Here is a 53786-nt window from a genome sequence, read left to right on the forward strand (position 1 = left end):
TGTCAACTCCGATGCCCACAGCACACGTGACTTCGCGAATCTGCGCCACGGAATCGGCCAGGCCCGACGGGGATGGCTCGAGCGCCGGGACGTGCTCAATACCCGCCCTCTCGATCAGCTGCTCCCGTTGCTCCGCAGGACGCGCTAGCGAAGGCCGTTCCACCGCTTGCAGGCACTTCAGTGCCGGAGAATGAAGCGACCGGGCCAGCGCGTCTTCCGACCCCGCGCACCGCCGCGCCGGCTCACGACAAAGGATTGACGGGGTGATGACGAATGGCGGAGAGAGAGGGATTCGAACCCTCGATGGGCTATTAACCCATACTCCCTTAGCAGGGGAGCGCCTTCAGCCACTCGGCCATCTCTCCGGAAGGAAGTGTCCCGGTTCTTGGAGATCTTGATCCGGGAGTTGGGAGCAGACACGCAGCGCTGATCAGAGATGCCCAAAGGCTGCGAACAAGCAGCCAGGGCGGTCTTGGTCGGCGAGTCGACCGTCTCGAGGCAGGTTGATCAAGTGCCGCAGGCGGGCGCTAGTGTAGCCCGCAAGCGACCCCCTGGCTACCTAGTCAAGCCGATTACCCTGAGACACGACACCAGGGATCGATGCACCCTCGGCCTGCTCACGTTTGATCCGTTCGTAGATCTCCTCACGGTGCACGGCAACATCTCGAGGCGCGTTCACACCGATCCGAACCTGATTCCCCTTGACACCCAGCACGGTCACGGTGACCTCGTCACCGATCATGAGGGTCTCTCCAACACGGCGCGTCAAAATCAACATTGTTTTTCTCCCTTTCTTTCCTTTTCCGACCAAGTGAGCTGCCCCGAAGGACAGCAGGGTCTGCCCTGGCGACGTAGCCCGCGGGCCCGACGGAAACCAACGCGGGGACCGGAAAACTGAGTCGCATCTTCGACATTCTAGCAACTGCCGGAGCGAATACCCAAGGATTTAGTCAAACTGCAAGGAGATTTGTTCACGAACCCCCGTTCGATGCCACCTGCGACCGTGCAATCCGAGCGATGTCGACTGCGGGGCGGGCCGAGCACACCGGTCACGCGACGCCAGCGGTCGCTCGGAGTCCGTCCAGGCCGAACGCCTCGTGGAGCGACCGAACGCCGAGCTCGAGGTACTTCTCGTCGACGACCACCGAGATCTTGATCTCCGACGTCGAGATCATTCGAATGTTGATGCCCTCTTTGGCCAAAGTGGCGAACATCCGACTCGCGATCCCGGCATGGCTGCGCATGCCGACCCCCACCAGCGAAATCTTCACGATCTCCCGATCACCCAGCACCTGGCGCGCGCCCAAGGCCTTCGCCGTGGCATCCAGGATCTCGAGGGCTCGGGGGAAGTCGTTGCGGTGCACGGTGAACGTGAAATCGGTGGTCGCCTCCTGGGCGGCGATGTTCTGGATGATCATATCCACTTCGATATTGGCATCCGCGATCGGTCCGAGGATCCGGTAGGCGACGCCGGGTTGGTCCGGTACCCCCAGCACAGTCAGCTTGGCCTCATCGCGACTGAAGGCTATCCCAGAGATCTTGGCATCTTCCACGGCGTCTTCCTCGAAGGTAATGAGTGTGCCCTCGCCCTCTTCGAAGCTCGATAGCACGCGCAGGGGCACCTTGTACTTGCCGGCAAACTCGACCGAGCGGATCTGCAGCACCTTGGAACCGAGGCTGGCCATCTCAAGCATCTCCTCGAAGGTGATCCGATCGAGCTTGCGCGCCTTCGGCTCGACCCGCGGGTCGGTGGTATAGACACCGTCGACATCCGTATAGATCTGGCATTCATCGGCCTTCAGGGCCGCTGCGATGGCGACTGCGGAGGTGTCGGAGCCACCCCGTCCGAGGGTGGTGATGTCGCCTTGCTCATCGATGCCCTGGAATCCGGCAATCACGACCACGCGTCCGGCTTCGAGATCCGCCCCCACTCGGGCGGCGTCGATGTCACGGATCCGGGCCTTGTTGTGGGCACTATCGGTCAGGATGTGCACCTGCGCTCCCGTATAGGAGCGCGCCGGACAGCCCTTGGCGTTCAGCGCCATGCTCAGCAGGGCGATGGTGACCTGCTCGCCGGTCGAGAGAAGGACATCGAGCTCGCGCGGCATCGGATGCTCCTGGATCTGTCTTGCAAGCACAAGCAAGCGATCCGTCTCGCCGGCCATGGCCGAGACCACGACCACAACCCGATGACCCTGATCACGCCAACGCGCCACCCGATCCGCCACGAGCCGGATGCGCTCGAGGCTCCCGACGGATGTGCCCCCGTACTTCTGGACGATCAGCGCCATCGCCTTTCCTCGCCTTGCACGTCTGGATCCCCTTGATGTTCCGTCGACTCGAAAACGGCAGTTGAACCGCAAGGGCATGAAGCCGGCCAAGAGATACGCCTCACGGAAGCCAAAACATCCAGCGCCTCCCGTGCCGGCCAGGAGGTCCCACCATGCTCCAGCGCTTAAGCAGCGAAACATGAAGGAATCGGGAAACCACGCCTTCCCGCTCCATGCTCATTCTTCCGCCGGGATGGGCAATCAATGGACCCTGGAAGCTGGTCGGACTTGAGGCCGATCTACTGCGCCGTCGGGACAGCGGCCCGTATCCGCCCGATTTCTGATTGCATAGGCCCACGGGCCCCAAGCTCCCTTGAATCTGTCCGCGCGCTCTCCCACCCGACTCGCGACGCTCGCACAAGTCCGACAGGCCCTTGACAGAGATCTTGCGCGCCGCAGAGCGCCTCAAGCGGCGACGCGCTGTCGCACCCAGTCGTCCACCAGTGCAAGGGCCGCCGGCAGCCCCGCCGGGTCGTTGCCGCCTGCCTGCGCCATATCCGGGCGACCGCCGCCTTTGCCGCCGACCTTCTCGGCGACCTCGCGAATGAGCTCGCCAGCCTTCAGGCGATCGGTGAGATCCCTGGTCACACCGGCGATCAGGCTGACCTTGCCCTCTGACTCGGTAGCCAGCACCACGACGGCCGAGCCGAGCTTGTCCTTGAGCTGGTCGAGGGTGACTCGCAGCCCCCTGGGGTCAACCCCGTCCAGTCTCGCTGCGAGGACCTTGATGCCATCCACGACGACGGCCTGGGAAGCCAGATCCTGACCGGCCGAGCTCGCCAATTTGGCCTTGAGCTGCTCGACCTCTTTCTCCAGACGGCGGCCGCGCTCAAGCAATTGGGCGACCCGTTGGTCGACATCGTCGCGCCCCCCCTTCAGGAGCCCGACCACACGGAGCAGCCGGTCCTCGTCGGCCTCCACCCAGTCGAGCGCCGTCGCACCCGTCACGGCCTCGATCCGGCGCACGCCGGCGGCGATCCCGCCCTCGGCGACGATCTTCACCAGACCAATGTCGCCGAGCGCCTTGACATGAGTGCCGCCGCAGAGCTCGGTCGAGAAGTCCCCCATACGCAGCACACGGACCTGCTCGGCATACTTCTCGCCGAAGAGTGCCACGGCGCCGGACGCCTTCGCGTCATCGAGGTTCATGATGCGGGTCTCGACCAGATGGTTCTCCCGAACCTCACGATTGACCAGCCGCTCGATGGCGACGAGCTGGTCTCTGGAGACGGCCTCGTAGTGGGAGAAGTCGAAGCGGAGGCGATCGGGACCGACGAGTGAGCCCTTCTGCTGGACATGCTCGCCCAGCACCTGACGGAGTGCCGCGTGCAGCAGATGAGTCGCGGAATGGTTCAGGGCAGTCGCCTGCCGGCGTTCACCGTCGACCGCCGCCTCGACCCGGTCGCCGACAGCCAGGGTGCCACCGACCACGCGTCCGACGTGGCACACAACATCCTCGCCCTTTTTCTGCGTGTCGCGCACCTCGAAACGGGCGGTCTCGCTGGTCAGCCATCCGCGGTCGCCGACCTGGCCGCCCGATTCGGCATAGAAAGGCGTGAGATCCAGGATCGCCAGGCCGTCCTCGCCCTCCGCGAGCTGGTCGCGGGAGCCGTCAGCGGAATACAGGGCGACCACCGTCGCCTCCCCGCGAAGTCGCTCGTACCCGCAGAATTCGGTCTCGCCCTGAACCTCGATCTCCAGGGTCTCGGTGCTGCCGAACTGGCTTGCGGCGCGCGCACGCGCTCTTTGCCGCTGCATCGCCTGCTCAAATTCGGCCATGTCCAGCGTGAGACCGCGCTCACGCGCGATGTCGGCCGTCAGGTCGGTCGGGAAACCATAGGTATCGTAGAGCTTGAAGACCGTCTCGCCTGGGATCCGTCCATCCGTCAGCCCCGAAATCGCCTCGTCCAGGATACGCATCCCATGCTCCAGGGTCTCGGCGAAGCGCTCCTCCTCGAGCAAGATGACGCGCTGAACGTGATCCCGGGCGGCCGTCAGCTCCGGATAGGCCGCCCCCATCTCCGACACCAATGCCGGCACCAGCTGATGGAAAAACGGCGTCGTGCAGCCAAGCTGGTAGCCGTGGCGGATGGCGCGCCGGATGATGCGCCTAAGAACGTAGCCGCGGCCTTCGTTGCCTGGTGTCACCCCGTCGGTGATCAGGAAGGCCGCCGAGCGGATGTGGTCGGCGATGACACGCAGCGATTTGCTCTCCCGGTCCCTGCAATCCGTGAGCCTCGCGGCCGCGTCGATCAGGCGCACGAAGAGATCGATCTCGTAGTTGCTGTGGACACCCTGCATGACGGCGGCGAGCCGCTCCAACCCCATACCGGTATCCACCGACGGGCGGGGCAACGGGGTCAGATTTGCTTCACCATCGCGGTTGTATTGCATGAACACCAGGTTCCAGATCTCGACGTACCGATCGCCGTCTTCATCGGCTGAGCCCGGCGGCCCCCCGGGGATCGCCGGTCCGTGGTCGTAGAAGATCTCCGAGCAGGGACCGCAGGGTCCGGTCTCGCCCATGGACCAGAAGTTGTCTTTCGGCCCGCAGCGCGAAAAGCGCGATGGGTCGACGCCGATCTCCGTGAGCCAGATGTCGGCCGCCTCGTCGTCCTCGGTAAAAACGGTGACCCAGAGCCGCTCCGGCGGGAGCGCCAGGGCGCGCGTGAGATAGTCCCAGGCGAACCCGATGGCCTCGCGCTTGAAATAATCGCCGAAGCTGAAGTTGCCGAGCATCTCGAAGAAGGTGTGGTGGCGGGCCGTATAGCCGACGTTCTCGAGATCGTTGTGCTTTCCGCCGGCCCGCACACACCGCTGCGAGCTGACCGCACGGCTGTAAGGGCGCCGCTCGCGCCCCAGGAAGACCTCCTTGAACTGCACCATCCCCGCATTGGTGAACAGCAGCGTCGGGTCGTTCGCCGGCACCAGAGGGCTGGACGGCACCCGCTCATGGTCGCGCTGGGCGAAATAGTCGAGGAAACTCGCTCGGAGCTCTGCACTGGTGATCATGGATTTGCTCGATTGGACTGCAGGCACCGGCCACTCAGTCGTCGGGCCAGCGCAAAAAGCGGCGGATCATCTCGGTGGGGAACCCGCGCTGCTCGAGGAATCGGCCACGTCGGGCATACTCGTCGCGGTCGCCGGGCCGCTCACTGCCGAAGCGACGGTCATAGATCTCGGCCATGTAGGCCATCCAGTCGTCCCTCATGGCGTCTAGGTAAGGGTCGATCAGGGCATCGGGAAGACCCTTTTCGAGCAGCTCGGCGCGAATGCGGACCGGACCGAATCCCTTGCCCGCACGCTCAGCGACGTAAAGCTCGGCGAGGCGGCGCTCGTCGAGCGAGCCCTCAGCGGCCAACCGCTCGAGCGCCCCGTCGATGTCGACTTGATCGAAGCCGCGCGAGGCGAGCTTGCGCGCCAACTCAAGCCGCGAATGCTCGCGCATGGCCAAGAGGGCGCGCGCGCGGCGCGCAATCTCCGTCGTCGGGTCCGGGTCGTCCATCGCTCGCGCCGAGAGACCTCGAGTCAAACCTCCATCGAGGCCTCGGCAATGGGTGCCTCGGCCACCCGGGGCAGGAGCTTATCGCGGATTTTGGACTCGATCTCCTTCGAGATCCCGGGATTCTCGCAAAGAAAGGCGCGGGCGTTGTCCTTGCCCTGGCCAATGCGATTGCCCTCGTAGCTGTACCAGGCCCCCGACTTCTCGATCAAGCCCTCGTTGACCCCGAGGTTGATGATTTCACCCTCGCGCGAGATCCCCTGGCCGTAGAGGATATCGAACTCGGCCTGCTTGAAGGGCGGGGCGACCTTGTTCTTGACCACCTTGACCTTGGTCTCGTTGCCGATGACCTCATCGCCCTTCTTGATGCTGCCGATGCGACGGATGTCGAGTCGTACCGAGGCGTAGAATTTGAGCGCGTTTCCGCCGGTCGTGGTTTCGGGTGACCCGAACATGACGCCGATCTTCATCCGGATCTGATTGATAAAGATGACGGTGCAGTTGGACCGATTGATGTTGCCGGTGAGCTTGCGCAGGGCCTGGGACATCAGGCGCGCCTGCAGCCCGACATGCGAGTCGCCCATCTCACCTTCGATCTCAGCCTTCGGCGTCAGCGCCGCGACCGAGTCGACGACAACGACATCCACCGCGCCCGAGCGCACCAGCATGTCGGTGATCTCCAGCGCCTGCTCGCCGGTGTCGGGTTGCGAGACCAGCAGGTCGTTCATGTTCACGCCGAGCTTCTCGGCATAGACCGGGTCGAGTGCGTGCTCGGCATCGACGAAGGCCGCAGTGCCGCCGAGTTGTTGCGCCTCGGCCACGATATGCAGCGTCAAGGTGGTCTTACCGGATGACTCCGGGCCATAGATCTCGACCACTCGCCCCCTCGGCACCCCGCCGATTCCGAGCGCCAGATCCAAGCCGAGCGAGCCGGTCGATATCGCCTCCACGTTCCGCACGGCGCCGATGTCGCCCATGCGCATCACCGAGCCTTTGCCGAACTGCTTTTCGATCTGGGTCAAAGCCGCAGCCAGTGCCTTCTTACGGTTGTCGTCCATTCGGTCTCCGTTAAACCCGATCGTTGAAGCCGGACCGGTCGCGGGGCGATCAATCCAGTGTCTCGCTCACCCCCGTGCGGATTATCGCACAGGCGATCCACAAACGGCATGGCGCACCCCGGCCGACCTCAAACGGGGTCGCGCCCTGTTTCACTCCGATCGAGCGCCAGGGGCCAGCGCCGCCGGATCCGATAGCGCGGCCCAGCCCCCCCGTAACCCGCCGCCAGGACGAACTCGCGAACCGGCCAGCGCACTGCCGTCGGCCATTTCACCGAGGCTGCGGCCGCGACGCGCCGCGCCAGCGTGACATGGGGCCGATAGGGGCGTGGATCGAGGGTCAGGTCGCAAACCTCAAGCTGTCCGCGTAAACCCGATACCAGTCCGATCAGTGGCTGCGGTGGAAAATCGGGCGCACACCACAAGACTCGCGCCCGATCAAACAGACCGATTCGGCCGATCAGGAGCTCAAACGGCGCGCTCTCGACGCGCTCGGCTGCCTTCTCGACGCAGCGCAGGACCTCCGGGGCGAGCGGCCCCAGAAAGGCAAGCGTCAGATGGAGTTCATCGGGATGAATGGCCCGCGCGCCGGCCGGGACGAGGTCCCGGGCCTGTGCAGCCAGCGCCGCCTGCACCCCGGGGTCCGGCCAGAGCGCAAAGAACCAACGCTCAGACAAGGTCTTTGAGGCGCGCCACGAGGCCGTCGATGGCCAGCGCGACGGACTGGCGCCGCACGCCATCCCGGTCCCCGGGCAACTGCACACGCTGGGTCGCCAGCCTGCCGGGCGGCCAGGCCCAAGCGACACAGACCGTACCAACCGGCTTCTCCGCAGTGCCGCCGCCGGGTCCGGCAACACCGCTGATCGCCACGGCCACCCCGACCCCGCTGCGGTACAGGGCGCCGGCGGCCATCTCGGCGACCACCGCCTCGCTGACGGCACCATGGATCGACAGCGTCTCGGCACGCACACCGAGCATCTCTTGCTTGGCGGCATTGCTGTAGGTAACGAAACCGCAGTCGAACCAGGCGCTGCTCCCCGGGAGGTCGGTCACGACCTTCGCCAGCCAGCCACCGGTGCAGGATTCCGCGACCACAAGCCGCAGATCCAGGCGCTGCAGCAGGTCCCTAAGCGGAGAGGCATTCGGCTCTTCGCGAACGATGCGTTGCGGATCACTCATGACAAACTCGACCCACTTCAACCCTCATGCCGTACGACCCTCAAACATTCACCCTGTCCCCGTCCTAGGAGCCTAAGAGAGGCCAAGTGTCCGTGCGTCCCTTCCCTCAGGCAAATCCCGCGGGGCCGATCCCGTCCGTCACTGGAAAACTCGACGCAGTGTCGACAGAATGCCAGGCCGACACAATCATCCGCCGATGTCGGTGGCAGCGCCAGGAGCCGATCCATGACCGACTTACAGATCCACTGCGAGCACAAGCCATCACCAGCCAAGCTGGAGGTGCTGGGGGTCGAAGACTGGCCGGTCTGGAAGAAAGACCCGTCAACCTTCCCCTGGCGCTACGACCGAGCCGAGACCTGCTACATCGTCCGCGGCCGCTTCAGGGTGACACCGCAAGGCGGTGAGCCCCGGACGTTCGGACGCGGCGATCTGATCAGCTTCCCCGCTGGCCTGGAGTGTACCTGGGAGATCTTGGAGCCAGTCGAGAAACACTATCGTTTCGGCTGATCGCTGCCCGTCACGGAGCGCGGGTCCGCCAAGCACGCGCTCGCCCGACTGCCCGGAAAAGCATCCTGATGCGTAGTCCACCGAGGAACGCCTCCGGGTGTTTGCTATGGTCCTCCAGGCGCTTCCTCTGTCGCGGGGATGGATGCGGATCACGCCGGGGCGAGCGGGGCACCCTTGCGGCAGGAAAATCCCCTGCAGACCAGCAAACGCACCCCGTCGCGGCGCGTCTGAACCCCGCCTGCTTTGATCCGCCACGCGGACAGCCGCCTGGCCGAACGCTGGAGGCTCGCGTATAAAGCGCATATTCTTCCTCCAGGTCAACGCATCCAGATGCCGCCCGCTCCTGTGGACTACTTGAGCCTATCCCGCGCCGCCCGCCTCGCCGGTGTCACCCGAGCGGATCTGCAACGACGCATCCGCCGCGGCGAGATCGCCACCTTCGAAGGCTCGGTCGCGGTCAGCGACCTCCTAAGGGCTTACCCAGCGGTGAGTCTCGACAGCGACTCGGCGCTCGAGCGCGTCGAACGCATCAAGACCGACGCCCTGCCCAAGACCGACAGCCAAGACGCCGTCCTGCCAAGCCCGGAGTTGTTGGTCGCCCGACTGCGCGCCATGAGTCAGACGCTGGTCGAGCACATGACCGCGTTGGGTGCTGCGCAGACCCTCCTGGACCAGGTGAGCGAGCGGCTGGCGGCGCTCACCAATGCACGCCCGGACACACTCGCCGCGCGGACGCAGGAGACCAGCGACTGGTTCCAGGCCGCCCGCGACTCGCTGACCGCCGGCACGGTACCCGACAACCGGGCGCAACTGTTCGCCAGAGACACCTTTCTCCGCATCATGGCAGCCAACGTCAAGCTCATCCCGAGCGGCCACGACTTTTTCGTCGAGGGCAACGAATCGATCCTCGAGGGCTCGGTGCGGGCCGGATTGAACCTCAACTACGGCTGCTCCAGCGGCAATTGCGGGGCCTGCAAGGCGCGCGTCGTCAAGGGGGAGACCTGGCGGATACGCGATCATGACTATGTCCTCAGCGAGCGCGAGAAGCAGATGGGCTATATCCTCACGTGCTCGAATACCGCAGTCACAGACGTCGTCATCGAGGCAGCCGAAACAATCTCGGCCGCCGACCTGCCCCAACAAGAGATCCGCGCCAGCCTGCGCAAGGTCGAGCGGATCTCAGATGATCTGATCTCATTACACTTGCAGACCCCTCGGACACAGACCCTGCGCTTTATGTCGGGTCAACGGGTGCGATTGACGCTCGAAACCGGCGAAACGCGTGAGCTCTCCATCGCGAGCTGTCCCTGTAACGGACGGCATCTCTGGTTTCTTTTGAGACGTCGTCAAGACCCGTTCTCCGAGGCCGTCTTCCGGACCGTGCATCCGGGCCATATGATCACATTGAACGGGCCGAACGGGACCTTTGTACTCACCGAGGACGCACCCGAGCCAGCGCTGTTCGTCGCCTTCGGGGACGGGATCGCCCCGATCAAGAGCCTGATCGAGCATGCCGTCTCAATCGACATCATCGAATCCTTCCATCTGTATTGGGATACCACCTATCCCGAGGGGCATCACCAGGGCCATTGGGGCCGTGCGCTCAACGACGCCCTGGACAATTTCCAGTTCACTCCCCTGCTGAGCGGCCGGCCCGAAGACCTCCTCGCTGTGATCCGCGCCGACCACCCCGACCTGGGTCAGATGCGCTTCTATCTGGCCGGGCCGGGTGCAGCGGTCCGACCTCTCGCGGCGTCGCTCCGCCGCGAAGGCGTGGCAGACGGCCGCATGGCGGTCGAGACGACCGAATCCTGATCCACGCAGTCAGCCGCTCCCCAGGAAGGTGCGCATGGCGGCTCCTTGGCGTGCCGCGGAAAGCGCCGAATTTTTCAGCGCTACGCCGCCCGTGGCTTGACGTCCAGCGGCGGCAGAAAGACGGTGCCCTTCCCGAACCGGTTGATTGCCGTATCGCGTACCCAATCCGGTGCGTCGGCGTATAGCCTCAGATAGATATAGCCGCAGTCACCCCGCTCCATTGACGCGACCCAGCCCTCGAATTCTTCCTGTGTGTGCATGTCCCACCCTCCAATTCGATTCGCTCCGATCCATGAAGACAGCCAGCGCAATGCCACACCTCATTCTACACGGTTGATCGCCTTCACATACGATCTCGTTCATTCGGTGACCATCGCCTGAGCAATCCCTCGCGTACGTTTGCAGGCAAAGCGGGATGTGAGGCCGCGCCTATTCTACCGCACGGGAAAGACTGAATACTTCAGCGCTCCATGAGTCCATTTAAGATTGCCAGCTGCCAAAACACCGACTGACGCGTTTTGAGAGCGCTTCGCCAAGATGGTTCCAATGCAAGCGTCAACGCCTCTGCATCACGAGCATATAGTTGACGCCCATCCAACGGGTATAGCTGAAGGCCCGGTTGAGCGGATTGACGCGCACACCGGTTTGATCCCTGAGAACGAAATCGTCGCCGAGTGCCGCCCGGACCTCCGCCGGACGGACCAGCTTACGGTAATGATGGGTCCCCCTGGGCAGCCATCGCAGGACCTGCTCGGCGCCGATGATGGCGATCACGAGGGCCGCGAGCGTCCGGTTGATCGACGCAACGAACATGACCCCACCTGGACGCACCAAACGGCCACAGTCCGCCAGAAACTCGGGCAGATGCTCGACATGCTCGATGACCTCCATGTTGAGCACGGCATCATACTGCTCGCCGGCACTGACAAGATCTGCCGCGGTCGCCAGACGGTAATCGATCTCCAGACCGCTCATTTGCGCGTGCACCTGCGCGACACCGACGTTCTTTTCGCTGATCTCGCTCCCCGTGACCCGGGCACCGAGCCGGGCCATGGACTCGCTGAGGATCCCCCCGCCGCATCCGATATCGAGCAGCCTCAGCCCCTCAAACGGCCGGTCTGCGGACGGATCGCGATCGAGCACATCGGCCAAGTGTCGGCGGATGTACTCCACGCGGAAGGCGTTGAGCCTGTGCAATGGCCAGAATGGACCCTCGGTGTCCCACCAGCGGTGAGCCAGACGCTCGAAATAGGCGACCTCCTCGGGATCGATACCGCGTGCGCTGAGATGCAGGGCGCTCATGCGAGCCACTCCTTCAGGAATCAGAAAAATTGGGATTCATGGGCCATCCCGGCCAGAAGAAGACGGCACTGGCCGGCGGGACGCGGTTTCGCCGCCCCTCCATGCGCCGCGGGAAGCGCCGAATGCTCCTGCGGTTCCCGCGCGGTCTACGTGGAGATCGTGTTGGCCGAGCTCGTTTGCAATGGGGATGTGGATGCCGCCAGATATGCCTCGGACTGCATCTCGGCCAGCCGGCTCAGGAGTCGTTCGTGCGGGAAATCGATCAGGTCGCCGGGGCAAAGGCGGTCGATCGGCGCCGCTGTCGTGAGGATCAGCTTGACCCCTTGGTCATAGAAGACGTCGACGAGATGCACGAACCGGCGTGCGGCGGCCTCGTGCCGATGCGCCAAGACCGGAACGCCGGACAGCAGCACGGTGTGGAACTCGCGGGCGATCTCAATGTAGTCCGGCACGGACCGCGCGCTCCCGCACAGGACATCGAAGTCGAACCAGATGACGTCGGCGCCGCGGCAGCGCACCGGGAACGATCGGCCATTGACGGTGTACAGACCTGAGGCAACCCGGTGACCGCCGGTCAGACGATCGAAATAGGCTTTCAGCGGTTCATCGGCACCGCCGAGCCCTCCTTCTTCAACGAATAGAACACCCGTGCCGGTGAGCGCGCGCAAGCGATAGTCGACGCCCCCGTGGAGCTCGAAGACCTGTGTATGGCGTTTGAGGAGATCGATCGCGGGCAAGAACTGTTGGCGCTGCAACCCGTTCAGATACAGGTCCTCGGGGGGGGTATTGGCCGTGGTGACCAGCGTGAGACCGCGCGCGAAGAGCGCCTTCAGCAGACCGTGGAGCAACATGGCATCGGTGATGTCGGTCACCAGAAGCTCATCGAGACAGAGCACCCGGACCTCTTCGCACAGCCCTTGCGCGATCACCTCCAGGGGGTTGGGCTGCCTCGGCAGACGCGACATACGCGCGTGGATGTCGCGCATGAAATGATGAAAGTGCACACGCCGTTTGGCGGGAAGCGCGAGATCCTCGACGAACCAGTCCATCAGGTAGGTCTTGCCCCGACCAACCCCACCCCAGAGGTAGAGGCCGGGGACGGGCACGTCAGGACCGGCGAAGCGACGCGCCAGTCGCCCGACCAGACCACGACGCGACTTCGCCGGCACGGCCTCCAAGAGCTCCTGATGCAATGCGAGGAACAACGCGCTGGCATCACGCTGGGCGGCGTCGAGCGGCTGGAAACCGGGCACGGCTCAGTGGCTCGCCAGCCAGTCCCCGACCCTGCGAGCACCCTCCTCCAGATGCGCGATCTCGCGGGTATAGGCGAATCGCAAATGCTGCTCCGCCGCATGTCGGCCGAAGTCGCGTCCCGGGGTCAGCGCGACGCCGGCCTCCTCCAACAGGCACGTCGCGAAGGTCATGGAGTCGATGTCGAGGCGTTCCGGCAGACTCGCATACAGGTAGAAGGCGCCGGTGGGCTGCAGGGGGATGCCGAACCCCAGGTCCCTTAGGATCGGGAGCAGCCGATCACGCCGCTGCTGAAAGAGAAGGCGCCGGGTTTCGAGGATCGCGGTGGTCTCCGGATCGAACGCTGCGCGGGCGGCGTGCTGAGCAGGTGTGTTCGCCGCGATGAAGAGGTTCTGCGCCAGGCGCTCCATCACCTCGACCGCATCACGGGGGCCCACCAGCCAACCGAGCCGCCATCCGGTCATCCCGAAGTATTTGGAAAAGCTGTTGATGACATAGAGATCCGTGGACCCGATCGCGATGGCAGTCCGGTCGGGGACGTCATAGATCAGACCCTGATAGACCTCATCGACGATCAGCGCGGCGCCACGCTCGAGACAGAGAGCGTGAAGCTCCCCGAGCACGGACGGCGCGATCGATGAACCCGTCGGATTGGAGGGTGAGGCGACGATGATCGCCCGCACGCCCGGGACCCATGCGGCCGCCGCCAGGGCCGGGGTCAGCTGATAGTCGGTGTCCGGCCCCACCGGAACCGCGATCGGTTCGACGCCCATCAGCTGCAGGACCTGCCGATAGCAGGGGTACGATGGGTCACAGATGAGCACGCGGTCGCCGGACTGGACCAGGGCCAGAAAGACGAGCTGCAGGGCGCCCGAGGCACCCGGGGTGACGAGGATGCGCCCCGGATCGACCTGGCTGCCGTAGCGACGGGCATAGTGGGTCGCGATGTCCTGCCGGAGCGCCGGCAGCCCACCAGCCGGGGAATAGCGTGTCCGACCCTCGGCAAGGGCGCGCCGACCGGCCTCAAGGATAGTCGGCGGGGTTGGAAAATCCGGCTCGCCCACCTCCATGTGGACAATGGAACGGCCAAGCGACTCGAGCTCGCCCGCGCGCGCGAGGAGCCGCATCACGTGGAAAGGCTCCACGCGTCTGGCCTGTTCAGACAAGCGGCTGGCGGTCGTGCCGTGCGTCATCAGCGCGGGCGCCTCAGACCGATCCGTAGGTGGCGCGATGCAAGCGATCCAGCAACGCGAGATCGACCAGAGGTTGGCCGGCCAGATCCCCCACGAGGGCTCGTGCGGGCCGAGCGGGCTCGCCGAGCTGATCCACGACCAGAGGCACTCCCCTGAAGTCCTGTCCCTGCGTGTAGGCGTTCACCGTCACCAGAAGGGCACGCAACCCGGCCGCGAGGGCGGAGCGGACCCCATTATCCGAGTCTTCGATCGCGACACAATCCCGCGCATCCAACCCCAGCTCGGCCAAGGCCAGTATAAAGATATCGGGGGCCGGTTTCTTCAGGGGCACCACATCACCGGCGGCGATGACCTCGAACCAATCACGCAGACCCGCCTCGCCGGCGTTGTCCAACAGCACATTGACATTTTCCGGCGTCGTCGTCGTCGCGATCGCCAGACGGACCCCGGCATCGCGCGCCTCGCGCAGCAGGCGCAGGACGCCGGGCCGCAGCGGGATGGCGCCCTGCTCGAGGCGCGCGACATAGTGGCGCGTCTTGGACCGGTGCAGAGCAGCGATGAAATCGGCCTGATCCAGCGATGGGGCCAGCTCCACGCCCTCCTCCTCGATGTAGGTCTGAATTCGCTCCTTGCCTCCCGTCACTGCCAGCAGGCGGCCATATCGCTCGACGTCCCATCGCCAATCCAGCCCGGCTTCGGCGAAGGCAGCGTTGAAGGCAGGGCGATGTCCGTCGCGCTCGGTATCGGCGAGCGTGCCATCGACATCGAAGATCAATGCCTTGAAACCGAGCATTCCGCAAACTCCAGTCGACCTGTGGCCATATGAAAAAAGGAGACGACGAAAAAGGCCGCCAACTCGGGCGGCCCTTTCTCGACACGCAGCCCGGCCGAGGTCAGTCGGCGCGGTACTTGTCGTGGCAGGCCTTGCACGCCTCGCCGAGCTCTCCGAAGGCACTCGACACCTCGACCTGATCTCCCTCGGCCGCGACGGCCGCAAGCTGGTCGCTGGCTGCGATGAAGTCCCGCGCGAGCTTGCCGACCTCGTCCATGTTCTGGAAAAACTCCGGCTTGACACGGGTCTTGACGTCGCCGACCGCCTTGTCGGTGCCCGGTCCGAACAGCGCGCCCATCCCAGAGTTGGCGATGGCGGCGATGGTGTTGGCGGCGGCGGCCACCTGCGCCTCGTTGTAATCGCCCTCCAGATTCGCCTTGATCTTACCCATGTTCCAGCTCATGAAGCTATAGCCGGCCTGGCGGTACAGGATCTGGTCCTCGGGCTTGAGGTCAGCGAGCGCGGTGCTGGCAAGACCCAGGGCGAAGACGCCCACGGCGGTGCTGGTGAGGATTCGTTTCATTGGACTCTCTCCGTATTTAAGCAGTATCGCCCCAGCGGGGACATTGGGGGGGCAGGTGCCACATTCCAACGCCTTGCTCGCGGAACCGGCGACCCGCCTGGCTGCTGGATCCGAGGCCATCCGCCGCAATGAGCTCCGGCAGCGCTGGGGCAGTCCGGCGACGATCAGCAGGGGCACTGCAGACCCGGACCCCCCGCTCCCGCCAGATGGATGCTCGACCTGACTGCGAGCCGGGCGCGCCAAGGCGGCTGAACCGGTCGATTCGAGGGTCCCGGAGAGCCTTCGGGCGCGGCTCAGGCGGCGCGCCGAGATGATAACCCATGCTTGCCGGCTTGCCATCCCTGCCGGGGAGCGCTCTATCGTCGCGACCGGGATGATCGCGTCCGGGCCTTGGCGTCATCCGGCCGGGACATCGCCGCGGGCCGGCGGCGCCAACGCTGACGCGACAGGTCTCAGCTGCCCGGACTGCGGCCGCCCAATGCCTCCAGCCGCAGCCTGGCCTGGGCCAGACCTTCCGCCAGCTGCTGAAGCTCGGGGTCGAGGGCCTCGAACAGGTATTACAGGTCGTCGAGCATCCGCTCGAGCTCGACCGGATCCTTGATCTGCCCCAGCCTTCCGGCGGCATCGCACAGCCAACCGTAGGGGTCGATTCCGTGCACGGTCAGACCCCCCGGGTGCCCCACACCGCATAGATCGGATCCGATTCGGTGATCCGATCTGCATACTTGTCGTCCGGCGGGCGCGGGAGGCCCTTCAGACTCCAGGTCTCGAGCTGCCGGAAGCGGCCGGAGTGACGGAAGTACTCGAGCACCAGGCCCAAACGCTCGAACTCGTGCAGCTCCGGCCAGATCCGGATGGCCTTCGGCGGGAACCAGCGATTGGAGAAGGTCACGATGAAACGCCCGCCGAGGTCGAGCACCCGAGCGACCTCGGCGAAGACACCGTGAGGGCGGATCAGGTACTCGACCGAAACCGTGCAGACGACCGCGTCGAAGGCGGCATCCGGAAACGGCAGGAGCGGATCGCGATTGAGGTCATGGACGACGGATCCCGTCAGCATTCGATTGGCCTCGAGCTCTGACTGATTCATTCCCAGACCGGTCAAAGAGGCCGGTACCAAAGCCGGATCCAGGTGTGAATGCCAGCTACCCATGAGATCGAGGATACGGCTCCCAGGCTTGATCAGACGACCGTAAAGTGCTGTCAACTCCGCGATGGCGGTGCGATCGAGATGATCGACGAGTCGAGGGCTCGCATAGAAATGGCCGTCCGGCCGGGGATCGAGGCGCGAGAAGGCGTCGTCCCGCCAGAAGTCGGTGGGTCGGCCGCGCCAGCGCGCCTGCATGCCGGGACCCTGTGCGGTCACCAGCTCGTGCACCTCGTTGCAGCGACCACCCCGCTGCTCCCCGCGTTGCTCGATCGCCTCGATCCGGATGGTGAGATTGAGCGCACGCTCCGCGAGTGGATGGTTGAGGTCGGCGGTGAACCGGCCCTCCTGCGCCTCGACCAAGCGGAACGGCCGCCGATCGGAGGGGGTGATCCCCGGGACGCCTGTGAGGACGCCGCTGGGATAGAAACGGCCAAGTCGCGGCTCGATCGAGCCTCCGCGGGCGAGGCGCCGATTGAACTGCACGGCCGTTAAGTCGAGCCTGAGCTCGTCGCGCGCGGGCGGCACCAGCGTCCCCGGCTCGAAGCGGTGGCCGGCGCAATGACCGACCGGCTGGTTCATGACCGCTCCGTCCAACTCCGGTGGAAAGCGGTCTCGCCAGAGATCGATCTGGGGCGCGATCCGGGTATCGGTGTGCGTCACGTCGTCGCTCTGCCACCGAAGGTCAAACCGCATCCGGGCCAGCGTCTGTGAGCTCGTGCGCATGATTGGCGGGTCGTCCGGTCGGGGGGAGACTGGATCGGTCACAAGTGGCCTATGGTCGGCGTTGCAGTATCGAGGGCCCGGGGAGCGTGGCATCCCAACGCAGCCGCTCAATCTGAGCGTGCCATCAAGCGCACCCCCTCCTCAACCAATCCGGCCAAGCTGACTCGTCACGGCGTTCGCGCCACGGCCCAAACCTGGATCCGGACCGCGCCGGCCCTGCGAAGGACACGGCTGAGCTCCGCGACAGTGCTGCCCGTCGTGACCACGTCGTCGAGGATGGCGACATGCCTCCAGGGCAGCGGACCTTGGGCCAGGAAGGCCCCGCGGACATTGCGCGTCCGTGCACGCTCATCGAGCCCCGCCTGCGGCGGCGTCTCCAGAACACGAACGCAACAGGACCGGTCGACCGGCAAGGCCAACTCCCGACCGACCACTCGGGCGATTTCCAGCGCCTGATTGTAGCCGCGCGTCCGCAAACGCGCCGCATGCAGCGGCACCGGAACCAGGGCGTCGGGGCGTGGAGGATCCATCTCCCGCACTCGATCGGCAAGGCATTGACCGAGCAGTCGCGCCAAATTGAGCCGGCCGTCGAATTTCGCGCCTGTCACGAGCGCGACGACCGCCGCCTCGTACCGAAAAGCCGCAAGACTCAGATCGAAGGGCAGCGCCCGGCGCTGACAGGCGGGGCAGCGCGCACCGACGAGCACCGGGCTGTCGAACGGCATCCCACACTGAGCACAGCTGTCTCGATTTCGAGGCAGCTCCGCCGCGCAACCGGCACAAAGGTCGCGGCCACCACCGGACGTGAGTCCCGGCGCCCCGCAGAGCACGCAGGTGGGCGGAAACACAGCCGAGATCAAGGAGCGAATCCGGCCCCACTTGTCAACCGGATCAGCGGTCATCGGTTGACAATGCATTCAGGCCCACTAGGATAGCCATGGTTTTCATACCCGCCTCCCCTCGCCGATCTCATGTCCCTGAAACCCACCCCGCAGAACGGATCCACCTTGCGTCACGACTGGACCATCGAAGAGATCCTGGCGATCCTCGACTTGCCTTTGAACGACCTCCTGTTTCGCGCCCAAACCGCCCACCGCGTCTATTTTGATCCGAACCGTGTGCAGGTAAGCACACTGCTGAGTATCAAGACCGGGGCCTGTCCCGAGGACTGCGGCTATTGCGCCCAGAGCGCACGGCACGACACCGACTTGGAGCGCGCGCCCCTCCTGTCGCTCGACCAGGTCATGAATGCCGCGCGGACCGCCCGCGATCAGGGCGCCACGCGCTTCTGCATGGGCGCCGCCTGGCGCAGCCCGACCGACAAGAACCTGGAGCCGGTGATCGCCATGATCCGGGGCGTACGGGAGCTCGGTCTGGAGACCTGCGTCACCCTGGGGATGCTCACCGCGGCCCAGGCCAGACGGCTCAAGGATGCCGGGCTCGACTATTACAACCACAACCTCGACACCTCACCCGAATTCTACGGCCGGGTGGTCACCACCCGCAGCTTCCGCGATCGGCTCGACACACTGGACCACATCCGCGCCGTCGGTCTCAAGACCTGCAGTGGCGGTATCCTCGGGATGGGCGAGTCGCGCCGTGATCGCGCCTCCATGCTGAGGCAGCTCGCCAACCTGCCGGGGCACCCGGAATCGGTCCCGATCAACCTGCTCGTGCGCGTCGAGGGAACCCCTTTGTTCGACGCCGCTTCACTGGATCCGTTCGAATTCGTTCGGGTGATCGCCGCCGCTCGCGTCCTCATGCCGGCCTCCTACGTCCGTCTGTCCGCGGGCCGCAACGAGATGAGCGACGAGCTCCAGGCGCTCTGCTATCTGGCGGGTGCCAACTCCATCTTCTATGGCGAGCGGCTCCTGACCACGCCCAATGCCGAGGCCGATCGCGATCGTACCCTGCTCGCACGCCTGGGGCTGACCTTCGAGGAGGTTGGGCCCGCGCGGACCGACCCGGGCGCGTGCCACAAGAGAGCACCGTCCGCCAGCATCTTCGCCGACGGTTGAGCCCCCGCAAGGTCGCCATGCCGCCCCCGCAAGACCTGGCCGCCGAGCTTCGCCGCCTCCGCGCCGCCGGCCTGTATCGGCACCGGCGCGTGCAGGATCGACCTCAGCAGCCTGAGGCGGTCGTCGACGGCCGACCCATGCTCAGCTTTTCCGGAAACGACTATCTCGGCCTGGCAAATCACCCGGATGTCGCGGCGGCGCTGCGGCGCGGTGCGGAACGTTGGGGCGTCGGCAGCGGGGCAGCCCATCTGGTGAACGGCCACAGCGCCGCCCACGAGGCGCTGGAAGAGGAGCTGGCCGACTTCACCGGACGGGCGCGCGCCCTCCTCTTCTCCACCGGCTACATGGCGAATCTCGGGGTCATCACGGCACTCACCGGCCGCGGCGATGTCATCTGGCAGGATCGGCTCAACCACGCCTCCTTGCTCGACGGCGCGCTCCTGTCACGCGGGACCCTAAGGCGCTATCCGCACGCGGACGGAGCTGAGCTCGAGCGCCTTAGCGCGGGCCAGCGCTTCCAGCTGATCGCCACCGATGCGGTCTTCAGTATGGATGGCGATCTGGCCCCGCTGCCGGCGTTGGCCGCAGTCGCCAAGCGCTCGGGTGCCTGGCTGATGGTCGACGATGCCCACGGACTCGGGGTGCTCGGCCACCAGGGACGCGGCACGCTGGATCACTTCGGACTCGGCGCCCAGCAGGTCCCGATCCTAATGGGCACGCTGGGCAAGGCATTCGGCACCTTCGGCGCCTTCGTCGCGGGATCCGACGACTTGGTCGAGACCCTGATCCAGCGCGCACGCAGCTATGTCTACACCACGGCGACGCCGCCGGCGCTGGCCGAGGCGACACGCGTGAGTCTTGCCCTCGCCCGCCGTGACGACTGGCGCCGGGTGCACCTGCAGAGTCTGATCAACCGGTTCCGAAAGGGGGCGAACCAGCTCCGGTTACCCTTGTCTCACTCACAGACGCCGATCCAACCGGTGATCGCAGGCAGCAGCCGTCAGGCGGTTGCTTGGGCGACCGCGCTGCAGGCACAGGGAATCCTGGTGAGTGCCATCCGCCCGCCGACCGTCCCCGAGGGAACGGCGCGGCTGCGAATCAGCCTTTCGGCCGCGCACGGCGAGGCTGCGGTGGACCGCCTCCTCGATGCACTCGGAACGCTTCCGCCGGCTGAGGCGCGCCGGACAGGGCGTGCGGACTGAATGGCCGGCGCCGCCCTGCTCGGGGCTGTCGGCCGCGGAACGCGGACAGCCCTCCACCTTCGTTGCGAAGAGGTGTCACGATCGCAGCGCTGGCGAGCATGGCGGTTTTTGATTCATGCAGACTCGTCATCGATGATGGACCCACCGATACCGGCGCAGCACAGCGAGCCCGATTTGGTCCTGCTTCACGGCTGGGGTATGAACGCAGCGGTGTGGAAGGATGTCTCACGCGACCTCCGCGGGACAGCAGTCTGCCACCCGATCGAGCTGCCCGGTCATGGTGATCGGCCCTTCTCACCCCGCTCTCCCGACCTCTGGTCCTGGGCGGATGCATGCCTGGAGGCCGCCCCGGATCGAGCGCTCTGGCTCGGCTGGTCGCTCGGCGGTCTGATCGCGCTGACCGCCGCGCTCCGTGCACCCGAGCGGGTGGAGGGCCTGATCCTGGTGACCGCGACGCCCCGCTTCGTGCAGGCGGCCGACTGGGCGCCGGCAATGCCCGCAGAGACGCTCCGACAGTTCCACGCGGCGTTTGCCTTGGACCCGGCGGCCACCCTCACTCGCTTCCTGGCGCTTCAGGTCCGTGGAAGCGAGCGTGCACGGGAGACGATGCGCATCCTGCGTGCGCGCAACGCCGGTCGGCCGACGCCAGACCCGGATGCCTTGTTGCTTGGCCTGGAGCTGCTGCGCGAAGGAGACCTCCGGGGTCGGCTCCCGGACATCCGCTGTCCGGCGCTCTGGCTGTTCGGGACCCGTGACACCCTGGTGCCCGCCGCGGCGGCGGGGCGTGTCGAGCTGCTGATGCCGGGCGCGCGCACCGCGATCATTCAAGGCGCCGCCCACGCGCCCCAACTCTCGCATCCCCGGCAGACGCATTCGGCCATCCAAAGCTTTCTGGCTTCACGGGGATTCTGAACCGGGACCTGCTACGTCATGACCCTCATCGACAAACGGCGCGCCCGGCTTAACTTCGAGCGTGCAGCCGCGCGTTATGACAGCGCCGCTGTGCTCCAGCGCGAGATCGCCGGTCGCCTGCTCGAGCGGCTCGACTACGTTCGCCTCGAGCCGCATCGCATCCTGGACCTCGGCGCCGGCACCGGCCACGCCTTGGACGCCCTTTACCGCCGCTATCGCAAGGCGCGCCTGGTCGCTTTGGACTTCGCGCACGGCATGCTGCTGCAGGCCCGGCGCCATGGCAGCTGGCGCAGGCGTCCGCTTTGCGTCTGCGCCGACGCCGAGTCATTGCCGCTGGCGGACGGCGCCGTCGACCTGATCGTCTCGAATGCGACCTTCCAATGGTGCAACGACCTCGATCACACCTTCGAGGAATGCCTGCGCGTTCTGCGCCCGGGTGGACTCCTGATGTTCACCACCTTCGGGCCGGATACCCTGAAGGAGCTTCGGCAGGCCTGGGCCACGGTTGACGGCGCATCACACGTGAGCCGATTCCTGGACATGCACGATATCGGCGACGCCTTGATCCGGGCCCGCTTTGCCGACCCGGTCATGGATGCCGAGCACCTCACACTGACCTATCTCGGCATCCATGACCTGATGCAGGACCTCAAGGCACTGGGCGCCAGCAACGTGACGCTGGATCGCCCGCGCGGGCTCACCGGGCGTGCCCGGGTGGCGGCCTTGGGAGAGGCCTACGAGATCAACCGTAGGGAAGGTCGCCTGCCAGCCAGCTATGAGGTGGTCTACGGCCACGCCTGGGTACCCGAGCAAAAACCCGCTGCCGGGGGAATCTCCGTGCCCATCAGCGCCATCGGTCGAAACCGGCGTGCAGCCGCGTCCGCCGTCACCGCCGTGTCATCGCCTGCCTTGCGGTCATCGCCGTGAGCGGACTCTTCGTCACTGGGACAGACACGGATTGCGGCAAGACCGAGATCAGCCTCGGACTGATGGCGGCGTTTCAGGCAAGGGACCTGCAGGTGCTCGGCATGAAACCCGTCGCCTCTGGCTGCGAACGGGGGCCGGAGGGGCCGCGCAGCCGAGACGCGCTCCGCCTGCTGGCGCAGGGAAGCTCGCCGGCACCCTATAGCCTCGTCAACCCCTATGCCTTCGAGCCACCGATCGCACCGCACATCGCCGCAGGCGAGTCCGGTGTCGAGATCAGACTCGCCACCATCAAGCAGGCCTTTCAAACCCTGGCGCGAGAAGCCGATCAGGTCATCGTCGAGGGCGTCGGCGGCTGGAGGGTCCCCCTGGGATCCAGCCTCTTCGTCAGCGACATCCCTCAGGCGATCGGACTCCCTGTCGTTGTCGTCGTCGGCCTGAAACTGGGCTGTATCAACCATGCCTTGCTAACCATGGAGAGTATCCGCGCAAAAGGCGGTGTCCTCGCCGGCTGGATCGCCAATCAGATCGACCCGCGGATGCGCGCGCGCGACGCGAATCTTGCGACCCTTGCGGCGCTCGTGGAGGCGCCCTGTCTGGGGGTCGTGCCATGGATCGCCGGTTTGGAGCCGAAAGACCTAGCCGGCTATCTCAACCCGGAGCTGATCACCCTGCCCCCGGGGCACACCTCGAAGCTCAGGACCGTCAAGGCCGGTGGCCCAAGCCGACGCGCATAGACCCGCGTTGTCGGCTATCCTTGACGCCGTTTCGTCCGTCCAACTTCGCCACTCCGGGATCCAGTTATGATCGAAACCTCGATGTTGCCTCAGCGTCCGGCTCGCCCCCTTCAGAGACCCCCCGGCGGGCGGACCAACCGCTCGAAGCGGGGGCCAGAGGCGCGGAGGCAGCGGCCCGCTGCTGGCCTCATCACCACCCTTCTGTTGCTTGCAGCGAGCCTCGGGATGGCTCCGGTCGCGGCCAATCCGGTCGCCCAGGCCCAGAGCCTTCGCAAGGCGAGCCTTCTGCTCAAGGAGAACGGGCGCGACCTGATCGCCACGCGAGCCGACACGCCGAGGGTCCCTGCCTCAACCATGAAGGTCTTGACCGCGCTCGCGGCGCTCGAGACTTGGGGGCGCAGCCATCGCTTCGAGACCGATTTCTTCCTCGACGATGCCGGCTGGCTCTGGATCAAGGGCTACGCCGATCCGTACCTTGTCTCCGAGGAGCTGGACCGAGTCATCACGCCACTCGCCGCCAAGCTACCCGGCCGGGTCAAGGGGATCGGCCTCGACGACAGCTTTTTCAGCTCCGACGTCGAGATCGCCGGGCGCTCGTCCTCTGACAATCCGTACGACGCACCCGTGACCGCACTGGCGGCCAACTTCAATACCGTCAGCCTGGTGCGCACTGGAGACAAGGTCCACAGCGCGGAGCCCCAGACCCCGCTGACCGCCTCCGCGAGGCGCTTTGGCCTGGCCGGCGCCGCGGGAAAGCAGCGCGTCAATCTGCGCGAGCGCGAGATCGCGTTGCGCTACTTCGGGGAGCTGCTCGCCGCCAAGCTTGAGGGGGCCGGCGTCCAGGTGGACACGGCGCAACGCTTCGCCCCCGTGCCTGGCGGTGCGAAGCGCATCTATCGCCATGCGAACAGCCGGACAGTCGCCGAAATGACCGGTCCGATGCTGAAGTACTCGAACAACTTCATCGCTAACGCCCTGTTCCTGCGGTTAGCCGAGCCTCAGGCCCGGGGGCAGGTGAGCATGGCGGGTGCGAAACGAACCATGACTGCCTTCGCGCGGAAGCGCTTCGGCTGGAACGACTTCACGATCGATGACGGAGCCGGACTCTCGCGCGCGAACCGCCTGAGCGCCCGTCAACTGGTGGACGTACTTCACGCCTTCGCCCCTTATCGGGATCTGATGCCGGAGCAGGACGGCAACCCGTCCATTCGCGCCAAGACGGGGACGTTGCGCGGGGTGAGCTGTTATGCGGGGTACGTGCGGCGGGGAGGCGGCTGGGCGCCATTCGCGCTGCTCATCAACGAACCTGTGGACTATAATCTGCGGCTGCGCGTGGCCAGCGGACTGGTTCGCTGATCGCGCCGCCCCACAGGACCCGCCTTGCCCCGCCCAACACATCGTTCCCAGCACCTCCTTCGAGCGCGCCTGCTCGCGGCCGTCGCGAGCATCCTGTTGCTCACGGCGGGCTGCGTCGCCATGCCCGCGTCGGAACGCGCCACAGGTCCGGCGGCCGCAGGCGGATTTCCCTACCTTAGCGCCATCTCCGGTTTTCCCTCTCTCGCACCCCTGATGCGCCGTGTCACTCCGGCCGTGGTGAACATATCAGTCGACGCCGAGGTCGCGATCGAGGATCACCCCTTCCTGCGCGACCCGGTTTTCCGCCGATTCCTTGAGCGCTTCGACCTACCTGTTCCCGAGCAGGGCGAGCTGGAACAGCGCCAGAGTGTCGGCTCGGGCATCATCATCGATGCCGCGCGCGGCTACGTCATGACCAACGATCATCTGCTCAAGGACGCCACCGAGATCCGGGTCACGCTCAAGGACCGGCGCAGCTACCGGGCGCAACGGCTCGGCGCCGACGCGGATTCGGACGTTGCCATCCTCAGGATCCCCCCGGTCGACCTGCAACCGCTTACACTCGGCAACTCCGACCGCCTGGAGGTCGGCGACTTCGTGATCGCGATCGGCAACCCCTTCGGCCTGGGCCAGACCGTGACCTCGGGGATCGTGAGCGCAGTCGGCCGCAGCGGGATCGCCGGGAATCGCATCGGCGAGCTGATCCAGACCGACGCGTCCATCAATCCGGGCAACTCCGGGGGACCTTTGATCAACCTGGCCGGCGAGGTGGTGGGGATCAACACCGCCCTGATCGGCCCCAGCGGGGGTAACGTGGGTATCGGCTTTGCGGTCCCGAGCAACCGCGCCCGAGCGGCGCTGGAGAAGGTGCTGCGCGGACGCTGAGCGGCCCGCCCGGCGCTCGGGGCGATCCGGCTTGTTCCTCCAACGCCGGAGCGGCCGCGGTCCCGGCCTTCATGGCTCGCATGCGCGATCCGTTTTCAGCAACGGCCGGAGAGCCTCCCGACCGGATCGACTCGCCGTTCTCGCCCTTCCACACTCCCCGCCATCGCCTCGTTGTCCAGGGCTTAGATTGCGTACGGCGCTACTTGCTACCAGCCGATCGACTTGACACAAGCCGCACCGAACGCTAGTGTGCTCTATGCGAAGACTTTGAAATCACTATCCTTTATGCGTCAGTGGGATCGCGCATCGAGCGAAGAGGATACGCGACATGAAGTCTAACAGGCACCCTTTAGTAGACGGGACGCTGTCGGGAGAGCAGGAGACGTGGGCCGGACCCCGTCACGTGACGCCGGTCGAGACGTGGCTGCTCAATCGCCTGATGGGCCTTCTGGGTGACCCGGCGGTGAGCGTCCTCTGTTGGGACGGCCGGGAGCATTACCGCTGTCCCCATAGCCAGCCCGTCGCCCGCATGCGCTTCTTGGACCGCGCCACCTTCTGGCGCCTGCTCACCAACCCGAACCTGCACTTCGGCGACAGCTTCAGCGCAGGGCGCATCAAGATCGAGGGCGACCTGGTCGCGTTTATCGAGGCAGTGTATGAGGCCAAGGTCAAGCGGACCCGGCCCGGCGTCCTGCAGAGGTTCCTCAAACGGGGTTTGGTGCGCCCGCAGCGCAACAGCCTCTCGGGCTCCCGGGACAACATTCACCACCACTACGACCTAGGCAACGAGTTCTATCGTCTCTGGCTCGACGACGAAATGGCCTACACCTGCGCCTATTTCGCCGAGCCGGACATGACGCTCGAGCAGGCTCAAGCCGCCAAGCTGGACTACATCGCCCGCAAGCTCCAACTCGAGCCCGGCGACCAGGTGGTCGAGGCCGGGTGCGGTTGGGGCGGGTTGGCGCGGCATTTCGCCCGACACTACGGGGTTAGGGTGCGGGCCTACAACATCTCGCCTTCACAGATCGCGTATGCCCGGGAACGGGCGAAGTCTGAGGGACTGGATGACCGGATCGAGTACATCGAGGACGACTACAGGAACATCCAGGGGGCCTACGACGCGTTCGTCTCGGTCGGCATGCTCGAGCACGTGGGCGCTGAGAACTACGCGACCTTGGGACGCGTGATCGACCGTGTCCTGACGGATGATGGACGCGGCCTCATCCACTCGATCGGTCAGATCCGTCCGGAGCCCACCAGTGCCTGGACCGAGAAGCGCATCTTTCCCGGGGCCTATCCCCCCGCCCTGAGTGAGATGATGGCCATCTTCGAGGATCCCGGGTTTTCAGTGGTGGACGTCGAGAACATCCGACTTCACTACGCAAAGACGGTCGAGCATTGGCTGGAGCGTTACCAGGGGCACGAACAAGACGTGCGGGAGATGTTCGACGACTTCTTCGTGCGTGCCTGGCGTCTCTATCTCGCGGCCTCCATCGCCACCTTCCGGGCTGGCTCCCTGCAGCTCTACCAGGTCGTGTTTTCGCGGCCCGGCAAGAACGACATGGCGTGGACGCGCGCCCACCTCTATCAGGATCAGCCCTCCAGCAAGGGTCGCGATGCCGCATCGATCTCCTCTTCCGCGGCGAGCCAGTCGTCCACCTCGTGGCCCGGCGCAAAGCCGCGCTTTTCGGCCTTGAAGTAGGCGGCCTCACTGATCCGGCGGTGGCGATCCTCGCGCAACCGCGCAAGCGGACCCCACGCCGCCGCATCCATTCGATCACTCGTCGTTATCGTCATCTCGATCTCCCCCAGGCAAGGTAATGGAGGGCTGGGTCCCGAATCGGATGCCTCCGCGAGGTGGGTCCCTGGACCGCGATGCAAGCGACCCCCTCGGCTCGGTTTTCCCGCCTTCGGGGCCTGACCTATCGACCGCAACCGGTGGTGGGAATGGCTCGATATGTGTGTTTCAGTATAGAACCCTCTATCCGCTCCGCCCCGATCGCGCCCCATGGATTGCACGAGCAATCATCATTGACGCGATTTAAAATCCACGGAACCCAATGATCCTGGGAGGGCCCATGGCCGGAGCGAGCCTACTCGCACTCATCGACGATATCGCAACCGTACTCGACGATATCGCCGTCATGACCAAGGTCGCGGCGCGCAAGACCGCCGGCGTGCTTGGGGACGATCTCGCACTGAACGCGCAGCAAGTTCTCGGTGTTCGCGCCGAGCGGGAGCTCCCGGTCATCTGGGCGGTCGCCGTCGGATCGCTCAAGAACAAGTTGGCGCTGATCCCGGCGGCACTGCTGATCAGTGCCGTCGCGCCCTGGGCCATCACGCCCCTGTTGATGCTGGGCGGCGGGTTTCTCTGCTACGAGGGCTTCGAGAAGCTGGCTCATCGCTTCTTGCATCACACTGCCGATGAACAACGGCATCACACGGAGCTGTCCCACACCCTGGTCGACCCGAGCCTCGACATGGTGAGCTTCGAGAAGGACAAGATCCGCGGCGCGATCCGCACCGACTTCGTGCTCTCGGCGGAGATCATCGTCATCACGCTGGGCATTGTCGCCGAGGCGTCGTTGGTCAACCAGCTGGCGGTCCTTGCGGGCATCGGCCTGTTGATGACGGTCGGCGTCTACGGGCTCGTGGCGGGCATCGTCAAGCTGGACGACGCCGGTATCTATCTGGGTCGGCGTCCCGGCGATGACCTGTCGGCGCGGCTGCAGCGGCGCCTCGGCGCCTGGCTGCTAGCCGCCGCCCCGCGCCTCATGCGGGCGCTTGCGGTCATCGGGACCGCCGCGATGTTCCTGGTCGGCGGCGGAATCCTGGTTCATGGGCTACCCGGGGTGCATGACCTCCTGCATCCCTTGAGCCATGCCGCGGCGGCCATCCCAACGATCGGGCCGGTGGTCGGGGTGTTGACGCCGCCAGTCTTCAATGCACTGGTCGGCGTCCTGTCCGGGGCGGTCATCCTTGGCACCGTCCGGCTCGGCTCGTTCCTGTTCCGCGGCCTCCGCTCGCGAAGCAGGGCTTCATCGACCCGCTAACGAAGCGGAGCTTGGCGGCCATCCGCCTGGACCATCGAGATCACCGGATGCCCGCATCCGTCCCGAACGTCGTGACGGCCCGACGCTGCGAGGTCAGCGGCGTGCCACCGGGGAGCAGTCGCGGACCCTCCGCGTGGTGGGCTCAGTCGCAAGGAGCAGTTGAAGGTGCGCCGCGGGCTCGTGCGGCTGCTCACCCTGCCTGTTCACCGAGGAGCCTGTCGGCCTCAGCCCCGACGGGGTCCTAGGCGCCTGTCGGAGCAGAGGAGGATCGAAGCGAGGGAGTGGGAGAGCGAGGCCATTGCGTTCCGGTTGTGAGGCGCAGAGTGGGGGCTATGTCACGACAAAGCGGGGCGACATGGACCCTTGTCCCGCTTCCGTAGCCGATTCATCCTACGTCCGACAGGCTCCTAGGCTGCGGCGGCCAGCCCCTCCGGACCGAGACGCTTCTTCAGCTCGCTGATGCGCCGGGGGACCGACTGTGGGTGGCTCTGAGCGCCCTTCAGTTGTTCCGCGAAGAGCTCGGTTTCGGCCCTGCCGACCTGTTGGAGCAAGCGCCCGAAGATGATGTTGACCTCGCCTGCTTCGAGCTCGTTGGTGACCTTGAACGCCTCCTCCAGGGTCATACCCGCGACCCGGTGCTCGATTCGCCGAAGCTCGTTCAGGGACTCGCGGATCTCCTCGTCGCGCACGCTGGGGACGAAGTCCACCTCGCGGTTCACGGCGACCTGATACAAGCAGGTAAGCATCAGCCGGCCGTGCTCCATCTCTTCGTCCCTGAGATCGGAAAAGAGCTGAGAGACCTCCCGGTTGGCCTTAAAGCGCTCGGCCATGGCCGCATAGATGTGGGCCACACGAAACTCGAAAAGCGCGGAGAGCTTGTAGGCGTTCCCGATGGCCCCCGGCATGGGCACGCGACGCGCCTGATACTTTTCGGCGATTCGCTGAAGCAGGGTCTTGTCCTTGCTCCACAGCATCCCGATGAAGACGTCCCAGCCGAACAATTGAATGATTTTGACAGGGTGTTTTAGGCAGAAGGCTCTGTCAATCACGGCTTGCATCAGCGACCTCCGGTATCGGTTCCGATTCGCCCGCCTCGTTCCGGATGCCAACGGCGACGTCGCCCCCGGCACCCGCCCGGACATGCACAAGTGTACGCGTGTGCCGCGCGCTTTTCCTTGACTGAGGATGATAGCCGATCCCCGCGCAGCGGACCCCTCAGGCGGCGTCTGCTGGATCCGGCCCAAGACGCAGCGGCGCGGGCCTACCCTCAACCCGGAACCTTCGGTAATCGGCCAGCACGAGCGCATGGTCGAAGGCGAGCCGGTCGGGGAGCCTGTCCGGAAGAAACTCCCGCAAGGCACGGGCATCATCCATCGCCCGCGGCTCACCCCGGGCCTCAGCCACGTAGACCGCGGTGATCGTGTGGCCACGGGCATCCCGGGCCGGATCCGAATAGATGCCGAGCAAGGCGCGCAAGGTGACGACGAGTCCGGTTTCCTCCCGGGCCTCGCGGACCGCGGCCTGCTCCAAGCGCTCACCGACGTCGACGAAGCCACCCGGGATGGCCCAGCCGAAGGGCGGATTGAGTCGCTCGATCAGGACGATCGGCCGCTCGGGGCGGTCCACCAGCTCGATGATGACGTCCGCGGCAAGCAACGGAGTGACGGGAGCGGCCATGGGCAGTCTTCCTCGCGGTCGGGATGCGACCAATGTACCCGTTCACGCGGGATTGGACCATTGAGGTGAGATCACCGAGGCGCCGCCGGCTCGCTGCCTGAGTCGCGCCGGTCAGGATTCGAGCAGAGTGGACGCAATCCAGCCCTGCCCGCGGCTCAGGGCCTGTTGACAATCACCGTTCGCGGTCTGACGGCCGCCCTTTTCCGCGCTGGCGGCGTTGCGGCTCGTCGCAATAGAGCCGACTATGCCTCCTCGCCGCGCCTTTCCAGCGCGACACATTGCTCGCCGTCAGCCTCGCTCAGATGAATGTCAACGGGGCGATCCAAGCGGGAACCTCAGTGAATGGGACCTGCAGAGGGGCTAAGTCCGCGAAGCTGATAAGGATCAATGCTGAATCACGTCGAAGGGATTACCGTCGCCAACACGGCCTGTCACGGAGATCCCGGTGAGGCATCCTTTCGACCTTGAGGACGAGCCCGCTTACCAGCGCTGGCGTGCCGAAAAACTCGCAAGGGCGCCGACCGATCTCGCCGAGCTCCTCGTGGAGATCGGCGATCCGCGTCGCTTGACCGATGCCGAGAACAGGGCGATTCTCGAACGCTGTCGCCGCGCGAACATGGCAATCTATGCGGGACCCACGGGCGACGACCCCGACAAGGCCATCCCCAGCGCACTCGGCGCACGTCTCGGACTGCGTCGACTCGACCGCAACCGCGGTGCCGACCAGGACGCCATCACCTCGCTGACCATTCAGACCGACGCCAGGCATCGCGACTACATCCCCTACTCGAACCGTCCCATCGCCTGGCACACCGATGGCTACTACAACGTGCCCGAGCGCCAGATCCACGCCCTGCTTCTCCATTGCGTGCTGCCCGCCGCGGAAGGCGGGGCGAACGCGCTGCTCGACCATGAGATCGCCTATATCCTGGTCCGCGATCAGGATCCGGCCCATATTCGAGCCTTGATGCAACCGACCTGCATGACCATCCCGGCCAACTTAGTCGACGGTGACGAAATACGCCCCGAGCAGAGCGGGCCTGTCTTTTCCGTCGGCCCGAACGCGCGCCTGCACATGCGCTATACCCACCGCAGCCGCAACGTCGTCTGGCACGACGACCCGTCGACGGCAGCTGCTGTCGCCTGTCTGAAACAGGTCCTGGAGACATGCTCGCCCTGGCATTTCATTGGCTGCCTCGAGTCCGGCTGGGGCCTGATCTCCAATAACGTCCTGCACACCCGCACCGGGTTCACGGACGGTCCCAAGCCCCGTCTTCTCTATCGCGCACGCTACTACGACCGGATCGCCGGAACCTGAAGGGCCCAGGATCCCCCATCGACGCGCGCAGACGGACGCGAGCACGTCGCTCGGCTTCCGCGAGTCGGGCTGGTCATCCTGCTACTCGCTTCTCGTCGCATCGACGTAGCGGTCGCGGGCGGCCTTGGCGCGCTCGAAGATGGCGAGCAAACGCTCGCCATCGGCGCGTCGGATGCTCTCGGCGAGATCCGCCATCTCGATCCCGAATCGCGCGAGCATGGCGCTGAGTGCCTCGCGGTTGGCGAGACAGATGTCACGCCACATCACGGGGCTGCTGGAGGCAATCCGGGTGAAATCCCGGAAGCCGCCGGCGGCGTAGCGAAAGATCTCATCGTTCTCGCGCATCCGCGCCAGCGCATCGACCAGTCCGAAGGCGAGCATGTGCGGGAGATGACTGGTGGCGGCGAGCACCTCGTCGTGATGGGCGACGGACATGCAGGTGACCTCGGCGCCGCAGGTCTCCCACATGGCGGTGACCCGCGCGACGGCGTCCGGGGCCGTCTCCGGCAAGGGCGTCAGGATCACCCTGCGGTTGCGATAAAGCTCGGCGAAGGAGGCCTCCACGCCGCTGTGCTCGGTCCCGGCGATCGGATGCCCCGGGACCAGGCGAAGCGGGGTGCAGCCGAAGACGCCGATCGCATCGGCGACCACACTCCCCTTGACGCTCCCCCCATCGGTCACCACCGCCAGGGGGTCGAGCCGATCGCGGATCGCCTCCAAGACACCGCGCATGGCGCCGAGCGGGACGGCGATGAACACCATGTCGGCACCGGCGACCGCCTCGCCGGGATCCTGGCTCAGCTCATCGATCACGCCCAGATCGCGAGCGCGCTCGAGATTGGCGAGACCACGACCGCAGCCGATGACCTGGTCCACCGCCTCGGCCGCGCGCAGCGCCCGCGCCAATGAGCCCCCGATCAGACCGACCCCGACGATGGCAAGGCGTTGGATCATGGCGCAAGGATATCCTCGAGCGCGGCGATCAAGCGCGCATTCTCCTCTTCCAGACCGATACTGATGCGCAAGTGATTCGGGAGCCCGTAGTTGGCAACGGGCCGCACGATGACGCCGCGACGCAGCAGGTCATGGTGGACCGGCCCGGCTGGTCGGCCGACATCGACCGTGACGAAGTTGCCGACCGATGGGATAGAGTCGAGCCCCATCCGTTGAAACGCCTCGGTCAACTGGCGCATGCCCGAGCGGTTCAGCTCGACCGAGGCCCGCACGTGCTCCCGGTCACCGATGGCCGCGGCCGCGGCGGCCTGCGCCAGGGCGTTGACATTAAAGGGCTGGCGCACCCGGTTCAGGAGCTCGCCGACGCGCGGGTCGCTGAGCCCGTAGCCTACCCTGAGGGCCGCGAGCCCATGGGCCTTGGAAAAGGTCCGGGTCACGATGAGGTTGGGGAAGCCTTCGAGCCAGCGGGTCGCATCCGGAAAGTCGGGCTCGCCGACATACTCGGTATAGGCCTCATCGACGACCACCATACAGGTCCGCGGCAGTGATCCGACAAAGGACTTGAGCGGCTCTGCGGCGAGCCAGGTCCCCGTAGGGTTATTCGGGTTGGCGATCCAGACGACGCGGGTCCTGTCCGTCACCAGGCCGGCCATGGCGTCGAGATCGTGCCCGTAGTCACGCGCCTTCGCGACACGCGCGGTCGCCCCGACTGCCCGGGTCGAGATGGCATAGACGGCAAAGGCATGTTCGGAGAAGACCGACTCGACGCCCGGACAAAGAAAGGTCCGGGCGACCAGATCCAATACGTCGTTCGATCCATTGCCGATCGTGATCGCGCTCTGCGCGATGCCGTGATGCTCGCCGAGAACACGCCTCAGCTCATAGCCGCCGCCATCCGGATACCGGCCGATCTCACCCAGCACAGCCGCGATCGCCTTGCGGGCCTTGGGGCCCGGCCCAAGCGGGTTCTCGTTGGAGGCGAGCTTGACCGCATCGCGGATGCCGAGATCGCGCTCCAGCTCCGAGACCGGCTTGCCGGGAACATAGGGGGTGAGTGCGGGGATTCCGGGCGCGGTGAGGTGGATAAATGGGTTGGTTTGGGTGGTCATGTCTATGGACTTGGCTTCAAGCCTGCGGGTTCGACGGTCGCACAGGCCAGGCGAGCGCCATGAGAATGTCACAACACGGCGAGCGGATAGGATCCGAGGACCTTGAACAGCAGGGATGATCTCTCCAGGCTTTCCAGAGCGAGGGCGACCTTCGGATCCGACCGATGCCCCATGATGTCGATGAAAAAGACGTAGTCCCAGATCCCCCGGCGCGAGGGTCGCGACTCGATGCGGGTCATGCTGATGTCGTGCGCCGCCAAGGGCGTGAGCAGGGCATGCAGGCCTCCTGCCTGGTTCCGGCAGGACAGGAGCAGGCTGGTCTTGTCCTGACCGCTGGGCGGGGAGTCCTGCTGGCCGATCACGAGGAAACGGGTGGTGTTGCCGGGCTCGTCCTCGATCCGCTCGGCGAGGACGTCAAGACGGTAGATCTCGGCCGCCTGCAGGCCCGCAACGGCCGCCGCACCCTCCTCGTTTGCCGCGGTTCGCGCCGCCTCGGCATTGCTCCCGACCGCGATCCGCTCGGCAGCCGGAAGATGGCGGTCGAGCCAACCTCGGCACTGCGCCAACGACTGCTGATGTGAGTAGAGGCTGCGGATGGCGTCGAGCTCATGGGTTCGACTCATCAGGTGATGGTGGATCCGCAGACTGACCTCGCCTGCGATCCGGAGCGGCGAGGCGATGAACATGTCCAGCGTATGGCTGACGACGCCTTCGGTCGAGTTCTCGACCGGGACCACGCCGAAATCGCAGGAGCCGGCCTCGACCTCGCGGAAGATCTCGCCGATGGTCGCCATGGCGAAGGTCTTAACCGAATGGCCGAAGTGCTTGATGGCGGCGGACTGGGTGAAGGTGCCTTCCGGACCCAGAAAGGCGACGTTCAGTGGGCGCTCGAGCGCCAGGCAGGCCGACATGATCTCGCGGAAGAGGCGGGCGACCTCCTCGCCGTCGAGCGGTCCCGGATTGGCCTGCTTGATGCGCCGCAGCACGGCGACCTCGCGCTCGGGCCGATAGAACTGGGCCTCACTCCCGTCCGCAGCGGTCTTGATGTGGGCGACCTGTTGGGCGCAGCGCGCGCGCTCGCTGATCAGGCGGAGGAGCTCCAGATCGATCTCGTCGATCCGGCTCCGGACGCCCTCCAGGACATCGCCCTGTGCGCGCTCTTGAGTCATCAATCAAACCGTTCTCGACTCCCGAGACAGCGCACCGAGAGGACACCATCGATCGCCCGAAGCCGCGCCACCGTCTCATCGGGACAGCGATGATCGACGTCGATCAGGGTCACCGCCACGTCACCGCGCGAACGATTGAGCATGTCGAGGATATTCAGCCCGGCGGCGGCCAGGTCGGTGGAAATCTGCCCGACCATGTTCGGCACATTGCTGTTCACGATCGCCATGCGATAACCGTCGTTCCGCGGGAGGTTGATCTCGGGGAAATTGACGGAATTGGTCACGTTGCCGTTCTCGAGATAGTCAAGGACCTGCTCCGCGACCATGATGGCACAATTGTTCTCAGCCTCACTGGTGGAGGCGCCCAGGTGCGGCAGGGTGATGACCCGCGGATGGTTCTTCAGGAGATTGCTCGGGAAATCACAGCAATAGGCGTAGAGGTGGCCTTGGTCCAGCGCGGTGATGACGGCATCGTCATCGATGATTCCGTCGCGCGAGAAGTTCAGCAAGACTGCGCCCTTGCGCAGGGTGCGCAGCCGCTCGGCGTTGATCATCCGCCGCGTATCGTCCGTGAGCGGCACGTGGAAGGAGACAAAGTCAGAACGCGAGAGCAGGTCGTCGATGCTGATCGCCGCCTGCACGTCGCTCTCCAGCTGCCAGGCCCGCTGCACCGTGATGGTCGGGTCGTAACCGACCACCCGCATCCCGAGCGAGCGGGCGGCATTGGCGACTCTGACGCCGATTGCACCGAGACCGATGACCCCGAGTGTGCGGCCGGGCAGCTCGAACCCGACGAACTGCTTCTTGCCCGCCTCGACGGCTCGATGGATCGCCGCGTCGTCCCCTTCGAGGCCCCGCGCAAAGAGCCAGGCCTGCCCGATGTTGCGCGCCGCCATCAACATGCCGGCGATCACCAGCTCCTTGACGGCATTGGCATTGGCGCCCGGCGCGTTGAAGACCACCACACCACGCCCGGTCATCGCCTCGACCGGGACATTATTGGTGCCGGCTCCGGCGCGCCCGATGGCCTGGACACTCGGCGGGATGTCCACTGCCTGCATCTTGGCCGACCGTACCAGGATCGCGTCGGGATGGGCGATCTCGGAGGCGACCTCGTAGCGATCCCGCGGCAGCCGATCGAGTCCCGCAACGGCGATGTTGTTGAGCGTCTGAATCTTGAACTTCATGCCTGAATCGCGTCCTGAGTGAGAATCGATGTTTAAGGGGGCCAGCCCCCAGCGAGTAAACGGCCTTAGAGGTGGCGCGATTCAGAATCAAGACCCATTGAAATCCGAGCCGCGTCTGCTCCGATGACCGAGGGGACATGCCGTGCTGAGTCGAAACATCGACCGCGCCGGTCACACCCGAGGCGGTTCGTCAGCCGTACTTGCGCTCGAACTCTCGCATGAAACCGACCAGCGCCTCGACACCCGCCTGCGGCATTGCATTGTAAATGCTGGCCCTCATGCCTCCGACCGAGCGGTGGCCCTTGAGGGTGACCAGATGCTCCGCCTTGGCCTCTTTCAGAAAGGTCTCGTCCAGCCCCGGATCCGCGAGTGTGAAGGGAACATTCATCCAAGAGCGCGATTCCTGCTCCACCGGGTTCTTGAAAAACCCTGATGCATCGATCGCCTGATAGAGCAGCGCCGCCTTGCGCTGGTTGATCCTGGCCATGGCCTCCAGCCCGCCCAGCTCCCGCAACCAGCCGAACACCAGTCCCGCGAGATACCAGGCAAAGGTCGGCGGGGTGTTGTACATGGAGTCGTTGTCCGCATGGACCTTGTAATCGAGCATCGTCGGTGTCGCAGGCAAGGGCTGTCCGAGGAGGTCCTCGCGGACAATGACGATGGTCAGCCCGGCGGGGCCGATGTTCTTCTGGGCGCCGGCGTAGATGAGTCCGAAGCGCGACACATCGATCGGGCGCGACAGGATGGTCGAGGACATGTCGGCCACGAGTGGCTTGCCGGCTGTCTCCGGGACATATGGGAATTCAACCCCTTCGATCGTCTCGTTCGGTGTGTAGTGCACGTAGGCCGCGTCGGGGCTCAGAGCCAGCTCCGGTTGGCGTGGGGCGCGAGTAAAACGCTCGCCCTCGGTGCTTGCCGCCACACAGACCTCACAGTAACGGCGTGCCTCGGCAATCGCCTTCTTGGACCAGGATCCGGTATTGACGTAATCGGCCCTGGTTCCGCCACGCAAGAGATTCATCGGGACGGCAGCGAACTGGCTGGAGGCACCTCCCTGCAGGAACAGGACCTTATAGCCCAGTGGAACGGCGAGTAGCTCGCGCAGGTCGGCCTCAGCCTGCGCCGCGATGGACATGAACTCCTTGCCGCGATGGCTCATCTCCGCGACGCACATCCCGCTGCCACGCCACTCGAGCATCTCCTCGCGTGCCCTGCTCAGGACTGGTTCAGGCAGCATCGCCGGACCGGCGCTGAAGTTGTAAACCCGAGCCATTCTTCGATCTCCGTTATCAGGTTGTCGTGGGTGAACTGAGTGTCAGCCAGCCGTCGTCAGGGCCCCGGGATGCTCGATCGGTTGCAGTCGGGCATACGGAATCGGGCGATTGGAGCCTGCAAGACCAGGAAAACGCAAAGACCGACGGCAGTGCGCTGCAGCGACTCGCTGATCAAGCTCAAGCCCTCGACATCCTTGAGGTTTCGGGGCTCGGGCCGGTTCTCCGGGTCATGGCTGCGGATCATCGTCAGGGGCAACTCCGTGGCTGCTCGGATCGTCAGTCACGTCGCCCTCGCCCTCGGAGCCGTCGCCATTCGCCTCCTTCTCGCCTTCCAACGCGACGATGCGCTCCAGATAGCATAGCCGCTCGCCCTCTCCGAGGTTGATCAACTTGACGCCCTGGGCGCTGCGGCCCACGACCGGGATCTCATCGACCGCGGTGCGGATCAGGGTGCCCCCCTCGGTGATCAGCATGATCTCGTCGCCGGGACGGACCAGGACCGCACCGACCTGGGCACCGTTGCGCTGGGACGTGCTGATACCGATCACGCCCTTGGTGCCACGGCCCTTGGTCGGGAAATCCTCGACCCGGGTCCGCTTGCCATAGCCGTTCTCGGTCACGCTGAGCACGGTGCCGGGCTCGGGAACCAGGAGGGAGATGACCTTTTGCCCCGGCTCCAGCGAGACGCCGCGCACGCCGTGCGCGGTCCGACCCATCGCCCGGACGGCATCCTCGCGGAAGCGCACCGCCTTGCCGGCCGAGGTGAAGAGCATCAGGTCCTGTTTCCCGTCGGTGATGGCGACCCCGATCAGATACTCGTCCTCGTGCAGGTCGATCGCGATGATGCCGCGCGACAACGGCCGCGAGAACTCGTCGAGCGGGGTCTTCTTCACGGTGCCCCGGCTGGTTGCCATGAACACGTAATAGCCGGCTTCGTAATCACGCACGGGCAGGACTGCATTGATCCGCTCGCCCGGATCCAACGGCAGGAGGTTCACCATTGGTCGGCCGCGGGCGCCGCGTCCGGCCTGCGGCAACTCATAAACCTTCAGCCAGTAGACTCGCCCTCGGCTCGAGAAGCAGAGCACGGTGTCGCGTGAGTTGGCCACGAAAATGCGGTCGATGAAGTCCTCTTCCTTGAACGAGGTGGCACTCTTGCCTTTGCCCCCGCGCCGCTGCGCCTGATAGTCGCTGATTGGCTGGGCCTTGACATAGCCCTGATGCGACATGGTCACCACCACCTCTTCCGGCGCGATCATGTCCTCCAGGGTGAGATCGGTGTGGTCGATCTGGATCTCGGTGCGACGGTCATCGCCGAACTGCTCGCGGATCGCGTTGAGCTCCTCGCGAATGACGGCCATCAGGCGATCCGCGTCGGAGAGGATCAGCAGCAGAGCGGCGATCCTGTCGAGGATCTCCTTGAACTCGTCCATGATCTTCTCCTGCTCCAGCCCAGTGAGCCGATGCAGTTGGAGATCGAGGATGGCCTTCGCCTGACGCTCGCTCAGACGATAGCCGGCATCGGTCAGGCCGAGCTCGGCGTCGAGGTCTTCCGGGCGGGTCTGCTCCGCGCCGGCGCGCTCGAGCATCGCGGTGACCGACCCCGGGGGCCACGCCCGTGCCATCATGCGCTCGCGGGCCTCCGCAGGACTCGGGGACGCCTTGATCAGCGCGATGACCTCGTCGATGTTGGCCAGTGCGATCGCGTAACCTTCCAGGACATGCGCGCGGTCGCGGGCCTTGCGGAGCTCGAAGAGGGTGCGGCGCGTCACCACGTCGCGGCGGTGACGGATAAAGTATTCCAGAATCTGCTTGAGATTCAGCGTTCGCGGCTGGCCGTCGATGAGCGCGACCATGTTGATGCCGAACACCTGCTGCATCTGGGTGTGCTGGTACAGGTTGGCCAGCAGCACCTCGTGATAGGCATCGCGCTTGAGCTCGATGACGATGCGCATCCCGTCCTTGTCGGACTCGTCGCGCAGACCGTCTGGGGCAATGCCGTCGATCTTCTTCTCCTTGACCAGCTCGGCGATGCGCTCGAGCAGCTTCGCCTTGTTGACCTGGTATGGGAGCTCGGTGACAACGATCGCCTCACGGCCGCTGCGCTTTTGCACCTCGGTGATGGTGCGCGCGCGAATCACCGCCCGACCGCGCCCGCTCCGGTAGGCCTCGCGGATGCCACGTACGCCATTGATCAGGCCGGCAGTCGGAAAGTCCGGTCCCGGGACATAGGCCATCAGCTCATCGATGGAGATCAGCGGATTGTCGATGATCGCCAGGCAGGCATCGACGACCTCCCGCAGATTGTGCGGCGGGATATTGGTGGCCATGCCGACCGCGATGCCGGACGAGCCGTTGACCAGCAGGTTGGGGAAGCGCGCGGGCAGAACCGCCGGCTCCTGCTCGGTGTTGTCGTAGTTGGGAGTGAAGTCGACGGTGTCCTTGTCGAGGTCGTCGAGGAGCGCATCGGCGATGCGCGTCATGCGCACCTCGGTGTAGCGCATGGCCGCCGGGGGATCGCCGTCCACGGAGCCAAAGTTGCCTTGTCCATCCACCAGCAGGTAGCGCATCGAGAAAGGCTGCGCCATGCGCACCATCGTGTCGTAGATGGCCGTGTCGCCGTGCGGGTGGTACTTCCCCATGACATCGCCGACCACTCGGGCGGACTTGCGATAGGCGCGATTCCAGACATTGCCCTGCTCGCTCATCGAGAAGAGCACCCGGCGGTGGACAGGCTTGAGGCCGTCGCGGACGTCGGGCAACGCGCGTCCGACGATCACGCTCATGGCGTAATCGAGGTAGGACTGGCGCATCTCGTCCTCGAGATTGATAGGGAGGATTTCTCTCGCGAACTCTGGCATAGGCGTGGTCAACCAAACTGTCAGCGTGCTGCGCGTCTCGCAAAATCACGCCGCGTGGCGCAGGATAGCGAGCCTGCGAAGTTTACCACGCGGGACCCTTTTGACCCCATGTTTGGTGTATTGTGACGCGGATCATGACCAGATGCTTTTGCGACTTTCGGCTTCCGGATGCACTCATGCGCGGCCTGCGCAGCGCAGGCTTCGAGACGCCGACCGCAGTGCAGGTCCAGGTGATCCCGGCGGCGCTGGACGGGCTCGATCTGCTGGTGTCGGCTGCAACGGGCTCCGGCAAGACGGCCGCTTTCCTGCTGCCGATCATGGCGCGATTCCTGGGCGAGCCCCGTCACGCTGGCGGCACGCGTGCCCTCGTGCTGGCCCCCACCCGCGAGCTGGCCCGCCAGACCCACGACCACTTCATGCGGCTGGGCAGCTATACGCGTCTGACCGTCGGTGTGATCACCGGGGGTGATTCCAGGGCTCACCAAATCGCGACCCTTCGTCGGAATCCCGAGGTGCTGATTGCGACGCCCGGCCGTTTGCTGGAGCTTCTGAGCTCGCGGGAAGCCGACCTGAGCGACCTGGAGATCCTCGTCCTTGACGAGGCGGACCGCATGCTCGACATGGGCTTCGCGGACGATGTCCTGGCGATCATCGACCGGAGCAGCCCCGCCCGTCAGTCGTTGTTGTTCTCTGCGACCCTCCATCATCGCGGTCTGAGTCGAATCACCGAGCGGCTGCTCCGCGAGCCGCGCGTGTTGACCCTCACCCCGGTGCGCGAGGAGCATCCGGACATCACCCATCAGATTTTGTTGAGCGACGGCGCCGAGCACAAACAAAGGCAGCTGCGCTGGCTGCTCGAGAATGAGTCCTACGACAAGGCACTGGTGTTCACCAATTCTCGCGAGGGGGCGACGGCCCTCGGCAACCATCTGATGGGCCAAGGGCAATGTGTCGCCGTGCTTCACGGTGAGCTGGATCAGCGCGAGCGCAATCGCGTCATCGAGCTCCTGCGCGCCGGTCGGGTGACGGTATTGATCGCGACCGACCTGGCTGCGCGTGGGCTGGATATCCCGGGCGTCGAGCGGGTGATCAACTTCGACCTGCCGCGCAGCGGAGACGATTACCTGCACCGGACCGGCCGGACCGGGCGCGCCGGGGAGAAGGGCATCGCCATCTCATTGGTGAGCTCGGCCGAATGGAATCGACTGGGGAGCATCGAGCGCTACCTGAACCTCAATCTCGAGCTGCGCAGCATCGAAGGACTGAAAGCAGACTTCAAGGGGCGGCCCCGGCGAGCCGCCGCGCGGAAGGGGACACAACGGCTGGGGACCAAGGCACGCAATGCGAAGCCGACCACGCCCAGACCAAAGAACCGCCTGCGCGACCGCAAGAATATTGGAAAGCGCCGCAAGCCCAAGGCGCCGGTCGGCGTCGAGGCCGGTCACGGCCCACTCAGAAAGCGAGATACGGGGCCAGCGAATCCGGAGCACGGCGAGCACGAATACCCGCAGGGCGATTCGCCTGCATAGGCTGATCGGGCCCGTGCGGTCGCTTCCTCCCCCCTGCCGAGCCGCTGGACGCGGCTGGTGTCGGCAAGGCGGCATTTTGACATCGAGACGCTGCGGGCAGTCGGGCGCCGCCTCATGAACCGGAGAGGGGTATATCCGGTCATCGGGAAGCCGACAGTCGATCTAATCCACGTGAACGAAGGGGCCGATCGGATCGCCCGGAGAGAGACCAAGGTAGTGGTCGGCTCGGCCCTGGTTGACGGCAATCTCGACAAGCCCAAGTGCATTCTCGTACCAAAACGGCTCACCAGGGGCGATCTCGCAGAAGGTACGCGCATAGGGCACCCGCCGGCTCGCGACGATCAAGGCCTGCCTCGTCGAACGCCCCGCCCCGTTGAGCCCGGAGATGAGGTTGCCAAAGCCATCGGCATAGAGGATGGAGGATAGCTCCGCCGACCAGTCCGCTCCAACCATGGCACCTGGCTCTATTCTGGTCAGCCGGAGGTCCTTGCCCCGACAGAGCCGCGCCGCGGCGGGTACGAACCAGTCGCGCCCATGGAAGCTCGCCGACATCGCTACCGGACGCCACCCGATATGCCAGATCGAAGCGCCGGCGTTCCCCCGCGCCAAGGGAGCCAGGAGTCCGTTGTCCGGACCGATGAACCAGGCGTCGCGAATCCGCACCAGCAGACCAGCCCGCGCGCCGCCCACACCCGGATCGACGACACAGAGATAGAGCGTCCGTCGCGGCATGTCGCGCATCATCGGGGGCAAAAGATAGGCCGCCAGGTCGGCCCGAAACGGGGGTAGATCATGCGCCAGATCGATGACTGGGACGCCGGGCAACAGCGCGTCCAGACGCGCGCGGATCTGGCCGACATAGATGCCGGCGCCGAAGTCTGTGGTCAGCGCGATACGCCGTATCCCCGCTTTCATGGATCGTCCGATCGCGGCCGGCTCAGCAAAAAGCCGGGCAAGGGCCCGGCTTTCGGATCAGCGGCGAGACGTTGCCCGACTCAGTCCTCTTCATCATCCACGGCCCCGCCGCCGACCGCCCGATCGACCAGCTCCACATAGGCCATCGGGGCCGCATCGCTCGTGCGATAGCCGCATTTCAGGATCCGCAAATAGCCACCCGGGCGATCGCGATATCGCGGCCCCAGCTCGACAAAGAGCTTCCCGACAGCCTCTTTGTCGCGCAGACGCGAGAAAGCCAGACGCCGCGTGTGGACAGAATCGTTCTTTGCCAAGGTGATGAGCGGCTCCGCGACACGCCGCAACTCCTTGGCCTTCGGCAACGTGGTCTTGATCAACTCGTGCCGGAACAGTGAGCTTGCCATGTTGCGAAACATGGCCTCGCGGTGCGAGCCTGTTCGATTGAGATGCCTTCCGGCATTGCGATGACGCATGATCCTAATCCCGATTAGTTCTTGAATCGAAGACCTTATCGAATACCGAGCTCGGCGATGTTTTCCGGGGGCCAGTTCTCGAGCCTCATGCCGAGCGACAGTCCGCGGGTCGCCAGCACATCCTTGATCTCGGTCAGTGATTTCTTGCCGAGGTTCGGGGTCTTGAGGAGCTCGACCTCGGTCCGTTGGATCAGATCACCGATCAGGTAGATGTTTTCCGCTTTCAGACAGTTCGCCGAACGCACCGTCAGCTCCAGATCGTCAACCGGCCGCAGCAGGATGGGGTCGAAGGGGGATTCGTCTCGGGACTCGAGGACATGCGCATCGGATGGACCAGCCCCCTCCAGGACTACGAAGCTCGACAGCTGATCCCGCAGGATGGTGGCCGCGCGCTGGATCGCTTCCCGGGGGTCGATCGTGCCGTCGGTCTCGAGGTCGATCACAAGCCGGTCCAGGTCGGTCCGCTGCTCCACGCGCGCGGACTGCACCTCGATGGCCACCCTGCGGATCGGGCTGTAGGAGGCGTCCAGCGGCAATCGTCCGATTGGACGATCCCCGTTGTCGTCGACCTCGCGTTGCGTGGCCGGCTCATAGCCGCGCCCGCGACGCACGGTCAGAGTCATGCTCAACTCGCCATCGGTGAGGTTGGCGATGACCAGACCGGGATTCACGATCTCGGCAGTGTGGTCGATCGCGATATCCGCGGCGGTGACCACGCCGGTGCCGGTCCTGCTCAGGGTGAAGGTCGCCTCGTCCTTGCCCTTCAACGAGATTGCAAGCTGCTTCAGATTCAGCAGGATCTCGAGCACGTCTTCCTGGACGCCAGGAATGGTGGTGTACTCGTGGAGGACACCTTGGATCTCGACCTCCGTTACCGCCCAACCATCCATCGATGAGAGGAGGATGCGGCGCAGCGCATTACCAAGGGTGTGTCCAAAACCGCGCTCGAGCGGCTCCAGCGATACACGGGCCTGGGTCGGACTACCGTCGACCGCCTCCACCCTCACGATCCGCGGCTTGAGAAATTCGCCAATAACGTCAGTCATTCAGTGCCCCTCACGCAGCTCCTTACTTGGAGTACAGCTCGACGATCAGCGACTCGTTGATGTCCGCCGGCAGATCCGAACGTTCGGGAACACGCTTGAAGACGCCCTTGAAGCCCTTCGTATCGACCTCGACCCAGTCCGGGAAACCGTACTGCTCGGCGAGTGCCAGCGCATTCTGGACACGGACCTGCTTCTTTGCAGGCTCGCGGACCTCGACATGGTCCTCGGTGCCGACCTGATAGGAGGCGATGTTGACGACACGCCCATTCACCAGGATGCCCTTGTGGCTCACCAGCTGGCGCGCCTCGGCACGTGTCGATCCGAAACCCATGCGATAGACCACGTTGTCCAAGCGGCGCTCGAGCAGCTGAAGCAGGTTTTCACCAGTTGCACCCTTCGCCTGAGCGGCCTTCTTGTAATAGTTGCGAAACTGACGCTCCATCAACCCGTAGATGCGACGAACCTTCTGCTTTTCTCGCAACTGGACGCCGTAATCGGAGAGCCGACGCCGGCGGTCAGTGGTCTGTCCCGGCTGCTTCTCCAGGTTGCATTTGGTGTCCAAAGCGCGGGCCCGGCTCTTCAGCGAGAGATCGGTCCCCTCGCGCCGCGCGAGCTTGCAGGTTGGGCCTGTGTACCGTGCCATGTCTCTGTTCCTGTGTCAGACGCGCCGCTTCTTGGGCGGACGGCAGCCGTTGTGCGGGATCGGAGTCACGTCGGTGATACTGGTGATCTTGAAACCCGCGTTGTTGAGCGCTCGCACCGCGGATTCTCGACCCGGCCCGGGGCCCTTGACATTCACGTCCAGGTTGCGCAGTCCGAACTCCTTCACCGCCTGGCCGGCCCTGTCGGCCGCCACCTGAGCGGCAAACGGCGTGCTCTTGCGCGATCCCCGAAACCCGGATCCGCCCGCGGTCGCCCACGACAGCACGTTGCCTTGGCGATCGGTGATCGTGATGATGGTGTTGTTGAACGAGGCGTGGACGTGCGCAATCCCGTCCGCCACCTGTTTCTTGACCTTTTTCTTGATCGTACGAGTCGGTTTAGCCATTCGACGTTATCCAGCCCTTGCTGCGCCCAAGCGCCCTTATCTCTTGATGGGACGACGCGGGCCCTTGCGGGTCCGCGCGTTTGTGCGGGTTCGCTGGCCGCGCAGCGGCAGCCCGCGCCGGTGACGGATGCCGCGGTTACAGCCGAGATCCATCAGGCGCTTGATGTTCATCGACACCTCGCGACGCAGATCACCCTCAACGGAATACTTGGCGACCTCGCTGCGAAGCTTGTCGACCTCTTCCTCGGTGAGGCTCTGGATCTTCATGTCGCGCGCCACACCGGCGGCGTCACAGATCATGCCGGCACGGACGCGTCCGATACCATAGATCGAAGTCAACGCGATGACGGCGTGCTTCTTGTCCGGGATGTTGACGCCGGCGATACGGGCCATAGCTTAGAACCCCTTAGATCAAAATTACCAAGCGGGTAAACCGCGCAGTGTAACAAACTGTCTCGCCCAGTCAACCCGGCGGGCGTCATCCCTGGCGCTGCTTGTGGCGCGGGTCCTTGCAGATGACCCGAACGGTTCCATGGCGCCGGATGATCTTGCAGTTCCGACACAGCTTCTTGACCGATGCACGCACTTTCATTGTTCTCTCCTCAAGACTCGAGCGCCACTCAGCGCAGCAAACCGGCGCCCGGCGACTTCAGGTTTGCCTTCCGCATCAGGCCCTCGTACTGATGAGACATCAAATGGGCTTGAATCTGGGCCATGAAGTCCATCACCACGACGACCACGATCAGCAGGGACGTGCCACCGAAATAGAAAGGCACGTTGTAGCCGACGATCAGGAATTCAGGCAGCAGACAGACCGCGGTGATGTAGATCGCGCCCGCCGCGGTCAGCCGCGTCATGACAGTGTCGATGTAACGCGCCGTCTGCTCCCCCGGACGGATGCCGGGGATGAAGGCACCGGAGCGCTTCAGGTTGTCTGCGGTCTCTTTGGCATTGAAGACCAAGGCCGTATAGAAAAAGCAGAAGAAGACGATCGCGGCCGCGTACAGGAGCACGTAAATGGGCTCACCGGGCGAGAGCTTCGCGGTGATGTCCGCGAGCCAACGCATATTCTCGCTGCTCCCGAACCATTGGCCCAACGTTGCGGGGAACAGAATGATGCTCGATGCGAAGATCGGAGGGATGACGCCGGCCATGTTCAGCTTCAGCGGCAGATGGGTGCTCTGCGCCTGCATCATCTTCCGGCCCTGCTGACGCCGCGCGTAATTCACCGTGATGCGCCGCTGACCGCGCTCGACGAAGACCACGAACGCCGTGACGGCGAGCGCCATGGCAAACAAGGCCAGCACAGCAAGCGAATTCATCTCTCCCGTGCGCGCCAGCTCGAGCGTCCCGCCAAGCGCCGCCGGCAAACCGGCGACGATGCCGGAGAAGATGATCAGTGAGATGCCATTGCCGATCCCTCGCTCGGTGATCTGCTCGCCGAGCCACATGAGAAACATGGTGCCGGTGACCAATGACACGGTCGCCGTGAAAACGAAGCCGAAACCGGCGTGGCTAACCAAGGCGGATCCGCCGGCCGTCTGCCCTTGCAGCGCGATGGAGATACCGACCGCCTGGAAGGTCGCGAGGATCACGGTGCCATAACGGGTGTACTGGGTGATCTTTCGGCGCCCCGACTCGCCTTCCTTCTTCAACTGCTCGAGCTTCGGGATCACCGACGTCATCAGCTGCATGATGATCGACGCCGAGATGTAGGGCATGATCCCGAGGGCGAACAGACTGGCGCGCTCGAGCGCCCCGCCCGAGAACATGTTGAACATGCCCAGGATCGAACCCTGGTTTTGCTCGAACAGGATGGCCAGTGCCTGCGGGTTGACGCCGGGGACCGGGATGAAGGTGCCGATGCGATACACGATCAACGCCCCGACGACGAAGAGCAACCGCTGTCGTAGCTCGGTCAGGCGCCCCATCCCGCCGAGGGCTTGACCCATCGATCCGACGTTCTTAGCCATCCGTTTCGCGCCTTTCTGCTAGTCTTCGATCTTGCCGCCGGCTGCCTCGATCGCGGCTCGCGCACCCTTGGTGACCCCGAGGCCCCGCACCGTCACAGCACGCGCGACCTCACCGGAGGCAATGATCTTCGCACGCTTGACGCTTCGGTTCAGGACGCGCGCCCGAACGAGAGACTGCAGATCGACGATATCGCCATCCACGCACGCCAGCTCGCCGAGCCGGACCTCCGCACTTGAGTCGGCTGTCCGGGATCGGAACCCGACCTTCGGGAGGCGCCGTTGCAGAGGCATCTGACCGCCTTCGAAGCCGACCTTGTGGAAGCCGCCCTTGCGGGATTTCTGGCCTTTGTGTCCGCGTCCGCAGGTCTTGCCGAGGCCGCTGCCGATGCCGCGTCCCACGCGCTTGGCACTCGGCCGGCTGCCCGCATCGGGTCTGAGATCATTGAGCCGCATCGCGGGGATCCTCCATCACCGAGACCATGTAGGACACGGTATTCACCATGCCGCGCGTGCAGGGCGTATCTTCTACCTCGACAACCTGGTGCATCCGGCGCAGACCGAGACCCCGCACACAGGCCTTGTGGCTGGAGAGCCGACCATGGAAGCTCCGCACCAGCTTGACTTTCATCATTTTTTTTCCGGACATCCGCTTACCCCAGGATCTCGGCGACGGTCTTGCCGCGTTTGGCGGCAATGGCATCGGCGTTGTTCATGGCGCGCAGGCCCTGTACCGTGGCACGGACCACGTTGACCGGATTGTTCGTCCCGATGCACTTGGCCAGGACGTTCTGCACACCCAAGACCTCAAACACGGCGCGCATCGCGCCACCGGCGATGATGCCGGTGCCGTCAGAGGCCGGCTGCATGAACACCTTGGCCGCGCCATGCCGCCCGTTGAGCGGATACTGCAGGGTGGTCCCGTTAAGCTTGACCTCGATCATATTCTTGCGCGCGTTCTCCATGGCCTTCTGAATGGCCACCGGAACCTCGCGGGCCTTGCCACGTCCGAACCCGACGCGCCCCTTACCGTCGCCGACCACTGTCAAGGCCGCGAAGCCAAACTGCCGCCCCCCCTTGACCACCTTGGCGACGCGGTTGACCGCCACCAACTTCTCGAGAAGGTCATCGCCTTCCGATTTCGGATTGAAGTTCGCCATGATCTTCCCCTTAGAATTTCAGTCCGCCCTCACGCGCGGCATCCGCCAACGCCTTGAGACGGCCGTGATAGCGAAACCCGGAGCGATCAAACGCCACGCTGGCAACGCCGGCAGACAGGGCGCGCTCGGCAATCGCCTTCCCGATGGTCGCGGCGGCGCCGACGTTTCCTCTGTGCCCCTGGATCTCACGACGGAGATCCTTGTCCAGCGTGGAGGCACTGGCCACGACTCGGTTGCCTTCGGGGGCAATGACCTGGGCATAGATGTGCCGCGGCGTGCGATGAACGCACAGTCGGAAGACGCCCAATTCGCGGATCTTCGCCCGTGCGCGCGCCGCACGGCGCAGGCGAGCTTGTTTTTTGTCCATGGACTCAGACACCTATTTCTTCTTGGCTTCCTTACGCAGGACGTTTTCGTCCGCGTAACGCACGCCCTTGCCCTTATACGGCTCGGGCGGCCGGAATCCCCGGATCTCCGAGGCAACCTGACCGACCTGCTGCTTGTCGGCGCCGGCGACGACGATCTCCGTCTGGCTCGGGGTTTCGATGGTAATTCCGGCCGGGACCGGGTAATCGATCGGATGGGAGTAGCCCAGGCTGAGATTCAGGACGGTACCCTTCGCTTGCGCCCGGTAACCGACGCCGACCAGCGAGAGCTTCCGGACAAACCCGGTGCCGCAGCCGACCACCATGTTGTGCAGGAGGGCCCGTGTCGTGCCCGCCATGGCCCAAGAGCCCTGATGGCCTTCCGCCGGTGCAACCCGGACCTCGCCATCGGACTGCGACACCACGACGGATGGATGGACGGACCACTCCAACGACCCCTTCGCCCCCTTGACCTTGACGTCCTGGCCCGATATTTCGACGGTCACCCCCTTGGGAACGACGATCGGTGCCTTTGCGACTCGTGACATGCTCGGACTCCTCTTACGCGACGTAGGCGATGATCTCGCCGCCGTGTCCCGCCTGTCGGGCTGCGCGGTCGGTCATCAGTCCTTTGGAGGTCGACACAATCGCAATGCCGAGTCCCGCCCAAACATTGGGCAACTCGCCTTTGCCGCGATAGATTCGAAGTCCCGGCCGGGACACGCGGGTCAGCAGCTCGATCACGGGCTTGCCGCGGAAATACTTGAGCTTGATCACCAATTCGGGCTTGTTGCCATTCGCCTCGACAGTCGCGTCGGCGATGTAGCCCTCTGCCTTGAGCAGATTCGCGATCGCGACCTTCTGTTTGGACGAAGGCATCGCGATCGTGATCTTGCCGCGCTGCTGGCCGTTGCGGATGCGTGTCAGCATATCCGCAATCGGATCAGACATACTCATGAGCTTCTCCCCGGGTCAGACCACTCTTGCAGTGCGATACCCGTCAAGTTTGCCGGAACGAGACGGTCTCGCCGACCATCCCGGAAATCAACCAAAACAGATCCTACCAACTCGCCTTCACGACACCCGGGACGTCGCCGCGCATCACCGCTTCGCGCAGTTTGTTGCGGGAGAGACCGAATTTCCGATACACAGCATGCGGCCGCCCGCTGACCCGGCAGCGCCGCTGCTGGCGCGTGGGGCTCGCATCGCGCGGGAGCTGCTGCAGCTTGGTCAGAGCCTCCTCAACCTGCTCGATGCCCGCGCTGCGGTCGCTGATGACGGCCTTCAATGCCGCGCGCTTCTTGGCGAAGCGGGCGGCGATCCGGGTGCGCTTTCGATCGCGAGCGATCATGCTTTTTTTTGCCATCGTCGTAACCTCAGGTGCGGAACGGAAAGTTGAACGCCTCGAGCAGCGCGCGCCCTTCTTCGTCCGTCCGCGCCGACGTCGTGATCGTGATGTCCAGACCGCGCAGCGCGTCAATCTTGTCGTAATCGATCTCGGGAAAGATGATCTGTTCCCGAACGCCGATCGAGTAGTTGCCGCGGCCGTCGAAGGCCTTGGGACTCAGGCCGCGAAAATCGCGGATGCGTGGGATCGCAACGCTCACCAGCCGGTCCAGAAATTCGTACATCCGCTCGCGCCGCAGGGTGACCTTGCATCCGATCGGCCAGCCCTCACGGATCTTGAATCCGGCCACTGACTTCCTCGCATGTGTCACGATCGGTTGCTGGCCGGCGATCAGGCGCAGATCCGCCACGGCGTTGTCCATGACCTTCTTATCCGCAATTGCCTCTCCGACACCCATGTTGAGTGTGATCTTCTCGATCTTCGGAACCTGCATGACGCTCTTGAAGCCGAACCGCTGCTGCAAGAGTTCAACCACGCGCTCCCGATAATCTTTCTGTAGTCTGGACATCTCGTTTCCTTCCGTCAGACGTCGACGACTTCGCCGTCCGACCTGAACACGCGAACCTTACGACCGTCTTCCAGGATCTTGAACCCGACCCGGTCGGGCCCGCCCTTCTGCGGGTTGTACAGCGCGACATTCGATACCTGGATCGGCATCGCCTTGTCGATAATGCCTCCAGGCTCCCCCGCTTGCGGGTTCGCCTTCTGGTGCTTGCGCGCGATGTTGATGTTCTCGACGATCACCCGATCCTGGTCGACCACCCGCAAGACTGTGCCTCGCTTGCCCTTGTCTTTGCCTGAAATGACCATGACGTCATCACCTTTCTTGATCTTCTGCATAGCCTCGACCCCCTACCCCCTACAGCACCTCGGGTGCAAGCGAGATGATCTTCATGAACCGCTCGCCGCGCAGCTCGCGCGTAACCGGGCCGAATATCCGCGTCCCGATCGGCTGGAGCTGGTTGTTCAAGAGCACGGCCGCATTGCCATCGAAACGGACCGAGGATCCATCGGGCCGGCGAACCCCCTTGCGCGTGCGAACCACCACCGCATTGAAGACATCCCCCTTCTTGACCTTACCCCGCGGAATGGCATCCTTCACGGTGACCTTGATTACGTCTCCGATGCCCGCGTAGCGCCGGTGCGATCCGCCAAGGACCTTGATGCATTGCACCCGCCGGGCACCACTGTTGTCAGCGACACTGAGATCCGTCTGCATCTGAATCATTGCTGTGTACCTAACCTGTTGCGATGGGGGCGGCCTTTATGGCCCGCCCGATGGCGCCATGCGTAACGCCGTTGAGGGCTCAGATCGCCTCAACGCGCCTTCTCGACGATCTCGAGCAGTCGCCACGTCTTGGTCTTCGAGAGGGGGCGGCACTGCTCCACTCTGACCCAATCGCCGTCGGAACAGGCATTATCCTCGTCATGGGCGTGTATCTTGGTCGAGCGCCGCATGAATTTTCCATACAAGGGGTGCTTCACGCGCCGCTCGATGAGCACCGTGATCGTCTTGTCCATCGCGCTGCTGACCACACGCCCATCAAGGGTGCGATTCGTTTTGGTCTCTTCACTCATGATCGTGCGCCCGCCTTCAGCTCAGCCATGACCGTCTTCACACGGGCGACCTGCCGCCGCACGGCCTTCATCTGTGAGGGCTTCGACAACTGCCCGGTGCCCCGCTGCATCCGCAGATTGAATTGCTCGCGAAGCAGATCCATCAGCTGCTTGTGAAGCTCATCGGGACTGCGCTTCCTCAGTTCATTCGCCTTCATCACAGGATCATCCGCCTCTCAAAGGTGGTCTGCACCGGAAGCTTCGCCGCCGCCAGCCCGAATGCCTCACGCGCCAGCTGCTCGCTCACGCCTTCGATCTCATAGAGCATCCGCCCCGGCTGCACGAGGGCAACCCAGTACTCGACGTTCCCCTTACCTTTGCCCATACGCACTTCAAGCGGTTTCTTCGAAACCGGCTTGTCCGGAAAGACACGGATCCAAAGCTTGCCGCCGCGCTTGACCTTCCGGGTGATGGCCCGTCTCGCGGCCTCGATCTGACGCGCCGTGAGTCGCCCGCGCCCGGTTGCCTTGAGCCCGAACTCGCCGAAGCTCACCTGGTTGCCGCTCTGCGCGAGGCCGCGATTGCGTCCCTTATGTTGCTTGCGAAATTTGGTGCGTTTTGGTTGCAGCATGACCTATCCCCTTCTTGCGGCCGTCTTCGGGGCCGCCTCCTCGGGGAGCTGATCAGCGAACACCTCTCCCTTGAAAATCCAGACCTTGACGCCGATCACGCCATAGGTGGTCTGGGCCTCCGCGAAACCGTAATCGATGTCCGCACGCAACGTGTGCAGAGGCACGCGGCCCTCACGGGCCCATTCCGTCCGGGCGATCTCTGCCCCATTCAGTCGCCCGGCGACATTGACCCTGACCCCTTCCGCGCCGAGACGCATCGTGTTCTGGATCGCGCGCTTCATGGCGCGTCGAAACATGATGCGCCGCTCGAGCTGCTGTGCGATCCCCTCAGCGACAAGTTGCGCGTCCAACTCGGGCTTCCGAATCTCTTCGATGCTGATGTGCACGGGGATGCCCATCATCTGCGACACCCGCGCACGCAGCTTGTCGATGTCTTCCCCTTTCTTACCGATCACAACACCCGGCCGCGCGGTATGGATGGTGATGTGGGCGTTTTTCGCCGGTCGATCGATCTGGATCCGACTCACCGAGGCCTTTGCCAATTCCTTGCGGAGGAACGTCCGAACCTCGAGGTCGGTATTCAGCAGATCCGCGTAGTCACGGGTGTTCGCGTACCACTTGGAGGTCCAGTCCTTGACGATGCCCAGGCGGATGCCGTTCGGATGAACTTTCTGTCCCATGCAGGTCCCCTCAGCCTTCCGCTACGGTCAAACGGATGTGGCTGGTGCGTTTCATGATTCGATTAGCCCGACCCTTGGCACGCGGGCGGATTCGCTTCATCGTCGGCCCCTCGTCGACATGGATCGACGCGACCTTGAGCTCGTCGATGTCTGCGCCCTCATTATGCTCGGCATTGGCAATGGCAGACTCGAGGACCTTCTTGATGATCCGGGCGCCCTTCTTCGTGCTGAACGCCAAGGTATTCAATGCCTCCTCGACATCCCGCCCGCGAATCAGGTCAGCGACCAATCGGGCCTTTTGGGCGGAGACCCGCGCATATTTCAGTTTCGCTTCGGCTCGCATCCCAATCTCCGACTTAGCGCTTCTTGGCCTTACGGTCAGCGGCATGCCCCCGGTAGGTCCGGGTCAATGCGAACTCACCGAGCTTGTGGCCGATCATGTTCTCGTTGACGAGCACCGGCACGTGCTGACGCCCGTTGTGGACCGCAATGGTCAAACCCACCATCTCGGGCAGCACCATGGAGCGACGCGACCAGGTCTTGATCGGGCGTTTGCTGTTTTGGGCGACCGCCGCTTCGACCTTCTTGATCAGGTGGTGGTCGACAAAGGGTCCTTTGCGAATCGAACGTGGCACGTGCTCAACCTCGTCTGTTTACTTGCGTCCGCGACGACGCACGATCATGGCGTCGGTCCGCTTGTTCTTGCGCGTCTTGTGGCCTTTGGTAGGGACACCCCAAGGCGTGACCGGGTGCCGCCCGCCGGAGGTGCGTCCCTCACCGCCGCCATGCGGGTGATCCACCGGGTTCATGACCACACCGCGGACAGTCGGCCGGACACCGCGCCAACGCGAGGCGCCCGCTTTTCCAAGCTTCCGCAGGCTGTTCTCACTATTTCCGACCTCGCCGATGACGGCGCGGCAGTCGACGTGCAGCTTCCGCATCTCGCCGGAGCGCAATCGCAGAGTGGCGCTCTGGCCGTCCCTGGCGACCAGCTGGGCCGAGCTC

Annotated in this window: 62 protein-coding genes and 1 tRNA gene (1 of these 63 running past the window's edge); 13 read left to right on the forward strand and 50 right to left on the reverse strand. The window is 64.8% G+C overall.

The window, feature by feature from the left end; translation table 11 throughout:
- Nucleotides 1–274: 274 nt before the first annotated feature.
- The 8 genes from LJE61_RS11560 to LJE61_RS11595 form a co-directional block, all read right to left on the reverse strand.
- Nucleotides 275–365, reverse strand: a tRNA-Ser gene (locus LJE61_RS11560).
- 194 nt (nucleotides 366–559) lie between these two features.
- A complete protein-coding gene (gene csrA, locus LJE61_RS11565; protein ID WP_296909694.1) occupies nucleotides 560–778 on the reverse strand; it encodes a carbon storage regulator CsrA in 219 nt (72 codons plus the stop codon).
- Nucleotides 779–1049: 271 nt separating this feature from the next.
- On the reverse strand, nucleotides 1050–2291 hold the full coding sequence (locus LJE61_RS11570; RefSeq protein WP_296909696.1) for an aspartate kinase: 1242 nt from the start codon (nucleotides 2289–2291) through the stop codon (nucleotides 1050–1052).
- 444 nt (nucleotides 2292–2735) lie between these two features.
- Entirely contained in the window at nucleotides 2736–5342 is a 2607-nt protein-coding gene (gene alaS / locus LJE61_RS11575) for an alanine--tRNA ligase (protein ID WP_296909698.1), read from the reverse strand.
- Between the two features lie 34 nt (nucleotides 5343–5376).
- Nucleotides 5377–5835 carry a regulatory protein RecX gene (locus LJE61_RS11580; protein WP_296909700.1) on the reverse strand — a complete coding sequence of 153 codons (459 nt, stop codon included), beginning with the start codon at nucleotides 5833–5835 and terminating at the stop codon, nucleotides 5377–5379.
- A gap of 23 nt (nucleotides 5836–5858) precedes the next feature.
- A complete protein-coding gene (gene recA, locus LJE61_RS11585; RefSeq protein WP_296909702.1) occupies nucleotides 5859–6890 on the reverse strand; it encodes a recombinase RecA in 1032 nt (343 codons plus the stop codon).
- Nucleotides 6891–7018: 128 nt separating this feature from the next.
- Entirely contained in the window at nucleotides 7019–7564 is a 546-nt protein-coding gene (thpR, locus tag LJE61_RS11590) for an RNA 2',3'-cyclic phosphodiesterase (RefSeq protein WP_296909703.1), read from the reverse strand.
- Nucleotides 7557–8066 (reverse strand): CinA family protein, encoded by a 510-nt coding sequence (locus LJE61_RS11595; RefSeq protein WP_296909704.1) that lies wholly within the window; start codon nucleotides 8064–8066, stop codon nucleotides 7557–7559. The genes thpR and LJE61_RS11595 overlap by 8 nt, the downstream gene beginning before the upstream one ends.
- 225 nt (nucleotides 8067–8291) lie before the next feature.
- Here LJE61_RS11595 and LJE61_RS11600 point away from each other — a divergent pair, with 225 nt between their 5' ends.
- Together LJE61_RS11600 and LJE61_RS11605 are read left to right on the forward strand one after the other, a co-directional pair.
- Nucleotides 8292–8573, forward strand: coding sequence for a cupin domain-containing protein (locus LJE61_RS11600; protein WP_296909706.1), 282 nt, complete (start codon nucleotides 8292–8294; stop codon nucleotides 8571–8573).
- Between the two features lie 345 nt (nucleotides 8574–8918).
- Complete coding sequence (locus tag LJE61_RS11605) at nucleotides 8919–10388, forward strand: 2Fe-2S iron-sulfur cluster-binding protein (protein ID WP_296909707.1); 1470 nt, start codon at nucleotides 8919–8921, stop codon at nucleotides 10386–10388.
- 80 nt (nucleotides 10389–10468) lie between these two features.
- On the opposite strand, the gene LJE61_RS11610 is transcribed toward LJE61_RS11605, so the two are convergent.
- The 8 genes from LJE61_RS11610 to LJE61_RS11645 form a co-directional block, all read right to left on the reverse strand.
- Nucleotides 10469–10648 (reverse strand): hypothetical protein, encoded by a 180-nt coding sequence (locus tag LJE61_RS11610; RefSeq protein ID WP_296909709.1) that lies wholly within the window; start codon nucleotides 10646–10648, stop codon nucleotides 10469–10471.
- Between the two features lie 295 nt (nucleotides 10649–10943).
- Nucleotides 10944–11690: a bifunctional 2-polyprenyl-6-hydroxyphenol methylase/3-demethylubiquinol 3-O-methyltransferase UbiG gene (gene ubiG, locus LJE61_RS11615; protein WP_296909710.1), complete on the reverse strand. Its 747-nt coding sequence runs from the start codon at nucleotides 11688–11690 to the stop codon at nucleotides 10944–10946.
- A gap of 146 nt (nucleotides 11691–11836) precedes the next feature.
- Complete coding sequence (gene zapE, locus LJE61_RS11620) at nucleotides 11837–12943, reverse strand: cell division protein ZapE (protein WP_296909712.1); 1107 nt, start codon at nucleotides 12941–12943, stop codon at nucleotides 11837–11839.
- A 3-nt stretch (nucleotides 12944–12946) separates the two neighbouring features.
- Entirely contained in the window at nucleotides 12947–14134 is a 1188-nt protein-coding gene (locus LJE61_RS11625) for an aminotransferase class I/II-fold pyridoxal phosphate-dependent enzyme (RefSeq protein WP_296909715.1), read from the reverse strand.
- A 13-nt stretch (nucleotides 14135–14147) separates the two neighbouring features.
- Nucleotides 14148–14927, reverse strand: coding sequence for an HAD family hydrolase (locus LJE61_RS11630; RefSeq protein ID WP_296909717.1), 780 nt, complete (start codon nucleotides 14925–14927; stop codon nucleotides 14148–14150).
- A 100-nt stretch (nucleotides 14928–15027) separates the two neighbouring features.
- Entirely contained in the window at nucleotides 15028–15489 is a 462-nt protein-coding gene (locus LJE61_RS11635; protein WP_296909719.1) for a c-type cytochrome, read from the reverse strand.
- Between the two features lie 661 nt (nucleotides 15490–16150).
- Complete coding sequence (locus LJE61_RS11640) at nucleotides 16151–17362, reverse strand: methyltransferase domain-containing protein (RefSeq protein ID WP_296918486.1); 1212 nt, start codon at nucleotides 17360–17362, stop codon at nucleotides 16151–16153.
- A gap of 167 nt (nucleotides 17363–17529) precedes the next feature.
- On the reverse strand, nucleotides 17530–18264 hold the full coding sequence (locus tag LJE61_RS11645; RefSeq protein ID WP_296909722.1) for a ComF family protein: 735 nt from the start codon (nucleotides 18262–18264) through the stop codon (nucleotides 17530–17532).
- 69 nt (nucleotides 18265–18333) lie between these two features.
- Here LJE61_RS11645 and bioB point away from each other — a divergent pair, with 69 nt between their 5' ends.
- The 8 genes from bioB to LJE61_RS11685 all read left to right on the forward strand — a co-directional run bounded on the left by bioB (nucleotide 18334) and on the right by LJE61_RS11685 (nucleotide 27098).
- Nucleotides 18334–19380, forward strand: coding sequence for a biotin synthase BioB (gene bioB / locus LJE61_RS11650; RefSeq protein ID WP_296909724.1), 1047 nt, complete (start codon nucleotides 18334–18336; stop codon nucleotides 19378–19380).
- Nucleotides 19381–19397: 17 nt separating this feature from the next.
- Nucleotides 19398–20582 (forward strand): 8-amino-7-oxononanoate synthase, encoded by a 1185-nt coding sequence (gene bioF, locus LJE61_RS11655; RefSeq protein WP_296909801.1) that lies wholly within the window; start codon nucleotides 19398–19400, stop codon nucleotides 20580–20582.
- A gap of 132 nt (nucleotides 20583–20714) precedes the next feature.
- The gene (bioH, locus tag LJE61_RS11660) at nucleotides 20715–21494 is read left to right on the forward strand and encodes a pimeloyl-ACP methyl ester esterase BioH (RefSeq protein ID WP_296909726.1); all 780 of its coding nucleotides are present in this window, start codon (nucleotides 20715–20717) and stop codon (nucleotides 21492–21494) included.
- An 18-nt stretch (nucleotides 21495–21512) separates the two neighbouring features.
- Nucleotides 21513–22421 (forward strand): malonyl-ACP O-methyltransferase BioC, encoded by a 909-nt coding sequence (gene bioC / locus LJE61_RS11665; protein ID WP_296909728.1) that lies wholly within the window; start codon nucleotides 21513–21515, stop codon nucleotides 22419–22421.
- Nucleotides 22418–23155, forward strand: a complete 738-nt coding sequence (gene bioD / locus LJE61_RS11670; protein WP_296909729.1) for a dethiobiotin synthase — start codon at nucleotides 22418–22420, stop codon at nucleotides 23153–23155. The genes bioC and bioD overlap by 4 nt, the downstream gene beginning before the upstream one ends.
- Nucleotides 23156–23380: 225 nt before the next feature.
- Nucleotides 23381–24511: a D-alanyl-D-alanine carboxypeptidase/D-alanyl-D-alanine-endopeptidase gene (locus tag LJE61_RS11675; RefSeq protein WP_296909730.1), complete on the forward strand. Its 1131-nt coding sequence runs from the start codon at nucleotides 23381–23383 to the stop codon at nucleotides 24509–24511.
- Between the two features lie 120 nt (nucleotides 24512–24631).
- The gene (locus LJE61_RS11680) at nucleotides 24632–25396 is read left to right on the forward strand and encodes a trypsin-like peptidase domain-containing protein (protein ID WP_296909802.1); all 765 of its coding nucleotides are present in this window, start codon (nucleotides 24632–24634) and stop codon (nucleotides 25394–25396) included.
- Between the two features lie 328 nt (nucleotides 25397–25724).
- A complete protein-coding gene (locus tag LJE61_RS11685) occupies nucleotides 25725–27098 on the forward strand; it encodes an SAM-dependent methyltransferase (protein ID WP_296909731.1) in 1374 nt (457 codons plus the stop codon).
- Here LJE61_RS11685 and LJE61_RS15360 read toward each other — a convergent pair.
- Nucleotides 26990–27406 (reverse strand): DUF2934 domain-containing protein, encoded by a 417-nt coding sequence (locus LJE61_RS15360; protein WP_363306129.1) that lies wholly within the window; start codon nucleotides 27404–27406, stop codon nucleotides 26990–26992. The two genes, LJE61_RS11685 and LJE61_RS15360, sit on opposite strands and share 109 nt — an antisense overlap.
- A 68-nt stretch (nucleotides 27407–27474) precedes the next feature.
- Here LJE61_RS15360 and LJE61_RS11690 point away from each other — a divergent pair, with 68 nt between their 5' ends.
- On the forward strand, nucleotides 27475–28449 hold the full coding sequence (locus LJE61_RS11690) for a DUF808 domain-containing protein (RefSeq protein ID WP_296909733.1): 975 nt from the start codon (nucleotides 27475–27477) through the stop codon (nucleotides 28447–28449).
- Nucleotides 28450–28856: 407 nt separating this feature from the next.
- Here LJE61_RS11690 and LJE61_RS11695 read toward each other — a convergent pair whose 3' ends face one another.
- Entirely contained in the window at nucleotides 28857–29507 is a 651-nt protein-coding gene (locus tag LJE61_RS11695; RefSeq protein WP_296909735.1) for a hypothetical protein, read from the reverse strand.
- A 157-nt stretch (nucleotides 29508–29664) separates the two neighbouring features.
- Nucleotides 29665–30126 (reverse strand): NUDIX hydrolase, encoded by a 462-nt coding sequence (locus tag LJE61_RS11700; RefSeq protein ID WP_296909737.1) that lies wholly within the window; start codon nucleotides 30124–30126, stop codon nucleotides 29665–29667.
- A gap of 445 nt (nucleotides 30127–30571) precedes the next feature.
- Between LJE61_RS11700 and LJE61_RS11705 the strand changes: the two genes are divergently transcribed.
- Nucleotides 30572–31444, forward strand: coding sequence for a TauD/TfdA family dioxygenase (locus LJE61_RS11705; protein ID WP_296909739.1), 873 nt, complete (start codon nucleotides 30572–30574; stop codon nucleotides 31442–31444).
- 81 nt (nucleotides 31445–31525) lie between these two features.
- Here the strand turns inward: LJE61_RS11705 and LJE61_RS11710 are convergent, their stop codons facing one another.
- From LJE61_RS11710 to gyrA, 6 genes are all read right to left on the reverse strand, one after another.
- The gene (locus LJE61_RS11710; protein WP_296909741.1) at nucleotides 31526–32398 is read right to left on the reverse strand and encodes a prephenate dehydrogenase/arogenate dehydrogenase family protein; all 873 of its coding nucleotides are present in this window, start codon (nucleotides 32396–32398) and stop codon (nucleotides 31526–31528) included.
- Nucleotides 32395–33507: a histidinol-phosphate transaminase gene (hisC, locus tag LJE61_RS11715; RefSeq protein ID WP_296909743.1), complete on the reverse strand. Its 1113-nt coding sequence runs from the start codon at nucleotides 33505–33507 to the stop codon at nucleotides 32395–32397. The genes LJE61_RS11710 and hisC overlap by 4 nt, the downstream gene beginning before the upstream one ends.
- Nucleotides 33508–33575: 68 nt before the next feature.
- Complete coding sequence (gene pheA / locus LJE61_RS11720) at nucleotides 33576–34676, reverse strand: prephenate dehydratase (RefSeq protein ID WP_296909745.1); 1101 nt, start codon at nucleotides 34674–34676, stop codon at nucleotides 33576–33578.
- Complete coding sequence (locus tag LJE61_RS11725; protein ID WP_296909747.1) at nucleotides 34676–35863, reverse strand: phosphoglycerate dehydrogenase; 1188 nt, start codon at nucleotides 35861–35863, stop codon at nucleotides 34676–34678. The genes pheA and LJE61_RS11725 overlap by 1 nt, the downstream gene beginning before the upstream one ends.
- A gap of 190 nt (nucleotides 35864–36053) precedes the next feature.
- Nucleotides 36054–37136, reverse strand: coding sequence for a 3-phosphoserine/phosphohydroxythreonine transaminase (gene serC / locus LJE61_RS11730; RefSeq protein WP_296909749.1), 1083 nt, complete (start codon nucleotides 37134–37136; stop codon nucleotides 36054–36056).
- A gap of 228 nt (nucleotides 37137–37364) precedes the next feature.
- A complete protein-coding gene (gene gyrA / locus LJE61_RS11735) occupies nucleotides 37365–39998 on the reverse strand; it encodes a DNA gyrase subunit A (RefSeq protein ID WP_296909751.1) in 2634 nt (877 codons plus the stop codon).
- 134 nt (nucleotides 39999–40132) lie between these two features.
- Between gyrA and LJE61_RS11740 the strand changes: the two genes are divergently transcribed.
- On the forward strand, nucleotides 40133–41527 hold the full coding sequence (locus LJE61_RS11740) for a DEAD/DEAH box helicase (RefSeq protein WP_296918488.1): 1395 nt from the start codon (nucleotides 40133–40135) through the stop codon (nucleotides 41525–41527).
- 162 nt (nucleotides 41528–41689) lie between these two features.
- On the opposite strand, the gene LJE61_RS11745 is transcribed toward LJE61_RS11740, so the two are convergent.
- The 25 genes from LJE61_RS11745 to rplB all read right to left on the reverse strand — a co-directional run.
- Nucleotides 41690–42442, reverse strand: a complete 753-nt coding sequence (locus LJE61_RS11745; protein WP_296909755.1) for an SAM hydrolase/SAM-dependent halogenase family protein — start codon at nucleotides 42440–42442, stop codon at nucleotides 41690–41692.
- A gap of 80 nt (nucleotides 42443–42522) precedes the next feature.
- Entirely contained in the window at nucleotides 42523–42915 is a 393-nt protein-coding gene (gene rplQ, locus LJE61_RS11750) for a 50S ribosomal protein L17 (RefSeq protein WP_296909756.1), read from the reverse strand.
- Nucleotides 42916–42950: 35 nt separating this feature from the next.
- Nucleotides 42951–43961 (reverse strand): DNA-directed RNA polymerase subunit alpha, encoded by a 1011-nt coding sequence (locus tag LJE61_RS11755; protein WP_296909757.1) that lies wholly within the window; start codon nucleotides 43959–43961, stop codon nucleotides 42951–42953.
- Between the two features lie 22 nt (nucleotides 43962–43983).
- Nucleotides 43984–44604: a 30S ribosomal protein S4 gene (gene rpsD / locus LJE61_RS11760; RefSeq protein ID WP_296909759.1), complete on the reverse strand. Its 621-nt coding sequence runs from the start codon at nucleotides 44602–44604 to the stop codon at nucleotides 43984–43986.
- Nucleotides 44605–44619: 15 nt separating this feature from the next.
- On the reverse strand, nucleotides 44620–45009 hold the full coding sequence (gene rpsK / locus LJE61_RS11765; RefSeq protein ID WP_296909761.1) for a 30S ribosomal protein S11: 390 nt from the start codon (nucleotides 45007–45009) through the stop codon (nucleotides 44620–44622).
- Nucleotides 45010–45045: 36 nt separating this feature from the next.
- The gene (rpsM, locus tag LJE61_RS11770) at nucleotides 45046–45402 is read right to left on the reverse strand and encodes a 30S ribosomal protein S13 (RefSeq protein WP_296909762.1); all 357 of its coding nucleotides are present in this window, start codon (nucleotides 45400–45402) and stop codon (nucleotides 45046–45048) included.
- Nucleotides 45403–45487: 85 nt separating this feature from the next.
- Nucleotides 45488–45601 carry a 50S ribosomal protein L36 gene (rpmJ, locus tag LJE61_RS11775; RefSeq protein WP_296909764.1) on the reverse strand — a complete coding sequence of 38 codons (114 nt, stop codon included), beginning with the start codon at nucleotides 45599–45601 and terminating at the stop codon, nucleotides 45488–45490.
- 28 nt (nucleotides 45602–45629) lie between these two features.
- Nucleotides 45630–46982, reverse strand: a complete 1353-nt coding sequence (gene secY / locus LJE61_RS11780; protein WP_296909766.1) for a preprotein translocase subunit SecY — start codon at nucleotides 46980–46982, stop codon at nucleotides 45630–45632.
- 18 nt (nucleotides 46983–47000) lie between these two features.
- Nucleotides 47001–47435 carry a 50S ribosomal protein L15 gene (rplO, locus tag LJE61_RS11785; protein ID WP_296909768.1) on the reverse strand — a complete coding sequence of 145 codons (435 nt, stop codon included), beginning with the start codon at nucleotides 47433–47435 and terminating at the stop codon, nucleotides 47001–47003.
- Nucleotides 47422–47628, reverse strand: a complete 207-nt coding sequence (gene rpmD / locus LJE61_RS11790; RefSeq protein WP_296909770.1) for a 50S ribosomal protein L30 — start codon at nucleotides 47626–47628, stop codon at nucleotides 47422–47424. The genes rplO and rpmD overlap by 14 nt, the downstream gene beginning before the upstream one ends.
- Before the next feature lie 4 nt (nucleotides 47629–47632).
- Nucleotides 47633–48139, reverse strand: coding sequence for a 30S ribosomal protein S5 (gene rpsE / locus LJE61_RS11795; protein ID WP_296909771.1), 507 nt, complete (start codon nucleotides 48137–48139; stop codon nucleotides 47633–47635).
- Between the two features lie 10 nt (nucleotides 48140–48149).
- Nucleotides 48150–48506 (reverse strand): 50S ribosomal protein L18, encoded by a 357-nt coding sequence (rplR, locus tag LJE61_RS11800; protein ID WP_296909773.1) that lies wholly within the window; start codon nucleotides 48504–48506, stop codon nucleotides 48150–48152.
- Nucleotides 48507–48518: 12 nt separating this feature from the next.
- Nucleotides 48519–49052 (reverse strand): 50S ribosomal protein L6, encoded by a 534-nt coding sequence (rplF, locus tag LJE61_RS11805; RefSeq protein ID WP_296909774.1) that lies wholly within the window; start codon nucleotides 49050–49052, stop codon nucleotides 48519–48521.
- A 13-nt stretch (nucleotides 49053–49065) separates the two neighbouring features.
- The gene (gene rpsH / locus LJE61_RS11810) at nucleotides 49066–49461 is read right to left on the reverse strand and encodes a 30S ribosomal protein S8 (RefSeq protein ID WP_296909776.1); all 396 of its coding nucleotides are present in this window, start codon (nucleotides 49459–49461) and stop codon (nucleotides 49066–49068) included.
- Nucleotides 49462–49564: 103 nt separating this feature from the next.
- On the reverse strand, nucleotides 49565–49870 hold the full coding sequence (gene rpsN, locus LJE61_RS11815) for a 30S ribosomal protein S14 (RefSeq protein WP_296909777.1): 306 nt from the start codon (nucleotides 49868–49870) through the stop codon (nucleotides 49565–49567).
- A gap of 10 nt (nucleotides 49871–49880) precedes the next feature.
- Entirely contained in the window at nucleotides 49881–50420 is a 540-nt protein-coding gene (gene rplE, locus LJE61_RS11820) for a 50S ribosomal protein L5 (RefSeq protein ID WP_296909779.1), read from the reverse strand.
- A 14-nt stretch (nucleotides 50421–50434) separates the two neighbouring features.
- Nucleotides 50435–50752, reverse strand: coding sequence for a 50S ribosomal protein L24 (rplX, locus tag LJE61_RS11825; protein WP_296909781.1), 318 nt, complete (start codon nucleotides 50750–50752; stop codon nucleotides 50435–50437).
- Nucleotides 50753–50771: 19 nt separating this feature from the next.
- Entirely contained in the window at nucleotides 50772–51140 is a 369-nt protein-coding gene (gene rplN / locus LJE61_RS11830; protein WP_296909782.1) for a 50S ribosomal protein L14, read from the reverse strand.
- A gap of 89 nt (nucleotides 51141–51229) precedes the next feature.
- Nucleotides 51230–51490: a 30S ribosomal protein S17 gene (gene rpsQ, locus LJE61_RS11835; protein ID WP_296909783.1), complete on the reverse strand. Its 261-nt coding sequence runs from the start codon at nucleotides 51488–51490 to the stop codon at nucleotides 51230–51232.
- Entirely contained in the window at nucleotides 51487–51687 is a 201-nt protein-coding gene (gene rpmC / locus LJE61_RS11840) for a 50S ribosomal protein L29 (RefSeq protein ID WP_296909785.1), read from the reverse strand. Before rpmC ends, rpsQ begins: the two co-directional genes overlap by 4 nt.
- Nucleotides 51687–52100: a 50S ribosomal protein L16 gene (rplP, locus tag LJE61_RS11845; RefSeq protein WP_296909786.1), complete on the reverse strand. Its 414-nt coding sequence runs from the start codon at nucleotides 52098–52100 to the stop codon at nucleotides 51687–51689. Before rplP ends, rpmC begins: the two co-directional genes overlap by 1 nt.
- Nucleotides 52101–52103: 3 nt before the next feature.
- Nucleotides 52104–52781 (reverse strand): 30S ribosomal protein S3, encoded by a 678-nt coding sequence (rpsC, locus tag LJE61_RS11850; protein ID WP_296909787.1) that lies wholly within the window; start codon nucleotides 52779–52781, stop codon nucleotides 52104–52106.
- A gap of 10 nt (nucleotides 52782–52791) precedes the next feature.
- A complete protein-coding gene (gene rplV / locus LJE61_RS11855) occupies nucleotides 52792–53124 on the reverse strand; it encodes a 50S ribosomal protein L22 (protein WP_296909788.1) in 333 nt (110 codons plus the stop codon).
- A gap of 13 nt (nucleotides 53125–53137) precedes the next feature.
- Entirely contained in the window at nucleotides 53138–53416 is a 279-nt protein-coding gene (gene rpsS / locus LJE61_RS11860; protein WP_296909789.1) for a 30S ribosomal protein S19, read from the reverse strand.
- Between the two features lie 18 nt (nucleotides 53417–53434).
- Nucleotides 53435–53786, reverse strand: partial view of a 50S ribosomal protein L2 gene (rplB, locus tag LJE61_RS11865; RefSeq protein WP_296909791.1) — the 3' portion only. The gene runs 476 nt beyond the window's last position; the window shows 352 of its 828 coding nt (coding positions 477–828); the start codon falls outside the window, past its right edge; its stop codon occupies nucleotides 53435–53437.

It is taken from the genome of Thiocapsa sp., from assembly GCF_022340925.1.
Taxonomy (GTDB): Bacteria; Pseudomonadota; Gammaproteobacteria; order Chromatiales; family Chromatiaceae; genus Thiocapsa.

Excerpts from the sequence above, each read along its gene's own strand:
- rpsD (WP_296909759.1), bottom strand. The coding sequence starts at position 44,604 with ATGGCACGGTACACAGGCCCAACCTGCAAGCTCGCGCGGCGCGAGGGG.
- LJE61_RS11610 (WP_296909709.1), bottom strand. The coding sequence starts at position 10,648 with ATGCACACACAGGAAGAATTCGAGGGCTGGGTCGCGTCAATGGAGCGG.
- LJE61_RS11690 (WP_296909733.1), top strand. The coding sequence starts at position 27,475 with ATGGCCGGAGCGAGCCTACTCGCACTCATCGACGATATCGCAACCGTA.
- LJE61_RS11740 (WP_296918488.1), top strand. The coding sequence starts at position 40,133 with ATGACCAGATGCTTTTGCGACTTTCGGCTTCCGGATGCACTCATGCGC.
- rplX (WP_296909781.1), bottom strand. The coding sequence starts at position 50,752 with ATGCAGAAGATCAAGAAAGGTGATGACGTCATGGTCATTTCAGGCAAA.
- csrA (WP_296909694.1), bottom strand. The coding sequence starts at position 778 with ATGTTGATTTTGACGCGCCGTGTTGGAGAGACCCTCATGATCGGTGAC.
- rplR (WP_296909773.1), bottom strand. The coding sequence starts at position 48,506 with ATGGACAAAAAACAAGCTCGCCTGCGCCGTGCGGCGCGCGCACGGGCG.
- rpsH (WP_296909776.1), bottom strand. The coding sequence starts at position 49,461 with ATGAGTATGTCTGATCCGATTGCGGATATGCTGACACGCATCCGCAAC.
- rpmD (WP_296909770.1), bottom strand. The coding sequence starts at position 47,628 with ATGTCCGGAAAAAAAATGATGAAAGTCAAGCTGGTGCGGAGCTTCCAT.
- LJE61_RS11675 (WP_296909730.1), top strand. The coding sequence starts at position 23,381 with ATGGCTCCGGTCGCGGCCAATCCGGTCGCCCAGGCCCAGAGCCTTCGC.
- rpsK (WP_296909761.1), bottom strand. The coding sequence starts at position 45,009 with ATGGCTAAACCGACTCGTACGATCAAGAAAAAGGTCAAGAAACAGGTG.
- recA (WP_296909702.1), bottom strand. The coding sequence starts at position 6,890 with ATGGACGACAACCGTAAGAAGGCACTGGCTGCGGCTTTGACCCAGATC.
- ubiG (WP_296909710.1), bottom strand. The coding sequence starts at position 11,690 with ATGAGCGCCCTGCATCTCAGCGCACGCGGTATCGATCCCGAGGAGGTC.
- LJE61_RS11600 (WP_296909706.1), top strand. The coding sequence starts at position 8,292 with ATGACCGACTTACAGATCCACTGCGAGCACAAGCCATCACCAGCCAAG.
- rplQ (WP_296909756.1), bottom strand. The coding sequence starts at position 42,915 with ATGCGTCATCGCAATGCCGGAAGGCATCTCAATCGAACAGGCTCGCAC.
- LJE61_RS11635 (WP_296909719.1), bottom strand. The coding sequence starts at position 15,489 with ATGAAACGAATCCTCACCAGCACCGCCGTGGGCGTCTTCGCCCTGGGT.
- gyrA (WP_296909751.1), bottom strand. The coding sequence starts at position 39,998 with ATGCCAGAGTTCGCGAGAGAAATCCTCCCTATCAATCTCGAGGACGAG.
- LJE61_RS11630 (WP_296909717.1), bottom strand. The coding sequence starts at position 14,927 with ATGCTCGGTTTCAAGGCATTGATCTTCGATGTCGATGGCACGCTCGCC.
- LJE61_RS15360 (WP_363306129.1), bottom strand. The coding sequence starts at position 27,406 with ATGGGGCGCGATCGGGGCGGAGCGGATAGAGGGTTCTATACTGAAACA.
- bioC (WP_296909728.1), top strand. The coding sequence starts at position 21,513 with ATGACCCTCATCGACAAACGGCGCGCCCGGCTTAACTTCGAGCGTGCA.
- LJE61_RS11745 (WP_296909755.1), bottom strand. The coding sequence starts at position 42,442 with ATGAAAGCGGGGATACGGCGTATCGCGCTGACCACAGACTTCGGCGCC.
- bioH (WP_296909726.1), top strand. The coding sequence starts at position 20,715 with ATGATGGACCCACCGATACCGGCGCAGCACAGCGAGCCCGATTTGGTC.
- rpsC (WP_296909787.1), bottom strand. The coding sequence starts at position 52,781 with ATGGGACAGAAAGTTCATCCGAACGGCATCCGCCTGGGCATCGTCAAG.
- rplP (WP_296909786.1), bottom strand. The coding sequence starts at position 52,100 with ATGCTGCAACCAAAACGCACCAAATTTCGCAAGCAACATAAGGGACGC.
- rpsM (WP_296909762.1), bottom strand. The coding sequence starts at position 45,402 with ATGGCCCGTATCGCCGGCGTCAACATCCCGGACAAGAAGCACGCCGTC.
- alaS (WP_296909698.1), bottom strand. The coding sequence starts at position 5,342 with ATGATCACCAGTGCAGAGCTCCGAGCGAGTTTCCTCGACTATTTCGCC.
- rpmC (WP_296909785.1), bottom strand. The coding sequence starts at position 51,687 with ATGAAGGCGAATGAACTGAGGAAGCGCAGTCCCGATGAGCTTCACAAG.
- rplF (WP_296909774.1), bottom strand. The coding sequence starts at position 49,052 with ATGTCACGAGTCGCAAAGGCACCGATCGTCGTTCCCAAGGGGGTGACC.
- secY (WP_296909766.1), bottom strand. The coding sequence starts at position 46,982 with ATGGCTAAGAACGTCGGATCGATGGGTCAAGCCCTCGGCGGGATGGGG.
- rplO (WP_296909768.1), bottom strand. The coding sequence starts at position 47,435 with ATGCGGCTCAATGATCTCAGACCCGATGCGGGCAGCCGGCCGAGTGCC.
- rpmJ (WP_296909764.1), bottom strand. The coding sequence starts at position 45,601 with ATGAAAGTGCGTGCATCGGTCAAGAAGCTGTGTCGGAACTGCAAGATC.
- LJE61_RS11595 (WP_296909704.1), bottom strand. The coding sequence starts at position 8,066 with ATGAGTGATCCGCAACGCATCGTTCGCGAAGAGCCGAATGCCTCTCCG.
- LJE61_RS11755 (WP_296909757.1), bottom strand. The coding sequence starts at position 43,961 with ATGACTGACGTTATTGGCGAATTTCTCAAGCCGCGGATCGTGAGGGTG.
- rplV (WP_296909788.1), bottom strand. The coding sequence starts at position 53,124 with ATGCGAGCCGAAGCGAAACTGAAATATGCGCGGGTCTCCGCCCAAAAG.
- LJE61_RS11645 (WP_296909722.1), bottom strand. The coding sequence starts at position 18,264 with ATGACCGCTGATCCGGTTGACAAGTGGGGCCGGATTCGCTCCTTGATC.
- rpsE (WP_296909771.1), bottom strand. The coding sequence starts at position 48,139 with ATGGCGAACTTCAATCCGAAATCGGAAGGCGATGACCTTCTCGAGAAG.
- bioF (WP_296909801.1), top strand. The coding sequence starts at position 19,398 with ATGCCGCCCCCGCAAGACCTGGCCGCCGAGCTTCGCCGCCTCCGCGCC.
- LJE61_RS11680 (WP_296909802.1), top strand. The coding sequence starts at position 24,632 with ATGCCCGCGTCGGAACGCGCCACAGGTCCGGCGGCCGCAGGCGGATTT.
- LJE61_RS11580 (WP_296909700.1), bottom strand. The coding sequence starts at position 5,835 with ATGGACGACCCGGACCCGACGACGGAGATTGCGCGCCGCGCGCGCGCC.
- rpsQ (WP_296909783.1), bottom strand. The coding sequence starts at position 51,490 with ATGAGTGAAGAGACCAAAACGAATCGCACCCTTGATGGGCGTGTGGTC.
- LJE61_RS11570 (WP_296909696.1), bottom strand. The coding sequence starts at position 2,291 with ATGGCGCTGATCGTCCAGAAGTACGGGGGCACATCCGTCGGGAGCCTC.
- rpsN (WP_296909777.1), bottom strand. The coding sequence starts at position 49,870 with ATGGCAAAAAAAAGCATGATCGCTCGCGATCGAAAGCGCACCCGGATC.
- hisC (WP_296909743.1), bottom strand. The coding sequence starts at position 33,507 with ATGACCACCCAAACCAACCCATTTATCCACCTCACCGCGCCCGGAATC.
- LJE61_RS11695 (WP_296909735.1), bottom strand. The coding sequence starts at position 29,507 with ATGCAAGCCGTGATTGACAGAGCCTTCTGCCTAAAACACCCTGTCAAA.
- LJE61_RS11685 (WP_296909731.1), top strand. The coding sequence starts at position 25,725 with ATGAAGTCTAACAGGCACCCTTTAGTAGACGGGACGCTGTCGGGAGAG.
- rplN (WP_296909782.1), bottom strand. The coding sequence starts at position 51,140 with ATGATTCAGATGCAGACGGATCTCAGTGTCGCTGACAACAGTGGTGCC.
- serC (WP_296909749.1), bottom strand. The coding sequence starts at position 37,136 with ATGGCTCGGGTTTACAACTTCAGCGCCGGTCCGGCGATGCTGCCTGAA.
- LJE61_RS11700 (WP_296909737.1), bottom strand. The coding sequence starts at position 30,126 with ATGGCCGCTCCCGTCACTCCGTTGCTTGCCGCGGACGTCATCATCGAG.
- bioB (WP_296909724.1), top strand. The coding sequence starts at position 18,334 with ATGTCCCTGAAACCCACCCCGCAGAACGGATCCACCTTGCGTCACGAC.
- LJE61_RS11640 (WP_296918486.1), bottom strand. The coding sequence starts at position 17,362 with ATGCGCACGAGCTCACAGACGCTGGCCCGGATGCGGTTTGACCTTCGG.
- pheA (WP_296909745.1), bottom strand. The coding sequence starts at position 34,676 with ATGACTCAAGAGCGCGCACAGGGCGATGTCCTGGAGGGCGTCCGGAGC.
- LJE61_RS11710 (WP_296909741.1), bottom strand. The coding sequence starts at position 32,398 with ATGATCCAACGCCTTGCCATCGTCGGGGTCGGTCTGATCGGGGGCTCA.
- LJE61_RS11625 (WP_296909715.1), bottom strand. The coding sequence starts at position 14,134 with ATGACGCACGGCACGACCGCCAGCCGCTTGTCTGAACAGGCCAGACGC.
- rplE (WP_296909779.1), bottom strand. The coding sequence starts at position 50,420 with ATGTCCAGACTACAGAAAGATTATCGGGAGCGCGTGGTTGAACTCTTG.
- LJE61_RS11725 (WP_296909747.1), bottom strand. The coding sequence starts at position 35,863 with ATGAAGTTCAAGATTCAGACGCTCAACAACATCGCCGTTGCGGGACTC.